Origin of the sequence: Pseudoalteromonas luteoviolacea S2607, assembly GCF_001625575.1 — a bacterium.
Lineage (GTDB): Bacteria > Pseudomonadota > Gammaproteobacteria > Enterobacterales > Alteromonadaceae > Pseudoalteromonas > Pseudoalteromonas luteoviolacea_E.
Map to the genome: position 1 here is coordinate 57,672 of NZ_AUXV01000004.1, position 57,671 is coordinate 115,342.

Below are 57,671 nucleotides of genomic sequence, written 5' to 3' on the forward strand. Positions count from 1 at the left end.
CATACGTTCAACGTAAGACCTGTTTTTGGCTCATTAACATATTACATATTAGTTATTTAAGGACAACCCATGTCAAATAGTCAGTATAAAATTTACCCGCCTTTGGGGATTGCGAGAGTTGGTAATGGTCCCGCAATCAAGCCGCTTTCTCTTTCCAATCCCTTCATGGTGGGCTGCTAATCTACCGGTACATGTATTACCACTTGCTAGATATGAAAAGTTCAAAGATAGCCAGTCAGCTGATCTACCCGAAATTAATGGCATGACACACAATATTGCGCAAGGCATGTCCGCAGAGACCTTTGAGCATATGCGTTTAGAGCAGTTCTCGCAGCGCTTAGAGTGGCTCCATACTGCGGACCTTGGCTTTGTCGGTTATCACGCTGAAGGTGGCTATACCAACGGGCTTATTCAAATGGTAAGTCAGTGGAAAAAAATGGGGATGGTGATGGCTAGGCCTGTTGATGATCCCGGCGCGTCAGGCATTCCAAATGTGGTTTATGTTGCTTACAGCGAAGCTGATAAAAATTAATAGTGACAAATACTAAAGGTACTTAGGTGCCTTTAACAAAAGGATGTATCAAATGAACGATGGGTTTGAGTATGACTGTTTAATCATTGGTGGCGGTATTGCTGGGACAGTGGCAGCTAAGCAACTAGTCGACAGAGGCTATAAGGTTACGCTAATCGATGATCGTGTCACTTCTCAATTGAAATTGGCGGAAAGTCTCCCGGCAAGTATCGAACCTATGCTTCAACGGCTCGGGCTTTTTGATTTAATTAACGCGCCACCACATTTTAAACATTCGGGTATGGTTTCAGCGTGGGGCACGCATATACTACAAGCAGCACCTTTGGTGGCGCATCATCATGGTTGGAAGGTAGACAAGCGCGCGTTGGTAAGGCAAGTGAAAGTACAATTGCCGAGTGCGTGTGTGATCTCAGGTAAAGTGAAGGAAGTTTCAGAGCAAGAGGGAGGTTGGGACTGCATTGTTCGAAGTTACGTCACAGAGACAGACATCAAAGTCCGAGCTCGATTCTTACTTGATGCCTGTGGCCGTCAAGGTTACTTGCCAAGAATCTTAAACTTGCATAGGCACACATTTGACAAACTCAGTGCTTTTGTCGCGAATGTTATTGTCCAATCGCCTTCGAAAGCGCAACCATCAGTGGTTGTAGAGTCCTTTGAGGATGGTTGGACACTAGTATCAAAAATAAACGACAAAGAAAGCATGATTGCCATATTTTGCAATCAACATACGCCGGATTTTAGTGGACTGAGGCAAGCCAAAAATTGGCATGGCATTGCCAGTCAAACGCAGTGGTTTAAAAAGATACTACCGAACAGCGCTTTTGAGGTGAAGGTCCTAAATGCGAGTAGTCATATCGTTAGTCGACTAGCTGGTAAGAATTGGTTGTTGGCTGGTGATGCGGCAATGTCTTTTGACCCACTGTCTTCACACGGAATGACAACCGCAATTTATATGGCTGAAAAAGCTGCAAGTGCGATAGATGACCTCTTTAAAGGTGAAAAACAGTCTCTGAACCTGTACAGCAAAACGATGACCGATATTTACAACAGTTATTTAAATGAGTTGTTGGGACATTATCGTCGTGAAAGGCGGTATCAAGCCTCTAAATTTTGGCAGAGTAAACAGCAAATTAGCGCTCAAGAAACGCTGAGTGTTGCAGGTTAGAGAGTGCAATACGCTGAGGGAGTTAAACTAGGGCATAAATGCCCTAGTTTAATGGGTGTCCCATCGAGGTTAACGCATCCAAAGCAAGGCAAATGTAGAGCCGTTTGGTTCAGCGTTTGTAATGCATCGTGTAGAGCCTTTGCCAGTTTGTTTGTACTCGCCACGCGCAACCCAACAGTGAGTTGTGCCATATAAATCAATCTGCCAACCAACTTGATACGTTGGGCGGTAAACTGTGTCGTCCCATTGTAGATACGCAGGGTTAACACAGGCAGTTTTCAATGTACTTGCATCGTTGTAATCGGTTCTACAAGCTGGAATTTTAATCAGCTCTGGCATGTGATCTACGCGATCTAGATAACCCCAAGAATAGCGAATCAGCCCAAGTTCATGCGTGGTTAGATTGTCTGCAAAGGCTGTTTTACCATTGTCACAATATGCGCCAACAGGGCAAGCAACTTGTTCTTTTGCATCACTGAATCTAGCAAGGTCACCTTGATATAGCCATAGTTTGGTCGGGTTAGTTGGGTTAGTCTCAGGCAATTGACCATATTCAGTGATCCGTCTAACGCCACCTGCTGCTGTGCTTGGGTAGCTTCCCACTAATGTCCAGCCACCGCCATGAGAAGTCATATCACAATAAACCGACATAGGCTCATTATTGTCGTCAACTATTTCATAGATTCCATCGCCGGTGCTGGCACCCGCGTCTAGGATTTGCTTACATGTTGTAAAAACCTGTTGCTGATTATTCACAAGGCCCCAATCACCAGAGGCACCATCATTACTGTGCCAACTACCTTGGTAACTACCATTTGTGCCTTTATGCCCAGAAAAATACTGACTTTGGCCAGATACTAGATCGCTTATTTCAAATCGAATGCTAGTACCGTTTGCGCTAGTGGCACCTGATAAAATCTTTTCAACAGAGGTGGCAATAAAGTGCGTATTAAACCCTTGAAAAGCATACTCTGACGTTACTTCGTTAGAGAGAACACCATTATGTTCGGAGTCCATTTTGAGTTTATACGTTCCTTCAAACTGTGTTTGCTGTGCAAATACGCTGCTGCTTAATATAGCAACCGATAATAAAGGCCATGGATTTTTCATGTTAACTCCTTAACGTTTGTTGAGAAAGTAGGGGGAATCGTTCTTTATACGTGTTCGATTGTTCGCAAAATTCTTATTAAGAGTGGTTTATCTCTACAAAGTAAAAATCGGTATAATTTTATGATGAGAGAGTATTAATTGTTTAATAATTTTGTTTGCTTTTAATCGATATCTAGATTTTATTAGTCAATTTTTATTAGGTTTAGTATTGGGCAGTACAAGTCTATTTTATATATTGTGTTTTTGGCCAGTTAGTGGACCGTATATAGACAATCCACTAACTGGCATAGTTTGGTAAGTTTAATGGAAAGATAAACCCCACATGAAAACTCGTCCATTTGTTAACATATCGGCTGTCCCCATTGCTGAAATTCGTATTTTGTTGGTTGTGACAATTTCATCTAATGTGAACTCATTTTTTTCGAATGTTCTGCTTTCTTCAATGGCTGGGAAATTGAATTTACCCTTGTTAACCCATTGAGTTCCATCCCAAACATCAAAGTTGAACTTAGTTAATCTGGTTCCTTGTCCATTATTGATTGAGCCCAATCTAAACGTCTGAAGCGTGAAAGATCTTTTAAATGTGATTTCAAAAGACATAGGGAAAGGCAAGCCCCCATTGTCAGATTGTACCAAAACGCCTTTACGCTGATCTACGTCGGAAAAAGGAATTGGGCCTAGACCGTGTAAATCAACTAAGAAATCTTCATTCCAGTAATTGTGCTTGTCGTAACGTCCACCGGAATAGATTGGATCTGCTTTAAACTCAAGTACATCTGCCGCCTTTGGTACAATGTTCGAAGGTGCTTTAGCGTCGATTGTAAAGTCTCCTTGCTCTCCATTAGGGCCAAACCATACGCCACGCCAGCCCGTATTTGTGGCATGGCCTGTAAACCATTTTAGGCTGCCATTTTCGAGTAGTTTAAATGAGAAGCGCTCAATCTCACCAGAGCCTAAGTGTGTGTTATTGTTCTGCTCAATTGTTCCAGATAAAACGCCACCATCTGGACTAGTGCCGTGTAAGATACTCCCTTGCCTGTTCAGGTCTATATAAGCAATATTGGTTTTATCATCTAAGCCGTTTAATACACTGTCATAACTGTATAGGTACTCAATTGCCTGTGCTGAGAATGCCGTACCAAATGATAATGCAAGCGCAAATGATTTTTTGCCTAGTTTCATTATAGTTCCTTTTAATATAAATATTATATTTATGATTTTTCTTTTGGTAATTAAAGCCAATATATATTTTTATTGCTCATTGAGTTGGGTTTTTTTAATGATTTTTGATTGCTTTAATTTAAAAAAATAGAAGTTATGTGTTTGTTTGTTTGTTTGTTTGTTTGTTTGTTTGTTTGTTTTTTATTATTAATTTTTTGGACTTTTAGGTGGGTGATTTTTAGACGGAATAACTTTTTTAAATTATCGTGTCGATGATGTTTTATTTAAACTGGAATGAGTTTGAGTAGGGTATTTATGGAGTATAAGTGTCGTGAGAAATAGACAGCTTTGTATGGTTTTCGTCCTATATCAAAGTGACAGTCGGCTTACTCAGTACCCGTAAATCAAATGCCACAACACAAAAGCCATAAGCATATCTAGACTTAGTTTACCGTATTCTACAAACGGGTAAGGCCGTCGTTGAGACGAGCAACAAAGGTGATGCTCGTTTCAACATACACTAGGCAAGGTAGGAGAAAGTTACTGTGTTTTAACCTCAAACAATAATACTTGGCTGAGTTGCTTTCCGTGTGCATTAAAATTGTTATCAGACACCATTAATAAGCTTTGGTTGCCGTTGGCTAATTTAGGGCCGAAAGTCATCCCCTCTAAGTTATCAATATGCTTTGAGCCTAGCTGCGCTTTAATTGTTGCCATGTCTAACACCAAGGTTTTTTTAGCAGGCTGGTATTGTTGGTTTTTGAGAGAAGCGATAGTCTTGATGTCTGTTGCCTTTTCAATATCTATCAAATAGATACTTACGCTATTACCACCATCTTTCAATCCAGATGTGTATGAACGTTCCATGGTTAAAAACTGGTGTTTATTTACCTGCAGTATTTCAACTAAACCTGTAGTGCGAAATGCATCAGCTTTTGCCTTTCGTCGCTTTACAAGTGGCTCCAGATAATAGGCAAACTGTTTGTCCAGTTGTTTAGTTGCAAAATCAAAGTAGGAAATACGTACCATTGCGCCGTGTTTGATGTTGGCCTCTTCACCGTCCTGTTTGAGCGCCCCCTCCATTGAGGCCCAAATACCTCGACCCGAGTGTGCCAGTGTTAAGCCCTCGAATACCGCGTTATGCCTTGGGCCAGAGGTGTCTGAAATGTCGAACATTTTTGGCAGTTTAAATGAAGAAAGTCCATTGCTTGACTGCAAGTAAATGGCTGGCGCTTGTTGATATTTTACACTGCCTTCGCTGCACCAGACGATGTCACTGGTATTTGGAATAGCTCGAAGGCTTTCTGGATCAACGAAGCCTAGCTTGGCGTCTTTACTGACTAAAGGATAAGATTTTTCAAATTTTACCTGTTTAATTTTGTGCTTGTCTATCTCGATATTTGCTTGAAAGTAACGCGGGTTTTTCGCATCATCCGCAATTAATAAGTACTTACCATCAACGTACTCAATACTTGATAAACCACCGACTTCATTTCCACTAATAGTCAGTTCTTCAGGGATAATATATTCATCTAAGAACTCAAGCTGCATGGGTGCAGCGTAAACGGAAAAGGGTAGCAATAAAGCCCAGAATAAAAAATTGTGCATCATGTTTTAACTACAAAATAAATTGAACAAAGAAATATACGCGGGTAATGTTAAATTAGCACTATTTGATGGACAAAAATTTCAATAAAGTCTTTTTTCTGTTTTTAGCTGCGCTTGATGGCGCATAAAAGCGAAGACACGATGCTATTGAGATAGTACCTTTCAATTAAGTGCCCGTTCCTCAGGGAAAACTCCTACCAACCAGTTGTGATAACGTTAAGAGAGGGAGAAAAGACACATTGTCGACGCTTTTCCCCCAAAACCCAGTATGGGTAAGCGCCATTGGTGTGAATGCAAAATTTTATTTAGATTCATTTAAAAATTGAGGTTCTTTTATTTCAGTGGTAGCATCAAGCCAAACTCAACTTTAAGATCGCCTAATGCGCAAACTAACTCTTATATTTATGATGCTTTGCATTCTGAGTACTCAGGTATTCGGAATGGTTGCGCATGAAGGAGAGCATAGGTCGCAAGGTGATGAGCACAGTTTGCTGCATGAGATTGGTCAACCGCATAGTCATGACCATGATGACGAAACTGATTATACGCTGTCTTTTTCAAAAGAAGCGGTCAAGCATATCAATCAAGACTTAGAATGCTGTATTACAGCTGTTGTAGAAGTAGTTCCAGCATCAACACCTGAAATAAAACCAATGGGCCCGATCATCTCTTTTGGCGCGAATTGGTCACCTCCTTTTTTAAAACATAGCACGCCACCCCCTAAAGCTTAATCCAAATTCACTGTTCCTGGTCAGCGCATTTGCTCTGGCTCGTATTGTCGTTTTTTGGATTTATTATGTTATTAAATTTATTTACGCTGCAAAAATTGCAGACGATGGTAAGTGCTTTGTTGCTTATCCTTTTTACATCGAATTTTATCGTATTCAGCTTGCAGGCTTCACCCGGTGCCCATGGCCCAAATGGAGAACACTTAGATACCAATAACCAAGCCCAAGCATTGGTTAATCCCAAATTTGAAGGGTTTACTGAGGCGTATGAATTGGTAGGCGAATTGCTCGATAACCAATTGATAATTTACCTCCATGACTTCAAAACAAATATACCCGTTAAGAATGCATCGATTGAACTAGACCTTGACGGTCAAGTTGCACAAGCGAATTTCTCAGAACAATTGGGTGCTTACAGCCTGAGTAAACAGGCCTTGTTGGGTAAACTCCAGCAGCCCAGTATACACGAAATCATACTCACCATTACCACAGAAGAGAGTGGCGACTTACTGTTTGTAAACCTTGACAATTCAAAGGTGCATACCGCTGAACTTAGTCATGGCGATGAAGAGCATGTTCACTTCCCATGGCATATGTTTGTGGTAGCCCTTGCTGTGTTTGCTGGTGGAGTTCTATTGGGCCGCCAAATGAAGGGGAGTAAAGCATGAGAATATTATGCGTGATAGTGCTCTTTGTGAGTGTTGTTTCTTTACCAACATTGGCTTCACCCGGAGCACACGGTCCGAATGGTGAGCACCTCGACCAAAAGTCAAATAAAGTGTCTGGCGAATTGGGTAGACAAGCTGATGGTTCGGTGCTCATGCCTATGAAGCACCAGGCATTACTGGCTATCAAAACCCAATTTGTAGCCGAAACCACAGCGCAAAAACATATCCGCCTTGACGCCATTGCTAAGCCTCATCCTGATGGGTATGCCAAGGTTCAATCGAGCAGTGATGGCAGGTTAGATGCACCGGAAGCTGGTATTCGCCCAAGTGGTACAAAGGTCAAAGCGGGCGATATTTTGGGTTTCATTCGTTATCAAGACACTGCGTATGAACTTGCCAGTCAGAACAGTGAATTGATTGCGATTCGAAATCAAATCGCTCAAACCCACCGAGATGTTTCTCGCTTAAAAAAGTTAGGAGATTTGGCTTCAAAACAAGCGTTAGAACAGCTCGAAACCGAGTTATTAAGCTTAAGACAGCAAGCAGGTGCGTTACAGACAGGGTTAGAAAAGCCAGAGGTGCTTATTGCGCCTGTTTCAGGTTTGCTGATCAATCACGGTGTTTCTAAGGGTCAATGGGTTGAAGTTGGAGAGACTTTGTTTGAGATTATTTCGCCAGATCAACGACTCATTGAAGCAAGTACCAATGATACAAGTTTATCAAGTAAGCTGATAAGTGCCAAAGTGAATGCGCATCCAAATATATCTTTGAACTATATCGGTCACTCTCCTTTGCTTGTGAATGGTTTAGTACATTTAAATTTTGAGCTGCAAAACGGTAGTGAAAACCATCATTTAATGATTAATCAAAACCTTAGCATACAAGTTCAAGTCAATGAGACTTTAAAAGGCATCGTGTTACCTGAAAATGCAGTGGTGCAGAGTCAAAATAACTTGCCCCAAGTCTGGATTAAGCTCTCTGCGGAGCGTTTTTTGCCCCAGCTGGTCAAATATGAGCGCTTACAACCTGGCTTGGTGCTGATTACCCAAGGGCTTGGGGCTGACAATCGAGTAGTGATTGAAGGCGCGTCATTATTGAATCAAGTGAGATAGCCAAAGTATGTTTAATGTATTAGTTAGATCAAGTCTAAAACATCGTTTGGTCGTGATGCTCCTAGCTTTTGTTATGGTCACATATGGCGTAATGCAAGGGCAAAAACTGCCAGTTGATGTGTTTCCAAACCTTAATAAACCCGTTGTCACTGTGTTGACTGAAGCGGGTGGAATGGCACCAGAGGAAGTCGAACAACTTGTTACTTTTCCATTGGAAAACTTACTCAATGGTGTGACCGGCGTCACGCGTATTCGTTCTACTTCTGGTATTGGTTTGTCCATTGTTTATATCGAATTTGAGTGGGATACGGATATTTATCGAAATCGTCAACTGGTCTCAGAGCGCTTAGATCTAGCTGCTGAGCAGCTTCCAAAAGGTGTTACATCGGTGATGGGGCCCGTCTCATCTATTATGGGTGAGGTAATGTTGATTGCATTACCCATTGATATTGTTGGAAAAGTTGATGCTATGGAGGCCCGTGAATATGCTGACTTTGTGCTTAGACCTAGATTACTTGCGATACCTGGTATATCCCAAGTTATTCCTATAGGCGGGGAAGTCCGTCAGTTAAGAATTGCGCCTGATACCCTGCGCATGCGTCAATTTGACATTGAGTTAGCAGATTTACAAAGCGCATTGGCTGACTTTGCAGCAAACTTTGGTGGTGGTTTTGTTGACCTCAATAATCAAGAGTACTTGATCCGCCATCAGGGCCGAACGTTAAATATCCGCCATCTACAAAACCTTGCAGTTGGTTGGCAAAAGGACCGTCCAATATTACTTTCTGAAATTGCTACAGTGCAATACTCAGCCGCAGAAAAACGGGGCGATGGCGGGTTCAATGGTAAACCCGCGGTCGTCATCAATATTCAAAAACAACCAAGCGCTGATACGGTTCAGTTGACTCAGCAAATAGAAATGGCCCTCGAAGAGTTAAGTTCAGGGCTTCCGCAGGGACTGGCTAAACCACAAGTTTTATTTAGGCAAGCGGATTTTATTAAATCGTCCATTGATAATGTGACCGAGGCTCTGCGCGATGGGGCCATAATGGTCACAATCATACTGTTTTTATTTTTGTTGTCGGTCAAAACGACAGTTATTTCCTTGTTTGCAATCCCGCTTTCGCTAGCGGTGACTGTGCTTATCTTTCAGTGGCTTGGTCAAAGTATTAATGTGATGACCCTAGGTGGTTTGGCCATCGCCATAGGTGAACTTGTAGATGACTCCGTTGTGGATGTAGAAAATATTTTGAGACGGCTTAAGCTCAACGCACAATCGCGTGTCCCCAAACCGGTGTTTGATGTGATATGGCAAGCAAGCGTTGAAGTGCGCTCAGGTATAGTCTACGCAACCGCAATTGTTGTGTTGGTATTTTTGCCTTTGTTTGCCTTACCGGGTATTGAAGGACGGCTTTTTTCTCCACTTGGACTCGCATATATCATTGCAATTTTAGGGTCTTTACTGGTGTCAATGACCGTGACCCCAGTGCTTTGCTACTATCTACTGCCAAATGCAAAAATTATCCATCAAGGTGATAGCTGGCTAGTCAACAAACTTAAATGTTGGCAAGGCAAGTGGCTTGTGTTGGCATTGCCTAAATCAAAGCAACTTATAGCGACCGCAGCGGTAATTGCAGTCATGGCTGCTGCGAGTATTTCGCAGTTTCCTCGCGCTTTTTTACCCAAATTTAATGAGGGTTCGCTAGTGTTGGGGATCATATTTGAGCCGGGCACATCGTTAGCAGAGTCTAACAAAATGGGGCGCTTAGCGGAGTCGCTATTGCTTTCTGTGCCTGAGGTGACGCAAGTTGGAAGGCGTACTGGCCGTGCTGAGCTAGATGAACACGCTGAAGGCGTTCATTCTTCGGAAGTAGATGTTGATTTGGTGCCCTCGCAGCGAAGTCGAGACGAAGTGCTTGCTGAAATACGCGCCAAGCTAGCTGTGCTGCCGGGCCAAGTGGCCATTGGCCAGCCAATTTCGCACCGTCTGGATCATTTGTTGTCTGGGGTTCGTGCGCAGCTTGCGATAAAGCTCTTTGGTGATGATTTAGAAGGCTTACGTATCAGTGCTGAAGCACTGCGCGACAAACTAGCGTCGGTGCCCGGTCTTGTCGATATCAACATTGAAAAACAGGTGTTAATTCCACAGCTCAGTGTTCGGATAAAGTACAATGAGCTCGCCAAATTTGGACTTACGCCGGGCTCTGCACTTCGCCAACTAAACATGTTAACAGAGGGCGTAGGGGTGACAGATGTAGTCGATGGCATCAAACGTTTTGAGCTAGTATTACGACTTGAAGACGAAAACCGCACACCTGAAGCGCTAGGCAATACGTTAATCGCGTCTCCTGCTGGTGCTATTCCAGTTTCTTACATAGCAGACATCACATTGCTTGATGGGCCAAATCAAATCCTTAGAGAAAATGGACGTCGCCGCCTTGTGCTTTATGCCAACAGCGAAAATGTCGACGTCAAAACACTGCTGAGCGATATACGCACAATCGTTGCTGCGCATTCATTACCACAGGGTAGCTTTGCTAGCATAGAGGGCCAGTTTTTAGCCCAAGAGCAAGCGATGCGCTTGCTTATATTGCTGTCAGTTTTGTCATTCGCACTGATATTTTTGGTGTTGTACATGCGTTATAAATCCTTCGTATTTGCTGCCATTATTATGTGCAGTTTGCCTATGGCATTGGTAGGGGCAGTTATTGCTATGTGGTTAACTTCGACCTCGCTTTCTGTTGCATCGGTTGTCGGTTTTATCACATTAACGGGTATTGCTGCGCGCAACGGTATTTTAAAAATAAGCCATTACCTTAACCTTATCCGTTTTGAAGGTGCGTCCTTTAATCACGCGCTGATTGTTCGTGGCGCACAAGAACGGTTATCACCAGTTCTTATGACTTCAATGGTGACTGCATTTGCACTGATCCCATTGCTTTGGGCTGCCGACCAGCCCGGCAAAGAAATTTTGCACCCTGTCGCCATTGTTATTTTTTCTGGCCTTATGAGTTCGACGTTACTGGATACTTTATTGACGCCCTTACTCTATTGGAAGTTTGGTAAAAAACCGACAGAGGCGTGGATAAACAGCAATTCAAAAGAGTTGATTTAACAGGTTTGTGCAGCAACGCCTATGTAACTAATACAAAGTTTGCTGCACCATTTACTATAAACATAAAGAGACTAAAAATATGAAAACTTCAATTATCACAGTTATTTTACTTGCACTGTGTGCATTTATTTTCGCCCCAAGTGTGAGCGCACACGGCAGCACCAAGCCCCTTCATGGAGGGGTAGTAAAAGTTGAGCATGAAATGGTTTTTGAACTTGTACGCGCGGAGACTGGTGTCAGCCTTTATCTTCGCGATCATGGCAAACCTTATCCTGCAAAAAAAGTAACTGGCAACATTATTGTGCTGGCGAATGGCAAAAAGTCAGATGCGCAATTGCGTTATGTAGGTGATAATAAATTGACTGCCAATATCGCCATTGCTGACGGCGCTAAAGTGCTTGTGAAAGTCAAAGAGTCTAGTCATCACTCAGTCACTGTGCGTTTCACGTTTTAAAGTAAACATTAAGAAACCTAGAGCAAGGCACTAGGTTTCTTAATTGCATCAGCGTCAAAAGCGTTTAACTTATGCGGCGTGATAAGGAAGTAATTGTCGAGAATTAGAGAGCTTTTAAAAAACTCCACAAGGTTTTCTACTTCCTGTGTTGTGACATGATGGATTTGAATTGATGTTTCAGTTTTTGAAATTGTCTAAAAAATAACTTGTTCAATTATTGCTCTTTTGTTAGTTTTTAAATGCTTTACTTTAAAGCAATAATATTTTAACAAGGAATAGAACATGCAATTAAAATTGAATAAAAAGAAAATCAAGTCACTTTCAGTTTCTAAGTTAGTATCAGTTGAAGCAACCCCAGAAGTAGCGGGTGGTTGGGCTCCACACACAAAAAATCTGTTTTGCCGTGAACACTCGTTTGGCCCATTTTATTGTAATACTAATGAGTCAGAGTGCATCGAAAAAACTCGTGAAATACACACTTGTGCTTGCTAGTTAAAGTTACAACGGCCAAGTGATGTGTAACTTGGCCTACTGTTGTTTTACCAATTCACATATCGGTTATGCCTGAGCGGGGATGCCAAAAGCTGCAACACAATTACGACCTTGGTTTTTAGCTAGATACAATGCTTCGTCGGCTTGATCAAACAGCTCTGTGAGTTGCTGTTTAGGATTATTCAGCTGAGTTACACCAAAACTGGCACTACAGTTGATACATACATCGCCGTAACAAATAGGCGTTAGCGCGATTTGTTCTCTTAATTTATTTAAAACATTGGTAGCCTGGCTGAGGTTAACGCTTGGTAAGATCAATGCGAATTCCTCTCCACCATAGCGGGCGACCAAATCACTCTCTCGCAAGTTGTTTGCTAAAAGCTTGGCAATAATCTTTAGTGATGTATCACCATGACTGTGACCATATTTATCGTTGACACTCTTAAAGTGATCGATGTCGAGTAAAGCGATGCACAAAGGCTCTTGATGGCGTTTGGCATAAGCCAATACACGATTACCTTCGGCGAGTAATTTAGTTCTATTGGCAAGGCCTGTTAATGGATCCTCCGTTGCAAGTTGTCGAAGCCTGTTTTCGTATTTATTGCGGTCATTATCAAAGGTAATAGCGAGGACAATCAAAACTAACATCGCAAGCAACTCCGAACCAACTTGCAAGACACTTTGGTACCTACTTTGAAAGAAGATAAGCGGTGCAACAGGTTGGTGATATTGAATGTAAAAGTAACAACTACAACATAAAAACGACAGCACGATTTTAGTTCTTTTACGGTGGTCCTCTAACAATAGCCAAGGCAATGGCAGTAAAGTGAAAAACGTACTTTGCACGCCAAGATTTTTCCCAACTACCCAATTGGCATGAATAAAAATGTATCCGATGATACTAAGTAATAAGACCATCCTCGCGATGTAGTAAAGTCGACGATGCTGTAAATAAACTGCACTCAAACAGATGGCTAAAAGCCCCGTATTCATGACTCCTGTGATAAGTGAATGCGAGAGCATACCGAACAAAATAATGTTGATACATGCAATAGTGGCAGCGACAAATGCCAGTGTGTTAGTAACACGCACTTTGTGAATATTGGCTTCATCACTGTCACAGCCAATATTAATGGCAGTGTACAACAGGTTTTGGAGCGATCTAATCATAGGATACCTCTCGAACGCTATTTATTCAGTATAGAGGAAATTTCCCATAGGGTTGCAAAGAGGTAGAGGATGCAAGGGATATTAGACCGTTTATTTTAAATATTCATCGTATGTGACAAGCTGTACGTGTACTTACTCCCCCTAGTTTTCTAGCTTTGGTGAATAGATTTAAACTTCATCTAACACTTGGCTATGAGTTACAAGCAGACGGTTACAGCCATTCGGTGTCATTGGTTCTACTATGCAATACGGATGACCAACCAACTCATTCTTGCCTCAAAATGGGTTAACGCAAATTCTCTAAAGGGCTGCTTTGAGCGAAAAGCGGACCTTCATTGCTTTTTTGAGAACTAGCAACTTGTACCTGTAGTTATGGAGACGACCCAATGAGTTGTTTTTATATATTTGGTAAAACACCATAACCATAAAATTGTGATATGTAGCAACATGTTACTATTTATGTTAAAACTGGGCCAATCAGATAAATGACCACAATTAGTTAGAAAAACGACCTATTTGGTCGATATTAAATTGTTATATTTTTAATCAACTTAAGAGCTAGAATCATGGATGAAAGAAGTAAATCATTTTTAGAACAATATCTTAGTTCCTTGCCCGATGATGTGGCATCAAAATATACCTCATTTAGCGCAGATTATTTCTGTGCAGACGAATATAACGCAAATCTTTGCGCAGACCTTGTTGTAAAAGGTGAAAAGACCGCAACTTGTAGCCTAGACATCTGGTTTAGTGAGCAAGGTGAAACTATGCCCGAAGTAGGGGATTTGATGGTCGTAACAAATTGGAGTGGTGAGCCTGTTTGTATTGTTGAAACAACATCGGTTAGTAAATGCAAATACAACGAGGTTACAGCAGAATTTGCTGCATCGGAGGGAGAGGGCGATAAGTCGTTAAGTTGGTGGCGAAAGGTTCATTGGGACTTTTTCTCAAAAGAATGTGAAGAGCTAAATATTAAGCCGTCAGAAGATATGCTATTGGTGTTGGAGCGCTTCAAGTTGGTGAGTCCACAAAAAATATAACAAAGCATTTAAGAGTCACTCTCAATGCTTGGCATTGTTTCATTCCATCGTTGAGTTCAGTGTTTACGGTGGTAAGGTTAAGTTCCGTGGTTGCGTTGTTCACACTTTAATGAGGCGTTATATGCTTACAGGGAGCAATTGAAATGGAAAATTTTGTTTTAATAGCTGGAATGGTATTGGTGATTATCAATATCATGGTCAGTGTTTTAATCTTTAGGCGTGATGATATTGAAAAATTTCAAAAAATAGCTCAAACAATTATCGTATGGCTAATTCCATTTGTTGGTGGTATTGGCTTGTGGATGTTTTATAGTGGGCAAGACCAAGAAAATAAGCCCGGTTATAAAAGGCCATTCGGCGGTGGTACAGTAGACAGTGCAGGCTCTGGCGATTAGCGGTATATAACAAGTCAATTATGGCATGGACGCAAAATACTTGGCTTGTGCTCCTTCGTCGCTAATTTTAGCCTGCTATTTTATGCCGTTTATTACAACGTTATATTTTAAGGGAACCATGGACGAAATTGATAAACTTATAATTTCCGAATCATCAGACTGTGAAATGGATTTATATCAAATCATTTATGATATTCATTTTCTACCCCCTGAATTTACGATCTCCAAAAAATATGATATCGCTTTATCATCGATCGTTAAATTGGCACAATCAAATGCCATAGAAGTTGTACAGCAAACTTATGAGAAAAATGGCTCAAAAGTAAGGGTACCCTATGAGCGAGCATTACTAGTAGAGGAATTGAGCGAAAGCTTGAAGCATCCAAAGTTTTGGGATCGCGCTCATAATTTTGCAGCTGATACATCTATCGTTGTAGTCGCCACAGAATCAGGCATAGCTGCAATAGAAACATAACAAGTTACTCAAAAGGACGCAAAACGTTTGGCTTGTGCTCCTTTGTTGCTAAATTTAGCCTGCTATTTTGCGCCAGTTAAGCGAAGCGCTATTTGTCATTATGAATAAATCTGCCTTTATTTTAATAGCTTGGTACTTTTTATTTGTTGGCTTTTACATCTCATATTTTATCGGTCTTGAACAAAGATCGTTAACGAACCCACTTTTCTATTTGTTTGCGATACCATACTTTGGCTTCGGTGCAATGGTTTGGTCTGTATTTTCTGGTGTAGGTATTGTTACTTTTCTGGCAAGTGTTGTATCCAGTGTCTTATGGCTTAAAAAGTATAAAATAGTTTACTTATTTTTGTTACCGATTGTAGGCTTGCTAAGCGGTGGTATCTTCCGTTACATTGCCACTTAACAATCGCATTATGGCACGCAGCTATCCTTCATCTCTAACGCGTTTATTTCCATAGGCAGGGCATAAATTAACTCGCCTTTGCCCCAAAATGTGTTTAGTCGAATGCCTCAAAGAATAGCGGCCATTAGAAAATTATTTTTAAAGCACTGATTTATGCCCAGTTGTTTTGTGTTTCTTCTATAGTCAAGAAAACGACCCCTTGGGTCGTTTTTATCCTTTCCATAATTTCTACAATGAATAAAAATATATCTTTAGCAACAAGTTAGTTATTGTGACAAAACTGGTACAATGAGGAAAATGGCCCATGGCTCGGTAGAAAAACGGCCCATTGGGTCGATATTAAATTGTTATGAGTACATGCATGAATCGACTATTCGGCAACAACGTAGTAAAAATTGAAGCACCTCAAGATAGAAGTGAACTCAAGTTTGTCGTACTTGAAAACGATACTGATTTCGATACTAATAATGTTCGTTTTTTTAACTCTGACAATTCACCAATCACAATCGACTTCTCTCATTTATCAATTGAAATGATTTTCGATCCTGAAAGGGGCTCAATGAGTTTAGGTGAATTTGAATATGTAAAATCAATTGATAATGGCTTTGAGGTATTTGGTGATTTTGGAATTATTTGGGTATATTGTGACTCAAGTTCACCAAAGCTGTAAGTACTCATAACAAGTAGTTAAAGGACTGGACGTCAAAAGCTTGGCTGACGCTCGTTCCTCGCAAAGTATAGCCAAGCGTTAGCCGCCCATTAACGTGGGCGTTATATTGCTATTTGAGGCTATATGAAAAACTTTTTTATTTTATTTGTTTTACTTTTATCTGGATGTGCAACAGGTATAGACATCAGTACATTAAATCGAGTTGAGCCTACAACAGGCTTTATTTTAGAGCATTACATAGAAAATGTTGGCGAGACGGGATTGGTTAGTGTGAAAGAAGGCTTAAAGAAAGGTATTTATAAAGCTGAGTTCGAAGACCAATTTGGTATTTATTATCGAGGACCCAAAAATTGTGTTCTCGTTGAGTCTTCTGCAAATTACAAAGCAGAGTCTGACGGTGGGTTATGGTTACCTAAAGAAGGCTCAAAACACTCGCCTAAGATTTATGCGTATATCCAAGAAAAAAACAATCAAACAGCTGAAAAAGCAGGCGTAATAATCAATGCGCTAATAGAAAGAGATTGGGGAAGAATTTCATTTGGTACTAAAATTGTAGATAACACCTTTTTAAATCAAATCAAAATTATTGAATTGAATTGAATCCGCAATATAACAAACGCATCAACGAAAGGACTTTAAAAGTTTGGCTTCACTCGCAGCGCTCGTTATTATAGCCAAAACTTTTAAAGCCCGTTATGCGGAGCGTTATGTGTCAGTGTAGCCAGATGAAAAATATCGAAAATTCACTAAAAAGTTGGCTGTCCTTAGAAGTAGATGATGAATGCTTTAAAGAGTTCGTCGAAACTTTCCGGCATGAAATCGAAAATACCTTTTCGAGAGGCAATTACCTTAAGCTTAAAAATTGTGATCGATTTGTTGGTCGTAACGTCTTAGAACAACTCGCATCTTGCAACCATTGTGGCCAAATCAAAACTATAGACGATGCATTAAGTTTAACTAAGAATGATAACTATAAGTGCATCCAGCGCCCCGGATATTTAAAATTTGAGTTTAAATATCAAGGCGTAACAGGGCCAGATTCGTATTGGCAATGTAATAAATGCGGTAGTATAACTATGTGTGTTTTACCTGAACACGCTTTTAAAGGGTGGTGGGGTAAAGTAGCGTGAATAAACACGTAACAAGCGCATTATGAGCGGAACCAAAAAGCTTGGCTTGGTTCGTATCTCACCTATTATAGCCAAGCATTTTACGCCTACTAGTAACGCGTTAGCTAGCAAATGAGACCAATATACAAATTCTTGATCATTGTTGAAGCCATAATTGGGTTTGGTCCTTTAGTCATACTGCTAGGGCTAGGCTTAATCACTATACCCATCTCAATTATGGGTATATTAGACGGTTATTATGGTGCGCTGGTTATGCTACTTATTGAAGTTGGAGGCTTTCTAGGTATGTTCGCGTTTATCTCCGTTTTAATGCATATTCTAGAGCCAAGCAGATATTTTTTGTCGTTTACTAAATTACGTTTATTTATAATCTGTGGCTTTTTCTCAATCCTTGGGTTTGCATTTATGTTAGGTGTAAATATCGGATCAATTTGGCTTCTTATACCAATAGCGGTTGCAGTACACTTTATTTATTTAGGCCGAAAATATGTGTTTACTGCTAGCTAACAAACGCTTTAACCAAGGGGGCAAAAATACAGGCTTGTGCTTCTTCGTCGCAAATAGACAAGACACCCACTTTAATTTCCTTTGGATTCGGTGCTGCATGGGTAATTTATAATGGTATCGAAAATGGCTATAGCTGACCTGGTTGGTGAAATTAATTAAATTAAGATAAATTTAAAAATGGATTTTTCAATTTATCTCTAGAGGAAGGTTTATATTATGGATTACAAAGAAAGTATATTTTGTATGAACCTATGGGGGGTAATTTCTCTTTCAGCACTGTTTCCTTTACCGCACCCAGAAGTAACACATACTGAAATGTGGTTAATTATTTTAACTGCTTTATTAATGGTTCTGGTGCAAGTAATTGGGAGGTGTTGGTTTTACAAAGTTAAATCTGTGAATAATGCTTGGTTTGCAATATGGGGCAGTATTGTGGGTGCTATGTGTGTCTTTCTTTGCGCTTTAACTGCTTATAGTTTATTAAACGGTCAAGTAACTATGCTAGAACTATGGGTTATGCTATGTCCACCTGTAATTGTCGCTATTGTTACACTTACTAATAGACTTTTAAGTCCTACCTTCTCATATCAAGGTGCATTGGAAGTTGGTAAAGTCCGAATTGGAACATGGGATTATTATCCATTTAAAAAATATGATGACAGTAAGTTGCCTAGTGGCAGAAATGTTGGTGTTTCCCCAAAAGTGAGTACTGGTATTATTAGTACAGCAGCTATTGCAGGAGCATTCGCAACGGGAAGTACACTAGATGCTTATTTGTTGTATTTTGCAAATATAACAGTTTGTGTAAGCTTCGCGTGGATTTTTAGTTGGTCAACTTGGATTGAATTAGCATATTTAATAAGGGCAAGGTTCAGTCATGTTTAGGATTTAGTGCAGGAAGTTAACTTGGCAATAAACTAGACACCCACTTTAATTTTCTTACTAAATATAACAAGCTTATCAGTTAACTTAGGAATATTCGGTAAAACCATTTTACAGATTAACAATCATTTTCATAAGGAGTATGTAATAAGTAGTAGCTTAATCTGGGAGCAAGTTTATTAAGTCGGGGCGTAACAGAGGGTGAATAAATTTAATATTTACACTAGTTATAGATTGTTTTATCTCTACAAAATTTAAAAATAAGTCAATAGAAAAAATAAGTTTAACTAGAATGGTAGTACTATTAATGGGAGTAATGGTTGATAATCGCTTAGAGGCTTTTTCAATAAGTGAAATTTTAAATGAAAGCACAAGCGTAATCGTCTTAGAGGGCAAATTAACAACGGCGACATAATTACTACATATGACCCGGAGATAGGTGAGAAAGTTACAACTAATTAAGTTTGGCTTAAAGGTGATGGACCGACAGCAATGGTTGAGGGCGAAAGGCGGCCATTGGATATTCCCTGTATATTAAAAGTAGAAAAAAGGAATAACGCATAAATATTGGAAGCCTATAGGTATCAGGTAGTTATAAACTCTAGCTGATACCTTTGGCAACGCAATAGGTTTAGTATTAGCACGAATGTCAGTTGTTGGCACATATCCGTCCTTTGACTACAAATTATTTATGTCCAAAAACGAGTTGGTTGAATGTCCTTTATCATTGCGAGATTTTAGCTCTCTTAACACAATAACGATGGTTTCATTTTAATACGGGTTTCAAATTTCTCGATAATCACACTTATTCACTGCGCTCTTAATTTTTTAGCGCCTTCGTAGTCGAAAATAAATTAGGCATAATTTCAATGCCTTTGGCCTTGCTTGGCGAGGCACTTTTCTTTGTGCAGCGTTCTAAGTAGATAAGAAGCCCCGCCATGATTAATATCAAACACGCCATACTGGTGATTCAAGGCGAAATTTTAAAAGTTTGATTTAGAAATGATAAATACGCACTCTATAGGCAGCAACCCTTACTCTATGCGAAAGGTACCTAAAGAGACACATTGGATGCTTGCATGGGTATCTTTCACGCTATTTGCGTGATGCTCTGATTTTAGGCGAAAAAGCGTTTAGCTCAACAGCACAAAGTGATTGCCATATATTTAGCACTATTTTGCTTTTTCAATTGGTCAGATATCTTAAATTATTGTTTATTAAAGTTTTAAATCCAATCTGATGGTTAAAAGTTTTGTGGAACGGGAGCTGTTTGTTTAACATAGGGGTTGGTTAACAGGGCAGCAGGACACGCTCTGATGTGAAGTCACTTCATTAAGTAAAAATGGAAGAATAATCAAGATGAAACGAATTTATATAAATGTCTTTTTGGTAATACTGCTGTGTGTTTTTATGGTTGGTTGTCAATCGACTATTCATAGCACGAGAATAAACGATAATAAGCCCTTGCAAGCTGGACAGGGGGTTGTGGCGCTTGAGTTGGTGAATAATACAGATCGTCTTGCCAGCCTACATAAAAACTGGGACGAGGTCATCGTCATTCGCATAGATAATGAAGAAGAGCGTAAACAAGCTGCCATTCAAAAAGCAAAAGAGAAAGCGAAGAAAAACGGTAAAAAATTTGACCCTGAAAAGGTTGACTGGGAACACGACTATTACAGCTTAAGGGCTAACTCAAAAGGGACTGTAGATAGCCAGATCTTTGTGGGGGCAATGCCTGAAGGTGAGTACATTATTTCTGTGTTATACAGCTATTACAGTGATGGAAACATGTCTTCTTGGATAAACATGCCAGTGTTTCAGTCTGCAGGTGTATTTCAAGTAACAAACGCCCAATTGACGAACCTAGGTACGTTGGTTTTTCAGCCGCTACTTGATACCAAAAAAGCCTCGTTCTGGAGCAATAAAACAGAACAACGCGCATACGTAACTCGCTTAGAAGAAAGCACAGCGCTAGCGCCTTTTGTAAATCATCACTATCAAAATCTATATAGTTCGCTTGATTTATCACAGGTCAACTCATGGAAAGATGATCCATTTTCAAAATTAAGAAACCAGTTGGGGGCTTTGTCTCGCGCTAATGCTTATGGCGATGAAGCAATCTCAGTGAAAGGTAGCGATTACAACGTGCTTGCTGCACGGTTTGGAAAATTGCATTTAGTGGACTCTACGGGCAATGTAGAGACACAATCGTTACCAACGGCATCTCAGCTCACAGCAAGCGGCCAAATAAATGATACTTTGCTTATTGGCAGTGAAAGGGGGGTTTTATTTTCTCAATCACAAGGTGGTAGCTGGCAACAACACCAACCAATTTCTGCAACGGAGGCCTTTGTTTGGTTAGGAAGTGATGGCCGCTTTGGCTATGCAATGACAAGCTCTGAAAAGCAGCATACTTTGTACAGATTTGTTGAGTTGGACAAAGGCTGGCATAAAATTGGGTCATTTAAAAAGAAAGATGGGCACAATTGGCTTGTTCAAAATGGCGGTTTATTTGTCTTTTTTGATGACGCCAGTGAACTTAAAGTGATCAATGATAACAAGTTGCTGACTTATAACGAGGCATCAGGACAGTGGAAGTCAGCTAAATATGAGAGCTTCAAAAAGTTTTCACAATTAAAAACCGGTGAGCTCGTAGCGCTTGAAGTTAGTCAATGGGATGGCATTGGCGATCAGGTCGTATCTGTTGACTATGGCAAAAGTTGGCACACAATCGATCGCTCATTGAGTTTTTTTGGTGATCATAAGACTGATGCTAGTTTACCTGCATTGATCTCAGGCAATCGCATCGTGTCAGTTGGTCGAGTAAAAGAGCAAAACGAGAAAGGCAAAAAGAAACTCAGAGTTATCTCGGCCTCATTAAATAAACAAGGTAAAAAGTTCGATTGGCATTCTCATGGTGAAGTTAAGTCTAACTGTACAACATTGTTGCCTGAACTGACGCAGGGCGAAATAATATTCTTTTTGTGTGAACAAGGCCAAGTCGTCAAAACAGATAATTTTGGCGAGAGTTGGGAATCTGTGGTGGATATTGATATTGCGCATATGCAACAACAGTATGAAGCGTTTTTGGATGCACGAAAAGCTGAGCTCGCCCTAACTGACCAAAAAGAAGCCTCTACACAATAGTAATAGTGACAGATGGGAGCCCGCATGTTGGGCTCCGAATGTCTGGCTTTGGATGATTATCCAACTACTTTTTTACGCTTCCCTAATACACTTTTTGCATTTGTAGTTGCGGCCTTTTTTCAACCACTTTCTTGAGGATATCACTTTTACCTTCTTCAATTTCAATGTGTAGTACGAGCGGGTGCTTTTCACCAAACGTTGTTGCCTTACACAATGAATAATATCTCACTAAATCAGAGCCTACCATACCGCTAACCCAGATACTAAACATAGCTAATACGACAGTGGCTATGATAATTGCCGTGACCGGAATGGCACCCAAGCTAATAGCAAAATATGCACTGACCGCTAAAATGGCTAAAAACACACATTCTGATTTTATGATTTTAACAACGTGGTTTGTTAAAAAGTCATGCAGAGGATGGGTGTTGCTGTCACATATCGCGCTAATGTCCTCAGTATCTACTCTAAGCTCGTCAAGTTCGTCTTGGGCGTCGCGAAAAGCGTCATAGTCATGCCCTTTGATTACATAATGGTTCATAGTACCTCCAACCTGTTGGCTACTTTCCATATACGCATGATGAAGGCTTTTAGTTTATTTTTTGAACAAGGTGGTTTAGGGGGGCCTAAAGCTGAGGGCTTGACTTTGATTGTTACGAGTTGAGTTAACAAGAGGATGCGCAACACAGTGCGCATCCTAGCCTTTTTAAAGTGTTTTTAGATATTCTATGAGGGCCATTTTTTCTTCATGGCTCAGCTTTGGACCAACTTTGCCTTGAGTCGTGGGATCATTCGTAAAAGCATGACCTGTGTTCAAGTTACCCGCTTGCCTAGTATCAAGAATAAAAAATCCGCCCTGATAATCATCGGTTTGGTTTGCCGGCAAGGTATCTACCCGGTTATTCATTTGAATAACATGCTTACTCTGCATAATACCGACGTTAATTGGATCAAATGCCAAGCCACCCAGCTCAACAAATGTAGGCCTACTTGAAGGCTCCGAAAGCAAGGCGTATAAATTGGGCACAGAACCATTGTGTAAATACGGAGCGGTTGCCCAAATACCATTAAGTGGCCTAGCTTTGTAACCTGCGCCCTTTCTCAAACAGTTGGGCCTGCCACCTTCCAGTCGAGTCTGAGCTGCTTGTGAAATATAATTTTGTGCAAACCATTGCTTATTTGTTTGCTCTACTACAGCGCCTAACGCCAAAGCGAAGTTGTTAGTCGCACTGTCTTGTACATTAACAAATTGAAGACCTGATTGCATTTGGGGCGTTTTTTGATTTTCACCTACAGGTACACACAGATCTGTGTTTAGACCGAGCTCCTTGGTGTTGACTGTGCGATTAAGCAATACATGAGCCTGCGCAGGATCAGTACCAATTTCGCTCAACTCTACCATCTTGAGTCGGAGGTACTTTCTATCCGTAAACTTGATTTGACCGTCTTGCTCATAACCAATTTTAGACCAGTGCTCGGCCCAAAAGTCGGGGTTGCCCATAGGGGGAAGGTGACACCCCTGGCAGTTACGTTGATAGAGGCTTTTTCCCTTTTCTGCCAATGTATTATTAATCTCAGGCAAGCTTTGTGGCCATTGGGGGGCTTTTAGCCCTGTTATCTGGCCTAACTGTCCGGGCTGGTAATTTTTGAGGGGATAATCACCAGCTAACCATTTTTCAAGCTGGTAGAGGGTATCAATTGGTATGGAGCTCGAAAATGTCGCGGCCTGTTGCAACTGATTTGTACGGAGTCGCATGTCGACAAACGCTTCCACGCCAAGAGCTTCACCAGCATTTCGAATGAGGGGCTGCATTATTGAGCCGTCGTACTGGACCCAGTCAAACCATGAGGTCGTCCAAATATGCGGGTAATTTACTGGCGCCTCGATTGGGTTATAGTTTTCAGGGCGGTCCATATTGTCTGCAAACACTTTGTTTCCGATTCGGTTTAGCGCATCAAGACGACTGAATCCTTCAGTCACATTGATGGTGTCTTGACCTTTGGCGAGCTGAGCAACGGTATCTTGTAGCGCACTTTTAAGCTTTGCTTTACTGACAACGTTGTAGTTGCTACCCAGTACTTTACGTGCAAAGCGCTCAAAGCGACCATCAAATGGGGCTAGTTTACTTGAGAGTACGGTTTGACCAATCGCCGCCCCCAGTGATTTTGTCAATAGCCCCAAGTCGGTCATTGCTGGGCCACCATCCACAACATAGCGGGTGTTGTCATATGTGAATTGTCCAGTGTGACATGCGGTGCACGTGAAGCCAACTGCCGTGGCTTTGCGATCTAAGCCTGGCATATTCATGCTGGTGGTCTTAGCAAGGCCCAAAGGCAATTGCTGTTTATCTGAATAGGGCGTGTTGATATCGTTTAAATTAATGAAACCTAGGCGATATATATACTCTGATAAGAACGCCTTTTCTTGTGAGAAAAGTATAAACCAAGGGATACTTTTGGGTGCCTCAAGTGCAGCTAACCATTCGTAAGGAATGGGCAGTGTTGCTGTGCCTTGTGATGCATGGTACGGCCATTGGTGGTTGTTGTATTGATCTTTTGGTAACCATCCATTTTGATTAATAAACTTGGTTTCAAGGTGTTGATACTCAGGAAGTGTAGGCGGAGTTAAACCATATTTTAGTTCGCTCAGCGCTGTAACGGTGCGCAAGGCGAATGAAGTGACGGTTACTACAATGACGATAGATAGAATCCATGGCCATTTTGTAAATAGCCATCTTAGGACAATAGGGTAAGTACGGGGCATAAAGTTCTCTGACGGTTTTTAATTGCATTAACATTTTCACATATTTTGTTAACGCTAAAAATTACAGATGATTACACGTTGTAGCCCAAGAAGTTCTGATGATTTGCATTGCGGCGCAAAAATTGAAAGGAGATACAGAATGATAATCTGCTGACAGGTTTAACACACCTTTAAATAGCAAGTGTGGTAGCCGAAGGCAACGAAGGGTCGTTGAGGAGCACAATTGAAATAAGACCCTTTGTAAGGGGCATGTTTATGTGCGTTGACCGTGGTGCCTACTTCGTTATGCCATAGAGTTTGTGCCTTTCTTTCTGTGCTTTTGATATCTAAATTAATAAAAAGTTAGCATAAAAACCATTTCGTTAACTAAGATTAGTTCTTAAGTTTTAATTTTTGAGGGTGGTTATGGATATTGCTGAAATAGATATGCAAAAAATTATCGATTTGATAACGGTTCATGCGGTTGAGTTTGCGCCAAAGTTCGCACTTGCAATTATTACCTTAATTCTAGGTTTATGGTTGATATCTTTAGTTGGAAAAGCGATAGACTTTTTACTTGAGAAGCGAGAGTTTAATGTTTCGCTCAGAAAGTGGCTGAGTAGTGTGGCGACCGTGCTGTTAAAGGCGTGTTTGTTTATATCTGTCATCTCAATGCTGGGTGTAAAAACAACCTCCTTTATCGCGATATTGGGTGCGGCAGGTTTAGCGGTGGGCCTTGCCTTACAAGGTAGTCTTTCAAATTTTGCAGGCGGGGTGCTCATATTAATTTTCAAACCATTTCAGGTTGGAGATTATATAGTCGCACAAGGTGAGGAGGGTGTGGTTGAAGCCATTGACGTATTCTGCACCTTTTTAACTACGCTTGATAATCGCCGGATAATCCTACCCAACGGGCCACTGGCAAGTGAAAAGGTAAATAATGTCACCCACGAGCAAATTCGTCGAGTCGATTTAGCTGTTGGAATTAGTTACAACAATAGCGTTGATGAAGCTGAGAAAGCCTTGTTGGAGATGGCCAAAAACGACAGCCGGATCTTACAAGAACCTGCGCCTTTTGTCGGCGTAGTCGGTTATGGTGATAATTCTATAGACCTAACGGTTTGGGTGTGGTGTAAAACGGACGATTATTGGGATGTCTATTTTGATACAAACCGAGCTATAAAACCTGCGCTAGACAGCGCCAATGTTGCTATTCCATTCCCACAACGGGATGTGCATATTATTGAAAAAAGCTCATAGGCTTCTAGCTGGCAGTAAGTTCAGTGGGCGCTGTTTTTCAGCGCCCATTGGTTTTACTTAAAAGTTGTAACGCAACGTGACTGAGTAGGTTTCGTAAATGTCGATATTGCGATATAACGCGCTAAGCGTGAAATTCTGAGCGAAACTGTATTTTCCCCCAAATTGGTAAAACAATTCATGCTTTTGTTCGGCGTCTTTTAAGTACTCATATCCGATACCTGCAACTACGCTGGCACTTTCTGAAAACGCGTAATGATAGTTTGTTTGCAAAGTATAGGTGTTAGTGTGGTCATTTAAATTAAAGCGATGAGGTGCATCAGCTTCAATGAGGTAGCTGCCCGTGCTAAGAATTTGCTCTGTTTCTAGAATATTGTAATCAACATTTAGGCGATTGATACGTGCAGCTAATTCGATGGCTGAGTTGTCATCTTGTGCAAACAAATATGCGCCGCCAATACTCCAATAGTCTATCTCTCCATCAATATGTAAGTTGGTAAGCACTTTCGCTTCAAGAATCTCGTCAATATCTGACATTGTTCCCTTACCAGAAGTACTCATATATTGTGCAGCTGCCACCCAGCTATCAGCAAACTGTTTGCTTGCTTCAAAGGTGTTACCGTCATGGCTTATAAAGTTGTCTTGTTTGAATTTTGCGTAACCTACACCCACATAATCAAAGTTAATGGCATTGCTTGCAAATGTATGACCAGAGAAAAGAGCGACGGTAAGCGCAAAAAGTGACGGCTTCATAAAAGTCCCTAATAAGATTACTTAAAAACGGCGCATCATACACAGAAAGAAATATATGTAAAGTTATGTTATTTAAGGTTATTTATGGCCTGTTAGTATTGTGCATTTTATGTTTTATTTATGTTGTGATTGGTTGTGAGCGTGAAGTTCTCTTAACACAGAGTTTATTTAACCGCATATTTTCAGCTGCTTCGCCATTGTCTTATTAATGAAAAGTCTGCCCCATATTATCTACATATAATGCTCCATCACACATGGGGTCGCAGGTAAGCAGGAATAAGATTATGTATGACTTAAAAGGGAAAAAAGGCCTAGTTGTCGGGGTTGCTAATCAACATAGTATCGCTTTTTCGTGTGCTCAAATGCTGTATGAACAAGGTGCCGAGCTAATAGTAAGTTATGCCAATGAGAAAACCGCGCCTTTTATTCAACCTCTCCAAGACGCTTTACCCTCCGTGTTGTTTAAACAGTGTGATGTAAGCTGTGATGAACAACTAGCCAGCCTTGCTGCAATTGCCCGGTCTGAATTCGGCAACATCGACTTTGTCATTCACAGTGTTGCTTTTGCACCGAAGGAGGACTTGAAAGGCCGCCTCATTGATGCGCACCGAGCAGGGTTTCAATTGGCTATGGATGTTTCCTGCCTTTCTTTCATTCGTTTGATCAGACTGCTAGAGCCGATTTTAAATCCAGCATCTAGTTTGATTACGATGTCTTACCTAGGTGGTGCTAGGGCGGTACAAAACTACGGCTTGATGGGGCCTATTAAAGCTTCTTTAGAGTCATCAGTAAGGTACATGGCATTAGAGTTGGGTCAGCAGGGCCATCGAGTGAATGCATTATCACCAGGGCCCATCAAAACCCGTGCCGCTTCAGGTTTGAAAGATTTTGACCTGTTGCTTGAAAGAAGTGAGCACAAATCACCTTTAAAGCGAAATTTATCTCCCGAAGATGTTGCGGGTGCCGCTGTATTTTTAGTCAGTGATCTATCAATGGCTATCACAGGCAGCACTTTGTATGTGGATAACGGCTATCACGCAGTGGATTAAAATATGAAACTAGAGAATATTATTTTTGATGAGATTGAGATCGGCTACAACGTTTCTGTTGTAAGAACTGTTACTACCAGCGATGTACTGGGTTTCGCTGCTTTAACTGGCGATTATAATCCTGTTCATTTAAATGAAGCATATGCCAAACAAACGCGATTTCATGGTGTTGTCGCCCATGGTATGTGGACGGCCGCACAAATATCAGCAGTGATCGGTACGCGATTACCAGGCCCTGGTTCTATTTACTTATCTCAAGATCTGAAGTTTGTTGCACCTGTAAAAGTAGGAGACGAAATCACAACGAAAATTACCGTTATTGATAAAGATATGAACCATGGAATTGTGACGCTAGACTGCCAATGCACGAACCAAAATAAGCAAGAAGTTGTCTTTGGTATTGCTTCGGTGTTGGCACCCCAAGAAAAGCAATTTGTTGAGGTGATTGAGCCTACAGTAAAGGTCTTTGAAAAGATTAGTTAGGGAGATATTTTATTGTTATATACACAATAAAATGAGCAAGACGTAAAGATTGTATTATATTTTTAGAATCGTTCAGCAAGGGTACCGTATTGGGCTAGAAGGTAAACATGTTTGCGGAGCTAAAGATATCGAGTCGCCTCGGGGCCGGCTTTTTTGTGTTGCTGCTGTTATTTAGCTGTGCTGTTTTAGTTTCGATACAAGCATTGAATACTGCAGCAGAAGGGTTTAGAGATTACCGTTCACTTGCTCGAAATACAAACAATGCCGGACGTGTGCAGGCTAATCTTCTTAGCTTGAGGATAGCAGCCCTGCATTACATAAATAATGGTAAAGCCGAAGCTTTAAGAGAAGAGTTGTCGCGCATGGCAGCACTGAAAGCGTTATTACAAAGTGCTCATAAAGACGCTATCAGTGAAGAGCAGATAAGCACTTTCAATGATGTAGAGCAGCTCGCAAATCAATACGCGTCGGTGTTTGAGCAAGTGGCGGATAAAATTGCTGAACGCAACGTGCTGGTTCACGACAAACTCAATGTAATTGGCCCGAGAATGGAGCAAGATCTCTCTCAGATCTTATTGAGTTCAAGGCGAGAAAACGATTTGGAAGCTGCATTTTTTGCTGCTACCGCATTGAGAAGCTTGCTAATAGCAAGATTGCATGTCGTTAAGTTTTTAGACACAAACTTGGTTGAGGAAGTGGAGCGTGTTCAGACCGAATATGCCCTATTTAGAGATAACTTACGAAAACTCGGTGTTTTAATTCAGGAACAGAATCGACATAGCGATTATGTAAACCTTCTGCGGCTTGCACCTAAATACATTAAAAATTTTAACGAACTGGTTTTTGTAATTGACTCGAGAAATCAACTTAAACGTGAACAATTAGATGTCATTGGACAGCGGGCTGCACACCAAATCGAAGCGCTTAAGCTAAGCATTAAAGATTTGCAAGATAAAATGGGTCCAGCGTTACAACAAGATAACCGCAACTCTCAAAAACTAGTTGTTACGGTCAGTGTAATAAGTTTTGTTGTGGCCATAATGCTTGCAGTACTCATTTCTAAATCGATCACGGTCCCCATTAATGATGCAGTAGCAATTGCAAACTCACTGGCTGCAGGCAATTTGGTGATGGGGAAAAGAATTCATGGCGACAGTGAAACATCGCGCCTGTTAAGAGCTTTGCAAGGGATGTCTAAGCAATTCGCAACAGTGATTAAGGAAGTGAAACAAAGCTCTTCTTCCTTAGAAAAAGTTTCAGTTTTGGTGATTCGAATTGCGAAAGAAATGGCAATGTCGGCGGTGCAGCAAGAGAAGAGTGTTTCAAATACGAAAAGTGCTGCTTTGAAAATGGGTGAGTCGATTAAAGCCAATAGTGAGTTCGCACTGGAAACGGATAGCGTAGCGATTAACACGACCAAAGAGGCCGAAGACGGTGGTGGAAAAGTTAAGCAAACCATTGGCGCGATGAAGACAATTGCTCAGCAGATAAAAATAATTGATGAAATTGCCTATCAGACTAATTTGTTAGCTTTAAATGCGACAATTGAAGCTTCACGTGCAGGTGTCCATGGCAAAGGGTTTACCGTTGTTGCAAGCGAAGTCCGAAAGTTATCTGAGCGATGCCAGCAAGCTTCGGAAAGAATAGGAGAAACAGCGAACGAAAGTGTGAATTTGGCTGAGGTTGCAGGTAGGCAGCTTGAAACAATTATACCCGCAGCGAATAAAACTTCATGCCTAGTCCAAAATATGATGGATATATCAAAGCAACAATTGGAGGGACTAAAACAAATCAACGAAACAGTCGAAGCGGTAGATACCGCGACTCTAAGGAATACTCAGGCAAGCAATAGCTTAACTCGTTCTGTTCAAGATATTGTAAAGGTCTCTCAAAATTTGCAGGCGAGTGCGTCATTCTTTAAGCTTTAACTCACCAAAATAAATGAGCTAAAGCTTAAAGTAAATTGCTTATGTATCTATTTTAAACAGTAGCCTAGCTGCTACTTTCCAGGAGATAGGGCAACAATTTTACTGGTTTTAGTTTGTCTATCATTCATGGTTATATAAAGCTCACCCGTTGGCGCAGTGACGACATCGCGAATTCTACCAAGACCTTTTAAAATAATCTCATCTTCAATGACTTGATCATTCTTTATACGTAAGCGATGTAATTGCGTTTTAGCTAAACTACCAACAAATAAGTCGCCTTGCCATTGGCTAAAGCGGTTGCCAGTGTAAAAGTTCATACCAGCGACTGCAATAGACGGTGTCCATTGATGAATCGGTTGCTGCATACCTGGCAGGTTAGTATGCGGAGTGATCGGGGTTCCATCGTAGTTCATTCCAAATGTAACTTTGGGCCATCCATAATTGAGGCCTTTTGAGATTAAGTTAAGTTCGTCACCGCCTCTAGGTCCATGCTCCGTTGACCATATTTGATTAGTTGTCGGGTGCTTCACTAAGCCTTGTGGGTTTCTATTTCCGTATGTCCAAATCGTTTTAAGTGCACCAGGTTGAGAGAAAAAAGGATTATCTTTTGGGATTCGTCCATCTTTGTAGATCCGGTGTATTTTGCCATTTTGTGTGGTTAAATCTTGCGCATCATTTTGTTGTCCTTCATCTCCATTACTAAAAAACAGGTAATCGCCAGAAATTGCAAACCGAGAGCCAAAATGCCAGCCTCTATTTCTATGAGTTCGCGAGGGTGCTTCAAACAATGTTTGTTGTTCAACCCATTGATTATTTTTTATTTTTCCACGAACTATCGCTGTAATACCAATGTCTCGCCCAGAGCTGTTTTTACCCGTCTTTTTGCTGTATGACAGGTAAATCCAGCCATTTTGGGCATAGTCTGGATCTGGCATTACATCTAGCATGCCGCCTTGACCACGATGCCATACTTCAGGAGTGTGTTTTATTTGCACTTTGCTACCGTCTTTACTCAAAAGCCATAATTCGCCTTTTCTTAACGTGTATAGCAAATCTCCATTTGGCAAAAAGTCCATAGCCCAAATGATACCTTTAGCAGAGGTAATAGCGCGTGTATTGACTGTGTGGTGCTGAGTATTGAATTTTTTGTTCAAGGTTGGAGTTTGAATGGCTTGGGATTCTGCGCGGTATCCAGCTTCTCTGATATAAACGACTAAGGTACGAATTGTTTCATCAGAAAGAGATGAAGCAAAGGCTGGCATTCCGCGATCTACAATGCCTTGTTTGATTGCGTTTGTGAGTGACTTATCTGTGCCACCATTCAGCCACGTTGAATCGAGTAATGAGCCAGCCATCCCGCCTTGCAAATTAGCACCGTGGCAAGATGCACAATTTGCTTTAAACACATCTTCTACTTTAGTTTCAGCCAAAGCGACCAATGGACTGACACAGACAATACTTAGCACCGTTGCTAAATAGTCGTTTTTTTTCATTGTTATATGCCCGCATTTTGTTAAGTACAAATCCAGTATAATCGTAAAAACTAAATAAAAAACTGTTTAATCGATAGAACGAGAATAAGCGGGTTTTAGTGAGAGGCAATTGGTCTGTTGTATCGCGGAATGTATCTTGATAGTCTGGGTTAGTCTAATAAATAGACAATTCAATATAAGGAATATAACAATGAAACTACAGCTTAAGAAAAAAAACTTCAAACAATTAACGCAAAATAGCGTAGGTATTGAAAGAGAAAAAACACCTCAAATTGCAGGCGGTAGACTTTACTTGACTGATATTAATTGTGATATCACAGGTAGAGATTGCCCAGCAACGTTGACGTGTAGAGCATGTGGCTCTCGCCGCTGTTAACGGGTATGAATATTGAGGCGTTTATGTATTACGCCTCATTATCCTTTGGCGATTACAATACTAGATTCTGACAACTAACACTGCCAATTCCCGATTTGCCTCAAGCAAATATATTTATTTCTTCAGTACAGAAATAGCGTCCAGTTTTTAAATGCTTACCTCTAATATAAAACTCAAAAATAGGGGCGTTTGATGATAGATCTAATTGAGGGTGCAGAGCGGGGACATCAATTACAAGCGTTGCCAACTTGCGTTCTGAAAGGTCGACTTGAGCGGTAATTAGCTTTTCCTCTGGTAGAGAGTCGCTTGGTCTTTCCATGTAAACACGGGTCGAAGCATCAGGGTTAAAGATAATCTCTGCAAATTCCCAATTCGGGTCTTGCATGTGCAGCTTTAAAGTGAGTTTTGCTGCTTGCTCTAAATTGGTTCTATTTTTGAAGGAAGAAGAGGGGGCTATTTTGATGCTATGGAAATTAGCTGCTTTATCATTGCATGGGTCCAAAGCAAGTTGCCATTGCGCGTCATCGTTTGGAATAAGCGTGCGTAAATTGGCTGAACCACTCGTATTTTTCCAAATTACTTGATTGGTTGTTATTTGGGTTAGTGGATGAACGCAACGGTGTACTATTTCTTGAATTACTGACATGTAAATTCCTATCTTTATGATTTTAAATGATAATATCATGGTGAGAAGTAGCGGGTAGGTCACGAGGTGTCCGGTTACAGCTTATAATAACTAAGGGCAAAGTTAACAGAGGCCCATTTTAATAAAATTTTTTCATTGACATTAATTTTAAACTGTACCTAATATGGGTTTGTTTTTGATTGGCCTTTTACTAGGCACAAAATACAATCGCTACAGTTCTGGTAGCCAACAAAGCTATTTCGGGGAGTAATAGGTTAGCGCTTTTAAAAACAACAATAACAAAATATGCGCTTTGCCAGAACTGAGTATGTTTGGTAGCCCATGTATAGGGCTACCACATTTTTTATCTCAGTGTTTAGTGTAATTAACTATCTTATACCACTAAAAATGACACATCTTTTTGCTTATATACCTTGGTGAGTTTGATATCACGCTAACCAAACAAAGGTATATTATGGAAACGCTTAACCTAAGGCCTGTTTTAGCAACACATTCAAATAAACTTGAAACAGCGTACGAGCTTATCGAAGATTTTCCTTACCAACATGAAGGAAAGGTTCGTTGGGTACCTAAATACTTTCAATATGATGGGGCCAGTATTCCTTCGCTTGCTTACTATCTTGTTGGTACCCCATTTAATCCAAGGTATATGAAGGCTGCATTGGTGCATGATTGGCTTTATCATACGCATGAGGTTAACAGAGTGGCGGCTGATGAGCTTTTCTACCTTATGTTATGCGATTCAGGGGTAAGTAATACGAAAGCATCTTTAATGAAATTGGCTGTAGAAAAGTTTGGCCGCTGGTATTGGGATAATGATGCTGACGACGAGGCATATAAACAAGAGTTGAAAGATAAGATCATCGATGATGGCAGACAGCCGAGTGTTTACGGCCTTTGAAAGGGTGTAAAAGGAGGGACTATCCCTCCAATGCAAGGTGTAATAGACGCTACTCAGGTTTAGATTGCTGCAGTATTAAAAATACTAACCCGATGATTCCTGTCAGTGCGAGGCCGGACAGCAAAAAAGGGTCCATTGCTATGTGCTCATGAAAGTTGAATGTGCCGGCAGAGATTTTTTTCCAACCCATAAAGTGTTGATTTGCTGCAACTACTGCTCCAAAAAAGCCAATAACCAGCGCTATATATTTGAAGATCCAATGGTAAGCGATAGGTAATAGTAACAGAATACCTAGTAAGCCTATAACTGTACGCTGTGTTCGACAATATGGGCAGACGTATACAACACCCGCTAGCTCAACGGCCCATGCCGTGATGCTGATGAGGATAGCGACCAATGCAATAATTTTGCGATGTTTAATGAATGTTTCGAGTTGAGGAAGTACCATGTTGAACCTGTTTAGCTATTTCTGACCCAATAAATCGGGCGTTTCTTGTTATAAAGTAACACTTTTCGATAAGTGTTGGCAATTTTTATTCCTAAAAGTTTTAACTTATAACTTTTTTATCTTTTGGTGAATAGGCCAAAATAATTAAAAAGTTGAACAGGCTTAATCGGTTAGGCTGGGTGTTAAGTGCGCGCGAAAAGCGAGTCGTTATGGAAGTAGCTAGTCAAAGTAAAAAATAGTTATTGCAGCGCACAGAGGGCTGGGTTATTCCCAGCCACTAATTTCGCTAATTAGTTGTTATTTACATAACAGACAAATAACTCTTGTTGAGGGTTGTCTTGTGTATCTTCGATTAAGTACTTAGCTGCAATACTATTTTGACAGGTACACATATCGTAATGGCTGTACATGTATGGGCGACCAGATTCATCTTTATCTGTTTTAGTTACACTACAGGTTGGCTCTCTCCATCTTGGATCCCAACCACTTTCGCCAAAAGCTACGATTTTTATTTTATTGGACAGGATTTTCGCTGATAATTCATCTGTTTGTGCTGTAGTATTGAATGCACAAAGCGCTGCTATAGCAATAATTAATTTTTTCATTATTCATCCTTAATTAAATAATTTGTAAAATAGAGTTACAACTCTAAGTTGGTTATTTTATTCATTAAATTTTTCATTGCAAGTTTTAATATTCCATAAATGGATACATAATAATGAAAATCAATATTCAGATAGTTGAAATCATTGAGTCTGTCGTTTAGCGTGTATTTAAGGCAGATACTTTATTTCCTGAAAAGTAAATAATGTCTTATATTAAACTTCATGTTTTTTAAAACTTGTTTGCCTAAGTACTATTTTTGTGTAAGATGAATTTTCGCGATTTTCAGTGAAGTTTTGGTAAAAAACGATATATGAAATAAAACGGTCATATAGCTTGATTTTTCATGTAAATCATATAGCTAAGCTTTAGGGCTTTGTAATGTAGTTTTCCGCTTCAATGAATAGATAAATATTTAAATAATACGGACAAGGGCATTCTTTTTGAGCTTGATCAGGGTTAGAAAAGCGTCTTGTGAACTCTTTTTTGTTAACTTGACTAGATCATGGTCTTAATTGTGTTTTTGAGGCTATTCTCATAAATATTTAATAAAATGAGCGCTATTAAAGATTAAACTAAAATGATAGATAAAACGAATGACTTGATTTTAGCTACTCTAAACAATGCAGAGCAAGTGCACAGTGAGAATTTTGAGTATACATCTTTATTTTTGAACACCATTGTTCCTGATGAATCAAACGCAAGGTTTTTTCCTAGTGTGATTATTGAAAACAAATATGCAAGGCAGTTTTCAGAACGAAAGCTTACTAAGTTGCAACTGACAGAGTTACTAGAAGCCGAAGGAAAAGTTATTCTGGGCAAAGGCTGTATAATCAATTGCTTAGAGCATGGCTCAAATGAATGGAAAAAAGCAAATAAAACGATTGAGTCAATTATAGAGCTTGGTGAAAACATTGCAGTATCAGAAATGATTCAGGTGCCCACTGTTTATCCCGTCAGCAAAGGCCAATATAGAATCTTAACAGGGCATAGGCGGTTCTTCGCGTTGATTTTCAGTTTTGGCTATGATCATGCTGCGCAATTTAAAGTGTACGATTCTAAGCCCTTACTCTATAAAGTTAAGCAATTCCAAGAGAATGCAAGCCGTGAGGATTTGCCTCAATATGGTAAGTTACAAGCTTTCTTGTCTGCAACTATGGAGATCGATGGATTAGATCAAGCTCGAGTGAAAGTCGGTCAACGACGTTTAACGGTAAAAGAAAAAGCTAAAAATCTGGGGATCTCAATGGGATCTTACGACAATTATAACGTTTTAACGCGATATTCAGAAGTGATTAAATTTTATGAAAATGGCTTGAATGCTCCGTTTTTAAAAGTCAAAAAGGTGATACTAGATTGCGAAGCAAAGTACAAAGAAGATCACGGCAAGAAGCAGTTAAACATTGCTGATAAGAAAATAGTTGGAGATACTATCTTGGCGTGTTTATCTGGTAATAGAGTCTCAGTATCCAAGAAAGCTCAATCGTACAAGATAAATGACATTCCCAATTTACAGGCGCTAAAATCAATTTTGTTCAATGACGTTTCTAAGCTTGAGCTCAATATTGACTGGAAGAAACTTGATTGGAGTAACCATGACGCGGTGAATCGCAGACTCGTTGTTTTAGTCGACTTACTCAAGTAGTGTGATTCAAAATAACTTGGCATAAAACGCTTGGCTTATCGGGTGTAAGATCAGTGTTGGGTGGCCATTTATCTCACCCGTGAGACGTACTGACTGGTGTGATATTATTTCAAGAAGTCATTTAAGTAATTGAAATTCATTGATTTATATTGAAGTTTGTATTGGTTAATGAATTTTCGACACTTGGGTGGTTTGTATTTATAAGCTTATATATACAAAAGCAGCCATAGAAAACGTATTAAACCCCACTGAGTTTTTATCCTGTAGTTAACTTTGAAGTATCCGTTTTTGGTGGAGTGGGCCACTAGCCCACTAATAGAGTTTACAGGAACCGCTGAATCGCTCTATATGCATTATCTTGATATTCTGTGCTGTTTAAGTCAGAAAATAATGTACTTTGATCACATACTTTACCTGTTAATCCTTTTTTGCTTGCATAAAACACTCCTGTTTTTAGCTCTTTATTAAATATTCCATTTATATAGCGTTTGGCGCCTACTTCCACATTATGTACTTTCCCAAGCCAGAGCATCACTTGCATCATACCCTTCATTAGATATTGCTTGAGCGTAGGCAGTGTATTAAATCCTTCTGTCCCAGTTGTCGCACCTGGACTCATGGTAATGAACTTCACATGTGGGTGTCGCCTTGCCATCGCTGACATCCACAGTGCACCCATGTACTTGATAGAGCCATATGGAGTGGTTGCATCTTGTGACTTACCAAAAAATGAGCCGTCACAGATAGCCGTAAACTCCTCCTCTGAAGACGTTGGTAAGGCAGGTCGCTTCATGCCCATTTCTTTTACACCTCTTGCCGCTTCTGAGCCAGCATAAACTGCTATTTTTGTAAGTTTTCCGGTTCTTAAAAGCTCTTGGGTTAGCAAGCTATGGCCCAATAAATTGACAGCAAAAATTTCAGTTACGCCATTGCTATTTACGTGATCAAAGTTTTTTCCACCAGTCCCGCCTGCGTTCATAACGAGTGCATCAATACTATGATCAAGCTCTTGTACGGCCGCTTTGACTGATGCGTGGTCGCACACATCGATTTTAAGAATGTGAAATATCTTTCTACCAGTGATTTTCTCCAACTCTGTTTTCGCCGCGAGTGCTTTGTCGATATTGCGACAACCCAAATAGATCTTTTCAACTTCATGTCGGCTCGCGAGTTGCTTCGCTGTTTCTTTGCCTAGACCTGCGTTCGCACCTGTTATTAATACTCGCTTAATCATGATATTACCTTTTGCTAGTTCTGTTCGATTAGTTGTATCTAGATTAATAAATTGAGTACTCGGTTTTTTGATATTTCTTGCTGTGTTCTCTAGTATGTCTTCTTGTTAGGAAGAAAAGACTTATAGGCAACTTCTAAAAGACACTCCGAAAATCAAAGTGAGTGTGATTTATCATTAAGGTTATGATTTTTAGTGGTAAATTAGGTGCTAATTTCAATTGCTCAAGAGTGCGTGCCAAAGCTGGAGGTTAACAAACGCTTTGCGCCATTTTCTGTCGGTTATGTTCATCCATAAAGGTGAGTATTATAGAATACTCACCTTTATGGATTTAGCAACCTCAATAAATCAGGGTTTTTTAGTAATAGGAATGTTCAAATAAATTTTGTTATTGGGATCTGCATTGTTAAAACCAGCAGGCAATAGCTCAAAATCCGGCTTGTTGGCGTATTCATATTGGCTCTTAGGTAACCAGCTTCCCCATATATAACGCAGCGTATCTTCTAATTTCGATAAAGGCCCGATATGTGTAAATCGAGCATAGGTCTGTGCCTCTAGTTCTCTCGTTATTAGACCGTCCGGTACGTCATCAAAGTTTTCTACTTGAGCAGAGCAGATGTAAACGAAACGGGTGACATCCTCCGACTCTTCATAACATTCATAAATACCAAAAAAGTCTGTACCTACACGATTAGGGATTTTATCGCGATAAGGTCTAAATCCAGACCAAAGTTTGGGTAAGCTGAGATCTCCATCATCATATTGATTAGCAATGCCAACGATCTTCATTGCAGGTTGAGAGATGATCTCTGGTTCCATACTGAGGTTATTTTGTAAAAAGTCTAAATCTGCCTCATTGAATGGCTTTTTATACAACAAGCGAAATGGCTCGTTAATTTTACGATATTGTGCTGGCGTCATATCGAATAGCGCTTTAAAAGCACGTGTAAACGCTTCTTGTGATTCGAATTGGGATTCCAACGCAAGCTCTAAAATCCCCACCTCTTCGGTCAGTAGACGCTTAGCCGCCAAAGTTAAGCGACGTTTGCGTAAATATTCTTTCGGTGTATCTCCAACCAATGCCTTAAACACCCTGCTGTAGTGATAAGTTGAATAATGAGAAGATTGAGCAATTTCATGCACACTTATTTTTTCGCTCAAGTGTGCCTCTATATATTCAATACTTTTTAAAAAACGGTCCATCTCAATATCCTCTAGTTTTCTGTATTTTAGATCATCAAGCTGCATTAACTGTGAGTGTATGTTTTTCAGCATAAACTTTTAGGCCTTGTAACAGTTTGCCAAATGCGACAGGAAAAATCAGCCTAAGTAATGGATAAAAAGGATATGCAAATGCTTTGAGTTGAGGGGAGGCTGTCCAAATCACCTCAGATTTGTTAGGGCCGATCGCACGGACGGTCATCTTTACGTGGTTTTGCTTAATAGGCACTATTTTTGGGTTATTGACAGGTAAAACATCAAATGCCAAAGTTTTGTTTTGTTCACTGTACTCGGTAATGATCTCTTTTACTTTGGGGCCATTAGGGTTGTCACTCAAATCACAAACTCGGCCTTCCATTGGCGCGCCGCTCAAACCCTTGCCTTTACCCATTGCTACGGAGTGAGGAATTGGCCCCATCCACAGGTGGGCTTTATCAAATTGATTTGCAACTAAATCCCATACTTGTTCTGCTGATTTGTTAATTTCTACTTTCTTGGTGACTTGCATAATTGTTCCTCTAAACTGCTGTCGTGTTGATAAGGCCACTTTAGAGAACTTCGAGATGCTTTTTTTGATATTTCTTGCTGTGTTGATCACTGCCATTTTTAGACACTGAATTAGAACAATAAATATGAGGGTTCGCATGCGTTCATGTAATGCACACCTTTTTAGACTACTGAGTGGCTGAACTTATCTCTGTCGCGATAAAGCTTATGCGATAAGGGTGATGGTGTTAATGGAAGAAAGTAGATAAAAAATACGACAAAGGCGAGTGTTCTCTCCATGGTATTTTTTACGGAGGAGGAGGCGAGGAAGAAAATCGCGCAAATTGCACAATATTGTTCTATTTTAGCTTAGATAAAAACCAGTTTTGGCTTTAAAAATTCGAGTCCTAATGACTCAGTAAAGCCTATCTCTTCTTGTTTTGGCGGCGATACCGCTACTTGCTTTTTAGTATGTTATCAATACACTGAGTATATAAATAATTCACTCTGGAATTGGCCATTAGTCAAGCAACAAGGTTGTCACTTGCTTACGAGTCAAAATAATGAAGCTAAGTTATGTGGTTTACTATTATTTGGTTGCTAATTGGTGTTGTACATTCACAGGTGTGGGGCTCGGAGCTGAAACTGAGTGGCCCAGACCGTTCAATAATTGTTTCGCCTGAAATGTCGAATTACTCTATTTGTAGAGGGTATCGTATTGAAAAGTCTCGGGGCTCAATTACACTGTTAGCCCAATTATATGGATTTGATAGTTGCGAAGGCAAAGACAATAAACAACCGCTGGTCGCAAGAAACCTAAATGATAACGATCAGCCCAAAATACTCGCGCTGGCTAACTATTTTGGGATCTACCATGCTCCCAATAAGCTCGGGCTGCGGTTTGAAGTCAAGTTTTCACAACAAAGAGCGAAAATTGATTGGTTTGTGGAACAAAAAAAAGCTGAGACAACCGTTAAAATTGATAAAAGCTTTAACCGGGAAATGATCCGTGTCACCTTCCTTTCCGATCATAAAAGTGCATCACCCAAATTAGAACTACTGCTTTATGTTCGGCCGCAGACAAACGAAATTGTTAAAGTTGAAATTAATACTAAGAAAGCTTAAGTGAGCGATATTGCGTTCTTTTTCGAATGTTTGCAGCTGGTAATATAATTGACCTTTTAAACCAAAAAACTCGCTTAAGATCAGTATTTTGTTCGGTGCTTTTTAAAATACAACAGAATTAAATGTGAGTAGACTAATTTTTATTCACGTGTAATACTTTGTAATAGTTGGATATAAAGGACTTTTATATAGTTATTGACGTTTAGTAACTTGCAATAAAGACAGACTATGGACCAAAAACTAATTGAGCAAATAAATTTTGATGAGTATGCGGTGGATGTAGATAAGCGTTCTGATATAACTAAACATCACATCAATGCTACGCTATTGGTTGATGAACATACGGTGTCGGAGCAAGACCGTATTAAATTGCTGACAGAGCTAAATCTCTACAGAAATTCAGCATCAATCGAAGTCGAAGAAGTGACCACTGGGGTATTTAACCTTCGTTTTGCTTTGCTCAACTAAATGAACTGTTACGCAGTTAACTTAACTTCGAAGCATGATAACTGAATGTTTCTAGATTGCACGTTGTTCAACACCTATGTGTTCACGACTTTGCCTCGTACTCGAAGTGCAATAGGGCTGGCATAAAGAGGCTAGCATACCAATTGGTAGCCAAGTAGTCGGCTTGATTTTTTCGCAGGCGTAAATTTACTCACCATCATTTTATATGATCAACTTCCTCTGATGTATCTTTGCTTAGTTCCTATAATAAAAGTTTCTACTTTTATGACTTTAATTCAACTGTATCTGGATACTTTAAATGCTCATTTTTTGTGAGCAAAAGGGTTGGTAAGTAAAATGCCAAACCCAAAACGACAGTTTGCTCATATTGAACTTAATATGATAACTTTTTTGTTTACATTTTAGGTAGCAAGCATTAAATTGAAATAGCAAATATAAAACAATAATAAAGGAGTTTGCGGTGGAACTATCACTCAATAAGAAAAGTATCAAAAGACTGTCAGAAAGCAAAAAATCACTCATTAAAGGGCAAACAAAAGAGGTCGCTGGTGGTGTAAATGCTGCTGGTTTTCGTACTGCTGCTGGTTGCACTAGTTACGCACGTTGTCACTAATTTAGATGAGTTGAACAGTTAATGAAAAAGGCGTCCATTAGGGCGCTTTTTTGTGGTGCAAATGTATAGGGATTGCAGTGGTGAATGACAGTTATCGAATTGAAATAAAAGATAAATTTATGGTGCTTGGTGATGGGGCTAAGCGTGATGTGGAGTGTGATTTTCACATCGAAATAAGAAGTGATGAATTAGGTAAATATCTAGTCGTATTTAAAAGTGGATTTCACGGTTTCTTAAACTCATGCCCAGGTATTGGCGAGCTGGCGAATATGCTCCCTAATTGTACCAATCAACTATCAGAGTTTCTCGTGATAGATGAACCAGAAGAAGGACTTGTATTGGCCAAAAATACGCTTTATAACGACGCACTTTTACTGATATTAGAGGAGCTGGCGAGGTATTCAGGAGAACCTGTCGAAACTCTTTTTGAACTAATTCAATCGCAATTACTTAGAGACCTTAATATCATTTTATTGAGAGATAGCCATGAACTTGATCAGCCTGTTGGCGAGTACTTAGTATTTGAAAGTATTAATCGTGAAAGTGTGCTTCGTGTGAAACAAGATGAATCCAGTAAAACGATTGAAACGATTGATATTAAGAGACTTATTGGCACTGATGAAAACAGTGAGTTTGAATTGCTTAAGCATGATCGATGGTTAGCGCCTGCTGGTGAGCGCAGGTATAAAAACACAGGGCTTAACTACACGAAATATTGCATCGATGAAAATGAAAGTTTAGAGCGATACGAATTTGTACATCAGTCGGTTTCTTCCCAGCAGAATAAAAATCTGAGCAGGTGCATTGAGCGCTTAAAGTGATTGTCATAGCCAACTAAATAGCTGATTAATTTAGTGCTTTGCTATAAAATCCAGAATATTGTTTGGCTAATCGCGTTGGGATTATTTAAGGTGTGGCTCAAAAATAAAGTTTTAGAAGGGGCAGCTGTTGTACTTGAACCGATTAAAATGGCTCATGTAGAGCCATTAATGGATGCTGTTAGGGATGGCAGTAGTTGGAGGTTATGGTACGCATCAGTCCCGTCACCAGAGAAAATGTTTGGGTATGTTGAAAAGGCGGTAGAGTCAGCAAAAAATGGTGCGCCAGCTTTTGTTGTCAAAACGCGTATTGATAATAAAATAGTCGGTACAACTCGATTTTACGACGTGCGTGCTCAACATCGCAGAGCTGCAATTGGCTACACTTGGTATGCAGATGCGGTGAAAAGAACAGTCGTTAATTCTGAGAGTAAATACTTACTTATGGAATATTTGTTTGAAACGCATGGAGCATTGTCGCTTGAGTTTAAAACACATTTTTTTAATCAGACTTCTCGCACCGCAATCGAGCGTTTGGGTGCTAAACTCGATGGCGTTTTACGTAGTCATCAAGTGATGCCAGACGGGTCCATAAGAGATACTGCAGTCTACTCAATCTTGGCGCATGAATGGCCATCTGTAAGAAACAACTTACTTGCCAAAATTGAGCGCTATTCATAGAAAACCGAAATTTTGTAATCTAGAGTTAATCAAGCCCATGAGCAGTGGGCTAGGTGCTTTTACTAATCTACTAGCTTACGTCCTGCCTCTATAACACTCCTTTAGTGTACATTGTTGTAAATTTGTTAATTGTATGTGTTTTTTGTTTTGTGGGGTAATGGTGTTCTTTCAATCTAGTCGTCATATTATTTTTCATTTAAATTCGCCTATATTTCGTAATCGTCGTCAAAAAAACAAAAAAATTAATAATTTCATGAGGTGTAGAGTATGCTTATGTTTTGTGGAATAAAATGAAAGCAAAAGCGATTGTTTAAACTGTTTTTCGGAACAAATTTCAAAAAGTTGACTTGACATATTATGTCTTGATTGGCACAGTTATCACATAACTCATACAATCAATCCGGTGTAATTTAATTAAAAAGCACCATTTGACATAAGGAATTTCTTACATGGAATTGAATGAGCTTGCGCTAAAACTATCTCAGTATGAAACTGAAGGATCGAGTTTTGAGTCATTTTTTATCAATGATGTTGGTCAAGAAGTACTGCAAGTTATTGTAGATGGAAACGACGAACTTCCAATCTTTGTGACACGCACAGATGAGCAAGTATTGTGTATTTGCTATTTGTTTTCTGAAGAAGAAATCAATGCTGATAAACATGCAGAATTAAACGATACCTTACTACGCCTGAATGTGCCGATGCCGTTGAGCGCATTTGCGAAAATCGACAACAAATATGCCGTTTTTGGCGCGCTCTCAACAAACTCGACAATTGAACAGTTAAGCCATGAAATCATTACTCTAGCTGCTAATTCAATCGATGCGTTAGAAGCTATTAGTGACTATTTAACCGAATAAAAGGAGTATTCAAAATGAGTATTTTAAAGAAGCTATTTACCGCGGTTAAAGGTGGTGTAAACGAAGTTGGTGAAAACATTGTTGATGCCAATGCAATCCTGATTTTTGAGCAAGAAATCAGAGATGCACAAGAAGCGCTTTCAGTAGCAAAGCGCAGCCTAACTGAGGTTATGGCCAAAGAAATGCAGACTACAAGAGCTATCAAAACGTTAGATAGCGAAATTGAAAAACATGAAGGATATGCAGGCCAAGCGCTGGAAAAAGGGGAAGAGTCTCTTGCCCTCGAAATTGCGGGTAAAATTGCTGAGTTTGAACAACAAAAGTCTGAACAGCAAGCGGTGTTAGCTACCTTTACTTCAGGTGTCACTAAATTAAAGCAGCAAGTTAAGCGTGCAGAAAAGACCATTGTAGAAAATCAACGCCAGCTGAGCATGGTGAAAACCACAGAAAGTGTGCAAAAGGCAACCATGGCGGTAAACGACAATATGACGTCAGGTGATTCTGCAATGGCTTCAGCTAAGCAGTCTCTTGAGCGCATCAAGCAACGTCAGATGGACAGACAAGATAAGATGGATGCTGCACAGCAACTAGCTGATGAAAGCAGTGATAAATTTCTACACGACAAGATGCGTGCGGCGGGAATTGGCGAAGAGGCTGCGAAAGGAGCTGATATTTTAGCGCGTATTAAAGCGAAGCAGAGTAAGTAACTGCGATGACCGACAATAAGAACGCTTGGAAAAAGCAAGAGAAAGCGGTACGTGCCACGCAGCTTGCTTTTGACTTAAGCTCTGAAGTGCAAAAGTTTATAAAAAAAAGTGCAATTGATGAAGAACTGACTCCCTCAGATATGATCAGGCGAATTTTGGGACTTGAAATCAAGTCAAAAAAGACGCGCCAGAGGCTCAGTTTTAACTTAAGCGATGAAGAGATAGCGTTGCTCGCCGAGCGGTTTGATATACCAAATGCTGACAAGCGCTTGGTAAAACAAAGAGTCGCAGATCTGCTCATCGAGCATGTTAAAGAAACAAAGTGATTCACTCAGTGAATCGAACTAGTGCATTGCAGTATACGCAGTGGAGGTATACAGAGGCTTATGGACTTTCTTAATACAGTTTTTACTTTTCCGACCGTTGTATTTACGACGCTACTTCTTATTGTAATTGGCTTTTGGGTGATAGCACTGCTGGGCTTTGCTGACATTGATATGTTAGAGGGAGACGTGGAGCTTGAAGCCGATGCTGGTGAATCAATATTTCAAATGGGATTTGGCGGCGTACCACTGACTATCTCAATTAGTCTAAGTGTGCTCATCAGTTGGGTGATCAGCTTTTACTCACATCAATTATTTGAGTATGTGCTAGGTGAAGGAGTGGTCTTTTATCTCCTTGGAGCCGCAGTGATGTTTGGCTGCTTTGTTCTCTCAATTCCGTTTACAGCACTTATGGTGAAGCCGCTCAGACGCTTTTTCGACAGTAAAGAAACCGCGTCTAAAAATGAGTTTATTGGCCTCGAATGCGTCATCGCTACGGGCAAGGTAACAAATAGCTTTGGACAAGCAAAAGTACAATTTCAGGGGACAGAACAGCTCATTGAGGTTCGCTGTGAAGAAGAGAATGAATTTAAACTGGGCGACACGGGATTGCTCATAGAGCACGACGAAACTCGCAATAGTTATGTCGTTGTTGTCAAGCCTTGGTAACAATCTACTAGGATAGTAAATGCTCACAAGCGTAATCATAAATGGCGGTCCAATCAGCATTGGATTGTAAATAAAAGAAACAAATGGTGGCTTTGTTTTGCGTTTAGGTGAAAACAACCAAAACAGAGTTATCTCGGGAAACCAAATATTTAGTTAGGAACACGCATGGAATTTTTAGATAATCTAGGACCTATTTTAACAATCGTTGGCGTTTCAATCGCTGTTATATTTGCGATTATTATGATCATTGGTAAGTTTTATCGAAAAGTGGATCAGGGTCACGCGCTTATCATCAACAAAATGAAGAACGAACCTGATGTGACGACGACTGGTGGTATTGTCTACCCAGTTATTCATAAGATGGAAGTGATGGATATTTCTACCAAGCGCATGGTGCTAGAGCGTAGAGAAAACAGTGGCTTAATTTGTAAAGATAACATTCGAGCTGATATTGCCATTACGTTCTATATCCGTGTAAACGAAAACAAGCAAGATATTCTGCGCGTTGCAAAACAGGTCGGTTGTGCCCGTGCTTCTCAGCCTGAAACCCTACAAGAGCTATTTGAAGCAAAGTTCTCTGAAGCGTTAAAGACGGTTGGTAAGCAAATGAATTTTGAAGAGCTGTTTACTCACCGCAATGAATTCAGAGACGCGATTAAAGAAGTGATTGGTCAGGACTTATCGGGCTACACGTTAGAAGACGTGGCCATTGATTACTTAGAGCAAACTTCCATTCATAAATTGGATGAAAACAATATCCTAGATGCTGAAGGTATTCGTCGCATCACGGAGAAAACGGCTGAACAAAATGTTCAAACAAACCAATTGAAGTGTGATGAGCAAGCGCAAATTGAAATTCAAAATCAAGCAGCGCTTGAAAAGTCCCTAGAAATTGAGCGTCAAAAAGAAGATGCCAAAGCAAAGCAGCAGCGCGAGATTGAAACTGTGCGTGCGAGAGAGTCGGCAGAAGCTGAGCGCGTTAAACAAGAAGAACGCATGAAAGCAGAAGATGCGCGACTTAAAGCAGACGAAGCGCTTGAAATTGCAGAGCAAAACAAACAGCGTGAGATTGATATCGCTGAACAAAACCGCCTTCGTGTACTTGCAATCGAAGAGGAAAAAGTTGCCCGTTCTCGCGAAATCGAGGTGATTGAGCGCGAGAAAGAAACTGAAATCATGCGCATCAATAAAGAAAAAGCACTAGAGGTTGAGCGTAAAGAAATCGCTGAGGTGCAGCGTGACAGAGTGGCTGTTGAGAAAACCGTTGCTGAAGAACAAGAACGTATTAAAGATGTTCAAACTCTGGCTGCTGCTGAGCGTGAGAAAGAAGCCATTGTCATTCGAGCGAAAGCAGAAGCTGAAGAAGCACTAGTAAAAGATATTGAAGCAGCCAAAGCGCAAGAACAGGCGGCTGAGTTCAAGGCACGTGAACTGGAGAAAATGGCCGAGGCAGAGCTGCGTATTGCTAACCAAAGCGCAGAGTCTAAGAAGATCCTTGCAGAAGCTGAGCAAGTTGAAAAAGCGGCTTCTGGACTGGCTGAAGCTGAAGTTATCAAAGCTAAAGCTGAAGCAAATGCAAAGCAAGGTGAAACTGAAGCACAAGTACTAGAGCAAAAACTGGCGGCAGAAGCGAAAGGTAAGCGAGACATTGGCTTTGCAGAAGCTGAAGTACAAACGGCGATGGCTGAGTCAATTGAGAAGCAAGGTGAAGCAGAGGCGATTACTTTAGAGCGCCGTATGACAGCCGAAGCGAAAGGTCTTGAAGAGAAGCTTGAAGCGCTAAATGCGATGGACAAAGACGCGAGAGATTATGAAGGCTTTACGCTGAAACTGAATCAGCAAAAAGAGCTAACTTTGGCTAAATTAGAAACAGAGAAAGAAATTGCCGCACATCAATCTGAGATCTTAGCGAAAACGCTAGGCAATGCAGATATCAATATCATGGGTGGTGACGGTCAATTCTTTAACCAGTTTATGAAGGCCATTACGCTAGGTAAATCAATTGATGGTCTCGTGGGTGAAAGTGACACAGTACAAACGTTATTTAAAGATCACCTAGCAGGTGAAAGAAACATCATGGATGACTTAAAAGGGGTGTTAAGTGGTGCAAATGCGTCGTCAGAGACAATGAAAAACGTTGCAATGAGTAAGTTTTTTCAGCAACTAGGCAACACTTCAGATGCTGAAAAACAACAATTATTAGCGATGTTAGGCAACACCTTAAATGGTAATGCCAAGTCTGTTGGTCAGTCAGAAGGCCAAGAATAAACTCAGCAGACGTATTCTGGGTGGGCGGCCAAACGCTCACCCTGCTTACCTTTCCATTTACCTTCCGTGTACAACAGGACAGTAAACTATGACGGATTCTGCAAACAATGCCGCACTTGAACAAGGCTCTTACGACCTAATCAAGCGCCGATTGAGCAACTCAGGTGCTCAGCTTCGCAAAGACGTTGACACCTTAAATCAAAACCGAATTGACACATTTGGCAGCACCGAGATCAAAGTAAAAGGGCGTGCCAGAGTAAGAACCGAACATAACTGTATCCCTCGTGATATCGTACTGATTGGCGATAAATTGATATTTGCCTACAACGTTTTCTTAGGCCTCAAAAAAAATATTCATGTCAGCGATGTATTTAGTGTTCAAAAACTAGTTTATCAGGATGACCACTATGAAGTTGAAGACTACCCGAGTGAAACAAAATTTCTGACTGATAATCGCTTTTTGCGCGATTTTGAAGAGCTCTATACTTATTATAAAGAAACGCACCTTCAACACTTATATCAGCAAAATGGTAAACTGTTCGCTGTATTTCAGATTGGCGATAAACTCACTGATGTACGAGTATTTCGTTGGGAAATCGCTGCGGATAATACCCTAGATTACATTGATAACCGTGGCGAGCGAGATATCAAGGGTAATCAAGACTATGATTTCGAATGGATAAAGACCGATCGCTCTGATCATGTTGAGGGACGCCACCCACATATTAATATTCTTGACCGTGTTTTTGTTGAAACGGTTGGTGGCGACTTAACCATTAAAATTGAAAGCAACACAGAAAGTGGCGAAGGGATCTATGCAGAACCCGTTGATGATAAAAATCAATCGCTGGCAGATTGTGAAGTTGAGTACGCGCAGCTGGGTGAAATCATTCTGCTGAAGGTGCTGCCATATCGAGAAAAAGTATGGCGCCACTATATTTTCAACTGCATTACTCAAAAAGTGATTCGCCAAGATGCAATTTCAGATGCATGTGTGCAGTTGCCCGACGATCATGGTGTGATTTATCCGGGTGGCTACTACTTGCAGTCTGGACAAACACGGCATTTTGATGACCAAATTGAAAATTTAGAGTTTCATAAACAAATCAAGTCGCCTAACGGCGAAGATGTATTGTACGTTTTTTATGAGCCGACAGAAGGTCGTTACGCGTTGTTTGCGTATAACCTTATTGAGAAAAATCTCCAAAATCCGATTTACTGTCATGGTTATGGCGTATATGACGATGGCTTAACTATCACGTTCAAAGCCGAAAAAGAAGAAGCAGAACGAGTACACCCGATTCAGGTTTGGGATAGCCCATTTTGCTCGGTAGAGTATGCGGCCAATGCTCCGACGCCAACAAGTATGCTGGGCAAGATTGGTAACCCAGATTTGGTCCGCGGGATCTCAGATCTGTACAGCGTATGTAAAGCGATCAGTGAACAAAACCCGAACGTGTCTCACTACGAAAGCCTTATCTCCCTCACGCGCAGTATATTAGACAGATATCACTGGTTGGTTGAAAGCGATTTCGCAGCACTCAATGGGCAGCTTCATGAAATCTTTGAAACTTCAGAGCAAGTGCTGGATGAATTTGAAAAAGTAAGTCAAATTCAAGAGACGGCCAAAAAAGCATTGGCTGATATTCAAGCTCAATATAAAGATACCACCAAAGAAATACGTCCAGATAGCTTTAAACTTGCCACCGAATTTGTCACCGGTCTTGAGTCTTTAAAACAGCTCAAAGGTAAGATTATTAGTCTCGAAGAAGTTAAATATATCAATCTGGAGGCGCTTGGTGAACTGCAACAGCAGTTGGACGAAAAAACACTCGACTTAAGCCAGGCAACTGCGCAGTTCTTACAGCAAGATACAGCATTAGCGCCCTATCACGAAAAGTTGGATGAGCTGACTGAACTGAGCGAAAAAAGTGACAGCGTCACTGAATTAAATGGCTTTTTGGAAGCGCTTGATACGCTGGGTGGAGAGCTGGACCTACTCAATCACACAATGCTTGACCTTGAAATAGATGACAGCCGAGTTAGGACTCAAATCTTAGAAGATGTCAGTGGGGTCTATGCGCTGGTCAATCGAGCCAAAGCCAGTATCGAAATTCGCAGAAAGAGCTTAGGTAGCGTTGAAGCCAAAGCCGAATTTGCGGCTCGTTTCAAGCTGTTCAGCCAAAGCATTACCAGTAGCTTAAATAATGCACGTACACCAGAACAATGCGATGAGCAATTATCTCGTTTGTTAATTCAGCTAGAAGAACTGGAGTCACAGTTTAGCGAATACGATGAATATCTCGCTGAAATCATGGCTAAGCGTGATGATGTTTATGAAAGTTTTGAAGCGCATAAACAGCAACTGATAGATGAAAGGCAGCGCAGAGCGCTAAACCTAGCAAATGCCGCAGAGCGAATTCTTCAGGGTGTAACCAGACGGTCTCAAAGCTTTACTGAGATAGACGAGATTAACAGTTACTTTGCGTCGGATCCGATGATCAGCAAGTTGCGTAGTTTGACTCAAGAACTCAAAGAGCTAGGCGATGAGATCAAGGCTGACGATATCCAAGCGAAACTGAAAGCGTGTAAAGATCAAGGCATACGTTCACTGCGAGATAAGCAGGATATATATAGCGATGGTGGAAACTCGGTCAAAATTGGTAAACACAGCTTTGGTGTGAACAAACAGTTGTTAGACCTCACTTTGCTACCTCGTGATGAAGACTTGATGTTCCATTTGACTGGTACAGAGTACTTCGAGTCAATTCAAGACAACCAGGTTCGCGAAAAATTACTCACTTATCGCCCTTATTGGCAGCAAAACTTAGTTTCTGAAAACCACGAGATTTATCGCGGTGAGTTCTTAGCAGCCCAAGTATTGAAAGCTGCGAATGAAGCTGATCATAGTCTGACTTTTACTGAACTAGAGAGAGCAATCCAAGAAGAGCGCATTTTGCCGCTGGTGCAAAAATTTGCTGAACCTCGCTATCAGGAAGGCTATGAAAAAGGCATTCATGATCATGATGCAGCGATGATATTGAGTAACTTACTGGGGCAAAAGAAAGCCTTGGGACTACTTATTTATCCAAGCTCAGCACGCATTGTGGCACAGTTGTTTTTCTGCCAAATTGAGCCCCAAATACAGGCTAAGTGGACAGAGCAATCAAAGCAAGCTGAGTTAATGTCTCGCATGCTCGGAGATACGCGTTTCCAAGCCCAACTCGTAGATGCTTTGAGTCTTGAAATCGAAGCCTTTGCGAGCACACAATTAGTAAAGTACTTGGCTTACTTACCTAAGCTCTCTGCTAATTTGAGCGCAGAGTACCTAGTTAAAGAACTTGCAAATCAGCAAAAAGACGTCTGTTTCGTAATGTCTGATAAAGTTAAGAAAGTATCTGAGCAGTTTACGAGTGTGGCCAAAACCAAAGGGTTCACAAAGTCTCTCAACGAGACACTGAGTACGCTCGCATGTTTGCAAGAGCAAGCGATTATGATGGCCAGCTGGTTAAATGCCTATGGACTGCAGCAAGCTTCCAACACCGAAATTGCTCAAGATGTCTTGCTTGAAGCTGCGAACGTATTACTTTTACAGCACCTTGAGGTTGCCAAGTTTGTTGCTCAAGACGTCGCTATTTCTAACTCTATTAATGGGTTGCTTGGGCAACATAGCAGAATTGATGAACAAGCACTCTCTTTGGATTACTCAGAATTTTATGCGCGAACGTCGGATTATCTCCAACATCATGCCGCTGGATTTACGCATTATCATGCAATTAAATCTGAGATTCTGGTGGAGCAGAAAGCGCGTCTACAGCTTGATGAATTTAAGCCCAGACCGCTGAGCTCATTTGTTCGTAATCAGCTTATCGACAAAGTGTATTTTCCAATTATTGGAGATAACCTCGCCAAGCAAATTGGTGCGTCAGGTAGTAATAAGCGAACAGATTTGATGGGTATGTTATTGCTTATTTCACCACCAGGTTATGGTAAGACGACGCTCATAGAATATGTTGCAAACCGGTTGGGTTTGACCTTTGTTAAAGTGAACTGTCCGTCTATTGGCCACGATCAGGTTTCACTGGATCCGGCGCAAGCGATCAATGCCACGGCTGCAAAAGAAATTGAGAAAATCAATCAGAGCTTTGAGATGGGCAACAATGTCATGCTCTACTTGGATGACATTCAGCATACTAACCCAGAGTTTTTGCAGAAGTTTATTTCACTGTGTGATGGCTCAAGACGCATTGACGGCGTTTGGAATGGACGAAGTAAAACCTATGACTTGCGCGGTAAAAAGTTTGCGGTCGTGATGGCGGGTAACCCGTACACTGAGTCGGGTGAAAGCTTTAAAATTCCAGACATGTTGGCGAACCGTGCCGATATTTACAATTTGGGTGATACCTTGTCTGGGTGTGAGCAGGAGTTTGCAATGAGCTTCATAGAAAATGCGCTGACATCTAATGCAGTTCTTGCGCCTTTGGCTAACCGCAATATGGCGGACTTGTATAAGTTAGTTAGGATCAGTGAAGGAGAAGACATTTCATTAAATGAGCTGGAACATAACTACTCTCAAGCACAGGCAAATGAAATTGTCTCAGTATTACAAAAACTGATCACCATCAGAAATACAGTGCTGAAAGTCAATGCGCAATACATTGCCTCTGCGGCGCAAGATGATGATTACCGCACTGAACCGCCATTTAAGTTACAGGGGAGCTATCGTAACATGAATAAGATGGCGGAAAAGGTGGTCGCTGCGATGAATGAAGCAGAGCTTGAGAACCTTATTCAAGATCACTACCGCGGTGAAGCGCAAACCCTAAGTAAAGGCAGTGAAGAGAATTTACTGAAGCTGGCTGAGCTAAGGGAGACGTTAACGGATGAAGATCGCACAAGATGGGAGCAAATTTTAGCGGACTATGCGCTCTTAAATAGAGCAAATGATGCGGGTAGTCCGGTATTGTTAGCAGTTGAGCAATTAGGTGAGCTAAATGCGTCATTATCGAGCATTGCAACAAAGCTAGATAAAGAGCAGTTAAGTCATGATTACTCTGCTTTGCTCGAAAGCTTGACGAGCACGGTGAAAACTCAGGATCTTAAGCCAAGCATTGAGACGCTTGCTAAAACACTCGATAAAGGTGTACAGCATTCACCTTTAACAGCGTCATTTGAAAAGCTGACCGAATTGCTGGGTAATCAGCACGGTGAATTGCTGAAGCAAAAAACGCAGAATGCTGAGCATGCGATGGACAAGCAAGATGTATTATTCACGCGATTAGGTAGCGAACTTAATCAGGTGTCACAAGCATTAGCGAAGCAAACAAAGCTACAGCAAGTGCAAGTTGAACAAGTGAAACAAAAAGAGGTGGATGCCGCGGATACGCAACAGGTACATTCTGAACAGGTCGGTCTGGTGGTGTCTAAAGTCAGTGATGCATTGAACAAGCTTTGTGAGTCGCAACAAACGCAGGTCGAGCATGCTAAAAAGCAAGAATCAGTTCGTGAGAGTATCATTGAACAGTTGGCTAAAATAGCCCTTTTACATGAAGCGCAAAACCCAGCTCAGCACCAAGAAAAGCAAGCAGAGCTGCTATCGCAAATCAATGAATCTTTACAAGACGTAGCGTCTCAGCAAGGGACACAGCAGCGTATCACGGAGCTGACCGAGCGACTAGCTCAGTCTCAAAGTACACTAGAGTCGCAACTTGTTAATGTGCTTAAAGAAAATCAAGCATTTAGCGCTGAACAATTGCAAAATGTGCTAGATGTTCAGCAACAAAGTCAGGAAGCGTTTTCGATCAAAGTTGAAGCTCAAAGCACGGCGCTAGAGCAGTTGATAACACAGGTTGTACAAGTGAGCGAAATGGCGACTGCGCGTCAAACTACCCCAAGTGATGAGGTTGCGATTGCACTGAGTGAGTTAGTCAATAACACGCTGCCGCAGCTGGCTGCGAGTGCAAACGAACCAAATGGACTCGACCCCGAACTTGGCCGTAAGGTGGATGTAATCTTGGAGCGCCTTGCGCGAATAGAGCGCATGCCATCAAGCAGTCAAACCTCGGCTCAAGGTGGGGATAATCCTTATATGCTTTAACGCACTAGGGAATAAAAAAGCCGGCTGTTTAGCCGGCTTTTTTGCATCTCAAGTACAACTAAAGGTGCTCTTAAGCGGTTTTGGCTCAACTATTTTCTTTTCCTTTCTCGACTTGTTCCTTTCCCAGTTTTGTTTTTCAGTCCCATAACTGGGATAAGAAATTGGCTATAAAATAGTAAAAAGCATTTAAAAACATGTACTTATATTTTGGTATGCATTTCGCTTTTATCCATTTTAATTTTGATCAGTAAGGGCGAGTATGAATATCAAAGACTCTCTAGCAAAGAATAAAAAGCGTGTGCTGCCAGTTAAAGGAAGTGCACTAGGTGTGGTGAGTGCACTTTTGTGTTTGGCCTTAGTATTTACAGACTATCAAGGGGAAAGTGTTGAGTATCAAAATGTGGTGTTTGCACAAGTACAGAGTGGGCCTCTTGAATTAGTTGTTTCTGGCTATGGACATTTACGTTCTAAACATAGCCGTTTTATCACTTCAAGTCGTTTGGCACAGGTTGAAGAGGTCCTTTTGCTACCTGGTAGCCGTGTGACTGCTGAGTCAATCATCATGCGTTTATCTAACCCCAGTCTTCAGCAGGCTTTGATGCGCAGTCGATTAGCATTGGCAAGGCAAACAGCGAGTTTTGAAGCGTTGAATTTAAGTCAAAAAAGTGAGCTGTTGTCTCAACAAGGCCAACTGACATTGTTGAATAGTGAGTTGGTCAATGCGCAATTAAGAGAAGAAGCAGAAGCAAAGCTGATCTCTAGCGGTATTGTTTCAGCGCTAGACCATAGGCGATCTGAGTTGGCGGTTCAACAGCTCAGTGAGCGGGTTGAACTCGCGAAACAGCAACTTGAGCAAACTAGAGCGTTGCATGCTCAGCGACTGAATGTAGAGCAAAAATTAATCAATGAACTAGAGCTGAGCTATCAAGCTGCAAAAGAAGATGTCGACAAGTTAGAAGTGAGGGCGGGCATTGATGGCATGCTGATGGAAGTAAATATCGAACAAGGGCAATCAGTGCAAATTGGTGCACCTCTGGCCTTAGTAGGCAGCGAGCGCGCGTTGTTAGCAGACCTTCAAGTACCAGAAAAGCAAGCAAGTCGAGTCGAAATCGGACAACTAGGCACGATTAATACTTTCAGTGGGGAGGTGAGTGCAAAGGTAAACCGTATTGACCCCGTGGTAAGAGAAGGGCGGATTTTAGTTGAGCTTGAATTGATAGGGGAGCTGCCAGACAACGCGCGTCCGGCGCTATCGATTGAAGGAAAAGTGATCACAGAAAAACGTACATCAGCACTTTCTATTCAAAAGCCGAGTTATGTCTCTGAGCAAAGTAGTAGCGCAATGTTTGTTCTTAATCCAGACACAAATCAACTAGTTAAAACTCAATTAGAGTTTGGTAAACTCGCAGGCAACGCCATCGAAATTCGATCTGGTGTAAAGGCCGGCGAGCAAGTCGTAATTTCGGATATGTCTGACTTTAAACATCTCGCACAAATAACAATAAATCATCAGTAATAAAGGAATCTATCATGGCTAACACACCTGTAATCGAGTTAATCAATGTATCAAAAGTCTATGTCAGTGGTGGTGTTGAAACACACGCACTGAGTGATATTAATTTAAGTATTCACCAAGGCGATTATGTGGCCATCAGCGGCCCGTCAGGCTGCGGAAAATCGACTCTATTAAGTTTGATGGGGCTACTGGATGACATTACCGAAGGGTGTTACAAAATCGAGGGCGTGGACACACAAAGCCTTGATATGGACACTTTGGCTGAACTCAGAAATTTACATATTGGGTTTATTTTCCAGTCATTCAACTTGATTGATGAACTGAGTGTATTTGACAACGTAGCATTGCCTTTGATCTATCGAGAGCAATCGTTAAGCCAACAAGACATCGCGGACAGGGTCAATAAAGCACTGTCACAGGTAGAAATAGCCCACCGCTCACAGCACAAGCCCAATCAATTATCTGGTGGCCAACAGCAGCGGGTAGCCATTGCTCGTGCACTTGCTGGGGAGCCGAGTATTTTACTCGTGGATGAACCAACCGGTAACTTAGATTCAAAGAATGGTGATGCTGTCATGGCTATTTTAGACCGCTTAAATGAGCAAGGCACGACCATCTGCATGGTAACGCATGATCCGCGCTATGCAGGCTATGCGAAGCGACAGATTAAATTGCTAGATGGTGAAGTACTGCAGGATCAATCTTTAGCTCAACAAGCCAATGACTACCACACGGAGGAGGTGTTATGAACCTAATCCGTTTCAATAATCAATTAAAGCTAGCTATTCAGTCACTGCGTCAGGCAAAAGGGTTTTCCAGCGCAATTGTCCTAACTTTGTCACTGACATTGGCCTGTTTCTTTGTCGTAATGAGTTTGGTAAGCAGCTATTTTGTAAAACCACTCAATGTAGAAAATGAACAGCGTTTGGTGATTGTCGAGCAAGACAATGTCTATGAGGATAATAACAGTCCAGGGTATCAAAGCTACCAGTCTATAGAGCACTGGTATAAAAATAATCAAGTGTTTGAAAAGGCAGCGGCGGTTATTTCGGGCCAAAAGATCATTAGAAACTTACCTGGTCAGCCTAAGGTTGAAGTCACTTTTGCATCAGATGAATACTATGAACTGTTTAAAATGCCTATCTTACTTGGCAGGCATACTGATGCTGTGAGTCATTTGGGTGAAAAGCGGCAGGAAGTGGTTATATCTTACAATTTCTGGCAAAAGTATTTCGACGGTGAAAGTACGGTGATTGGTAAAACGGTTCAAACTAATGATGCACAGTTCACCATTGTTGGAGTCGCAGAAAAAAGTTTTAGTGATCCTTTTATGTTCAATAAGGGTAAAGGGCAAATTTGGTTTAAATTCAGTGCAGATAATCGTTACTACAACGAAGAAAACCCAAGTCCTTGGTACAACCTTTTTGGCACGCTCAAATTGGTGGGCATTTTAAAAGAAGGGGAGACGAATAGTTCTGCTCAAGCGCAACTGCATCAATCGTTGCTGGCAATAAAAGCACAATGGAAAGAAGCATTTCCCAATATAGTAGATTTAGTACCTATTGTGACTAGTTTTAGAAAGGCAGAGCTGGGAGATAATAATTACTTGGCAATTTTACTGTTTGCTGGGGTAGTTGGCTTGGTGTTAATTGCACTGCTTAATGTTAGCAACTTATTTGTCTCGCGCGCTGTGGTAAAGCACAAACAACTTGCACTGCAGGCAGTACTCGGTGCAAAACGTCGGGTGATCTTTCAAAGTATTTTACTTGAGACGTCAGTGCTTATGGTATTGTCAGTTGTCATAGCGCTCTTTTTGGCGGCGTGGGGTATTAAACTTTTTAAAGCGTTAGGCACGGGGTTCTTACCTTTGGTGTCCAGTTTGTCACTTGATTCTATGGTGCTGGTAAGTGCCTTGTTATGTTGTGTTGTGTTTGCTTGGTTATTTGCATGGGTTTCAAGCCGTTTAATTAACTTCTCACAGTTGAGATCTCAAGTGCAGTCTTCAGGCAAAGGCGCAGTTAGCCAGATTAGCGGCAAAACCGTCAAAGTTATGATAGCGGTGCAGTTATTTGTGGCGTCTTGCCTAGTCATTGGTTCAACCATGGTGTTAAGTAAAAGCCTTGAAACGCTTCACAGGCCGCTTGGTAGCGACATTGATAATTTATATGCGGTGCAAATTTATGTGCCTGGATTGGATGAGAATTTGAGCGCGCGATATAAATACATAGAGCTATATCGACAAGCACTGTATCAAATTGACGGTGTTACCAAGGTAGGCCATGGTGGCAGTCCCGTAGAG

Annotated in this window: 52 protein-coding genes (1 of these 52 only partly in view); 38 read left to right on the top strand and 14 right to left on the bottom strand. The window is 40.8% G+C overall.

Annotated features, from left to right (window positions below; all coding sequences use genetic code 11):
* The first annotated feature begins 124 nt into the window (after positions 1-124).
* Together N480_RS04185 and N480_RS04190 are read left to right on the top strand one after the other, a co-directional pair.
* Positions 125-532, top strand: coding sequence for a hypothetical protein (locus N480_RS04185; RefSeq protein WP_063371289.1), 408 nt, complete (start codon positions 125-127; stop codon positions 530-532).
* A 52-nt stretch (positions 533-584) separates the two neighbouring features.
* The gene (locus N480_RS04190; RefSeq protein ID WP_063371290.1) at positions 585-1,697 is read left to right on the top strand and encodes a tryptophan 7-halogenase; all 1,113 of its coding nucleotides are present in this window, start codon (positions 585-587) and stop codon (positions 1,695-1,697) included.
* Between the two features lie 69 nt (positions 1,698-1,766).
* Here N480_RS04190 and N480_RS04195 read toward each other — a convergent pair whose 3' ends face one another.
* The 3 genes from N480_RS04195 to N480_RS04205 all read right to left on the bottom strand — a co-directional run bounded on the left by N480_RS04195 (position 1,767) and on the right by N480_RS04205 (position 5,579).
* Positions 1,767-2,807: a fibrinogen-like YCDxxxxGGGW domain-containing protein gene (locus tag N480_RS04195; RefSeq protein WP_063371291.1), complete on the bottom strand. Its 1,041-nt coding sequence runs from the start codon at positions 2,805-2,807 to the stop codon at positions 1,767-1,769.
* 300 nt (positions 2,808-3,107) lie between these two features.
* On the bottom strand, positions 3,108-3,989 hold the full coding sequence (locus N480_RS04200; RefSeq protein WP_063371292.1) for a hypothetical protein: 882 nt from the start codon (positions 3,987-3,989) through the stop codon (positions 3,108-3,110).
* 519 nt (positions 3,990-4,508) lie between these two features.
* Positions 4,509-5,579: an esterase-like activity of phytase family protein gene (locus N480_RS04205; protein ID WP_063371293.1), complete on the bottom strand. Its 1,071-nt coding sequence runs from the start codon at positions 5,577-5,579 to the stop codon at positions 4,509-4,511.
* Positions 5,580-5,956: 377 nt separating this feature from the next.
* Here N480_RS04205 and N480_RS04210 point away from each other — a divergent pair, with 377 nt between their 5' ends.
* The 5 genes from N480_RS04210 to N480_RS04230 all read left to right on the top strand — a co-directional run bounded on the left by N480_RS04210 (position 5,957) and on the right by N480_RS04230 (position 11,653).
* Positions 5,957-6,307 carry a hypothetical protein gene (locus N480_RS04210; protein WP_063371294.1) on the top strand — a complete coding sequence of 117 codons (351 nt, stop codon included), beginning with the start codon at positions 5,957-5,959 and terminating at the stop codon, positions 6,305-6,307.
* A gap of 65 nt (positions 6,308-6,372) precedes the next feature.
* On the top strand, positions 6,373-6,972 hold the full coding sequence (locus N480_RS04215) for a hypothetical protein (RefSeq protein WP_063371295.1): 600 nt from the start codon (positions 6,373-6,375) through the stop codon (positions 6,970-6,972).
* Positions 6,969-8,084 carry an efflux RND transporter periplasmic adaptor subunit gene (locus N480_RS04220; protein WP_063371296.1) on the top strand — a complete coding sequence of 372 codons (1,116 nt, stop codon included), beginning with the start codon at positions 6,969-6,971 and terminating at the stop codon, positions 8,082-8,084. The genes N480_RS04215 and N480_RS04220 overlap by 4 nt, the downstream gene beginning before the upstream one ends.
* Before the next feature lie 7 nt (positions 8,085-8,091).
* Positions 8,092-11,199, top strand: a complete 3,108-nt coding sequence (locus N480_RS04225) for an efflux RND transporter permease subunit (RefSeq protein WP_063371297.1) — start codon at positions 8,092-8,094, stop codon at positions 11,197-11,199.
* Positions 11,200-11,278: 79 nt separating this feature from the next.
* On the top strand, positions 11,279-11,653 hold the full coding sequence (locus N480_RS04230) for a hypothetical protein (RefSeq protein ID WP_063371298.1): 375 nt from the start codon (positions 11,279-11,281) through the stop codon (positions 11,651-11,653).
* A 558-nt stretch (positions 11,654-12,211) separates the two neighbouring features.
* Here N480_RS04230 and N480_RS04240 read toward each other — a convergent pair.
* The gene (locus N480_RS04240; protein WP_063371300.1) at positions 12,212-13,315 is read right to left on the bottom strand and encodes a GGDEF domain-containing protein; all 1,104 of its coding nucleotides are present in this window, start codon (positions 13,313-13,315) and stop codon (positions 12,212-12,214) included.
* A 566-nt stretch (positions 13,316-13,881) separates the two neighbouring features.
* Here N480_RS04240 and N480_RS04245 point away from each other — a divergent pair.
* From N480_RS04245 to N480_RS04290, 10 genes are all read left to right on the top strand, one after another.
* Positions 13,882-14,355 (top strand): ASCH domain-containing protein, encoded by a 474-nt coding sequence (locus N480_RS04245; protein ID WP_063371301.1) that lies wholly within the window; start codon positions 13,882-13,884, stop codon positions 14,353-14,355.
* 143 nt (positions 14,356-14,498) lie between these two features.
* Positions 14,499-14,750 (top strand): hypothetical protein, encoded by a 252-nt coding sequence (locus N480_RS04250; RefSeq protein WP_081231739.1) that lies wholly within the window; start codon positions 14,499-14,501, stop codon positions 14,748-14,750.
* Between the two features lie 118 nt (positions 14,751-14,868).
* Positions 14,869-15,225: a hypothetical protein gene (locus N480_RS04255; protein WP_063371303.1), complete on the top strand. Its 357-nt coding sequence runs from the start codon at positions 14,869-14,871 to the stop codon at positions 15,223-15,225.
* 100 nt (positions 15,226-15,325) lie between these two features.
* The gene (locus N480_RS04260; RefSeq protein ID WP_063371304.1) at positions 15,326-15,628 is read left to right on the top strand and encodes a hypothetical protein; all 303 of its coding nucleotides are present in this window, start codon (positions 15,326-15,328) and stop codon (positions 15,626-15,628) included.
* 361 nt (positions 15,629-15,989) lie between these two features.
* A complete protein-coding gene (locus tag N480_RS04265) occupies positions 15,990-16,298 on the top strand; it encodes a hypothetical protein (RefSeq protein ID WP_063371305.1) in 309 nt (102 codons plus the stop codon).
* Positions 16,299-16,421: 123 nt separating this feature from the next.
* Positions 16,422-16,898: a hypothetical protein gene (locus N480_RS04270; protein WP_063371306.1), complete on the top strand. Its 477-nt coding sequence runs from the start codon at positions 16,422-16,424 to the stop codon at positions 16,896-16,898.
* 125 nt (positions 16,899-17,023) lie between these two features.
* Positions 17,024-17,428, top strand: a complete 405-nt coding sequence (locus N480_RS04275) for a hypothetical protein (protein WP_063371307.1) — start codon at positions 17,024-17,026, stop codon at positions 17,426-17,428.
* Positions 17,429-17,539: 111 nt separating this feature from the next.
* A complete protein-coding gene (locus N480_RS04280) occupies positions 17,540-17,935 on the top strand; it encodes a hypothetical protein (protein ID WP_155732759.1) in 396 nt (131 codons plus the stop codon).
* Positions 17,936-18,151: 216 nt separating this feature from the next.
* Entirely contained in the window at positions 18,152-18,820 is a 669-nt protein-coding gene (locus tag N480_RS04285) for a hypothetical protein (protein WP_063371309.1), read from the top strand.
* A 1,356-nt stretch (positions 18,821-20,176) separates the two neighbouring features.
* Positions 20,177-21,964: a hypothetical protein gene (locus tag N480_RS04290; protein WP_063371310.1), complete on the top strand. Its 1,788-nt coding sequence runs from the start codon at positions 20,177-20,179 to the stop codon at positions 21,962-21,964.
* Between the two features lie 82 nt (positions 21,965-22,046).
* Here N480_RS04290 and N480_RS04295 read toward each other — a convergent pair whose 3' ends face one another.
* Both N480_RS04295 and N480_RS04300 read right to left on the bottom strand, forming a co-directional pair.
* Complete coding sequence (locus tag N480_RS04295; RefSeq protein WP_063371311.1) at positions 22,047-22,505, bottom strand: hypothetical protein; 459 nt, start codon at positions 22,503-22,505, stop codon at positions 22,047-22,049.
* A gap of 165 nt (positions 22,506-22,670) precedes the next feature.
* Positions 22,671-24,728, bottom strand: a complete 2,058-nt coding sequence (locus N480_RS04300) for a c-type cytochrome (RefSeq protein ID WP_063371312.1) — start codon at positions 24,726-24,728, stop codon at positions 22,671-22,673.
* 405 nt (positions 24,729-25,133) lie between these two features.
* Between N480_RS04300 and N480_RS04305 the strand changes: the two genes are divergently transcribed.
* On the top strand, positions 25,134-25,967 hold the full coding sequence (locus N480_RS04305; RefSeq protein ID WP_196761447.1) for a mechanosensitive ion channel family protein: 834 nt from the start codon (positions 25,134-25,136) through the stop codon (positions 25,965-25,967).
* 57 nt (positions 25,968-26,024) lie between these two features.
* Here N480_RS04305 and N480_RS04310 read toward each other — a convergent pair whose 3' ends face one another.
* Positions 26,025-26,717: a hypothetical protein gene (locus N480_RS04310; protein ID WP_063371313.1), complete on the bottom strand. Its 693-nt coding sequence runs from the start codon at positions 26,715-26,717 to the stop codon at positions 26,025-26,027.
* A 284-nt stretch (positions 26,718-27,001) separates the two neighbouring features.
* Between N480_RS04310 and fabI the strand changes: the two genes are divergently transcribed.
* The 3 genes from fabI (at position 27,002) to N480_RS04325 (ending at position 30,177) form a co-directional block, all read left to right on the top strand.
* On the top strand, positions 27,002-27,766 hold the full coding sequence (gene fabI / locus N480_RS04315) for an enoyl-ACP reductase FabI (protein ID WP_063371314.1): 765 nt from the start codon (positions 27,002-27,004) through the stop codon (positions 27,764-27,766).
* 3 nt (positions 27,767-27,769) lie between these two features.
* Positions 27,770-28,249, top strand: coding sequence for a MaoC/PaaZ C-terminal domain-containing protein (locus N480_RS04320; protein WP_063371315.1), 480 nt, complete (start codon positions 27,770-27,772; stop codon positions 28,247-28,249).
* A gap of 107 nt (positions 28,250-28,356) precedes the next feature.
* Positions 28,357-30,177, top strand: a complete 1,821-nt coding sequence (locus tag N480_RS04325) for a methyl-accepting chemotaxis protein (RefSeq protein ID WP_063371316.1) — start codon at positions 28,357-28,359, stop codon at positions 30,175-30,177.
* Between the two features lie 71 nt (positions 30,178-30,248).
* On the opposite strand, the gene N480_RS04330 is transcribed toward N480_RS04325, so the two are convergent.
* Positions 30,249-31,670 carry a PQQ-dependent sugar dehydrogenase gene (locus N480_RS04330; RefSeq protein WP_063371317.1) on the bottom strand — a complete coding sequence of 474 codons (1,422 nt, stop codon included), beginning with the start codon at positions 31,668-31,670 and terminating at the stop codon, positions 30,249-30,251.
* Positions 31,671-31,860: 190 nt separating this feature from the next.
* Here N480_RS04330 and N480_RS04335 point away from each other — a divergent pair, with 190 nt between their 5' ends.
* A complete protein-coding gene (locus N480_RS04335) occupies positions 31,861-32,046 on the top strand; it encodes a hypothetical protein (protein ID WP_063371318.1) in 186 nt (61 codons plus the stop codon).
* Between the two features lie 100 nt (positions 32,047-32,146).
* Here the strand turns inward: N480_RS04335 and N480_RS04340 are convergent, their stop codons facing one another.
* Complete coding sequence (locus N480_RS04340) at positions 32,147-32,692, bottom strand: hypothetical protein (RefSeq protein ID WP_063371319.1); 546 nt, start codon at positions 32,690-32,692, stop codon at positions 32,147-32,149.
* A gap of 454 nt (positions 32,693-33,146) precedes the next feature.
* On the opposite strand from N480_RS04340, the gene N480_RS04345 reads away from it, so the two are divergent.
* Entirely contained in the window at positions 33,147-33,593 is a 447-nt protein-coding gene (locus tag N480_RS04345) for a DUF1353 domain-containing protein (RefSeq protein WP_063371320.1), read from the top strand.
* Positions 33,594-33,642: 49 nt separating this feature from the next.
* Here the strand turns inward: N480_RS04345 and N480_RS04350 are convergent, their stop codons facing one another.
* Positions 33,643-34,041 carry a hypothetical protein gene (locus tag N480_RS04350; RefSeq protein WP_063371321.1) on the bottom strand — a complete coding sequence of 133 codons (399 nt, stop codon included), beginning with the start codon at positions 34,039-34,041 and terminating at the stop codon, positions 33,643-33,645.
* Positions 34,042-34,331: 290 nt separating this feature from the next.
* Entirely contained in the window at positions 34,332-34,646 is a 315-nt protein-coding gene (locus tag N480_RS04355; RefSeq protein ID WP_063371322.1) for a hypothetical protein, read from the bottom strand.
* A gap of 578 nt (positions 34,647-35,224) precedes the next feature.
* Here N480_RS04355 and N480_RS04360 point away from each other — a divergent pair.
* Entirely contained in the window at positions 35,225-36,289 is a 1,065-nt protein-coding gene (locus tag N480_RS04360) for a ParB/Srx family N-terminal domain-containing protein (protein WP_063371323.1), read from the top strand.
* Between the two features lie 322 nt (positions 36,290-36,611).
* Here N480_RS04360 and N480_RS04365 read toward each other — a convergent pair whose 3' ends face one another.
* The 3 genes from N480_RS04365 to N480_RS04375 form a co-directional block, all read right to left on the bottom strand.
* Positions 36,612-37,523, bottom strand: coding sequence for an SDR family NAD(P)-dependent oxidoreductase (locus tag N480_RS04365; protein WP_063371324.1), 912 nt, complete (start codon positions 37,521-37,523; stop codon positions 36,612-36,614).
* A 345-nt stretch (positions 37,524-37,868) separates the two neighbouring features.
* Entirely contained in the window at positions 37,869-38,795 is a 927-nt protein-coding gene (locus tag N480_RS04370; protein WP_231102223.1) for an AraC family transcriptional regulator, read from the bottom strand.
* Positions 38,758-39,249, bottom strand: a complete 492-nt coding sequence (locus tag N480_RS04375; protein ID WP_063371391.1) for an SRPBCC family protein — start codon at positions 39,247-39,249, stop codon at positions 38,758-38,760. Before N480_RS04375 ends, N480_RS04370 begins: the two co-directional genes overlap by 38 nt.
* A 554-nt stretch (positions 39,250-39,803) precedes the next feature.
* Between N480_RS04375 and N480_RS04380 the strand changes: the two genes are divergently transcribed.
* From N480_RS04380 to N480_RS04440, 14 genes are all read left to right on the top strand, one after another.
* Complete coding sequence (locus N480_RS04380; protein WP_063371325.1) at positions 39,804-40,352, top strand: hypothetical protein; 549 nt, start codon at positions 39,804-39,806, stop codon at positions 40,350-40,352.
* A gap of 228 nt (positions 40,353-40,580) precedes the next feature.
* Positions 40,581-40,820, top strand: a complete 240-nt coding sequence (locus N480_RS04385) for a hypothetical protein (protein WP_063371326.1) — start codon at positions 40,581-40,583, stop codon at positions 40,818-40,820.
* 460 nt (positions 40,821-41,280) lie between these two features.
* Positions 41,281-41,433 carry a hypothetical protein gene (locus N480_RS25225; RefSeq protein WP_155732760.1) on the top strand — a complete coding sequence of 51 codons (153 nt, stop codon included), beginning with the start codon at positions 41,281-41,283 and terminating at the stop codon, positions 41,431-41,433.
* Between the two features lie 77 nt (positions 41,434-41,510).
* The gene (locus N480_RS04390) at positions 41,511-42,254 is read left to right on the top strand and encodes a hypothetical protein (RefSeq protein ID WP_063371327.1); all 744 of its coding nucleotides are present in this window, start codon (positions 41,511-41,513) and stop codon (positions 42,252-42,254) included.
* 90 nt (positions 42,255-42,344) lie between these two features.
* Positions 42,345-42,932 carry a GNAT family N-acetyltransferase gene (locus tag N480_RS04395; RefSeq protein ID WP_063371392.1) on the top strand — a complete coding sequence of 196 codons (588 nt, stop codon included), beginning with the start codon at positions 42,345-42,347 and terminating at the stop codon, positions 42,930-42,932.
* A gap of 449 nt (positions 42,933-43,381) precedes the next feature.
* The gene (locus N480_RS04400; RefSeq protein WP_063371328.1) at positions 43,382-43,792 is read left to right on the top strand and encodes a YjfI family protein; all 411 of its coding nucleotides are present in this window, start codon (positions 43,382-43,384) and stop codon (positions 43,790-43,792) included.
* A 14-nt stretch (positions 43,793-43,806) separates the two neighbouring features.
* A complete protein-coding gene (locus tag N480_RS04405) occupies positions 43,807-44,499 on the top strand; it encodes a PspA/IM30 family protein (RefSeq protein WP_063371329.1) in 693 nt (230 codons plus the stop codon).
* A 5-nt stretch (positions 44,500-44,504) separates the two neighbouring features.
* Positions 44,505-44,825, top strand: coding sequence for a hypothetical protein (locus N480_RS04410; protein ID WP_063371330.1), 321 nt, complete (start codon positions 44,505-44,507; stop codon positions 44,823-44,825).
* 60 nt (positions 44,826-44,885) lie between these two features.
* A complete protein-coding gene (locus N480_RS04415) occupies positions 44,886-45,491 on the top strand; it encodes an OB-fold-containig protein (RefSeq protein ID WP_063371331.1) in 606 nt (201 codons plus the stop codon).
* A 165-nt stretch (positions 45,492-45,656) separates the two neighbouring features.
* A complete protein-coding gene (locus N480_RS04420) occupies positions 45,657-47,759 on the top strand; it encodes an SPFH domain-containing protein (protein ID WP_063371332.1) in 2,103 nt (700 codons plus the stop codon).
* Positions 47,760-47,847: 88 nt separating this feature from the next.
* A complete protein-coding gene (locus N480_RS04425; protein WP_081231740.1) occupies positions 47,848-53,856 on the top strand; it encodes a DNA repair ATPase in 6,009 nt (2,002 codons plus the stop codon).
* A 259-nt stretch (positions 53,857-54,115) separates the two neighbouring features.
* Positions 54,116-55,372 carry an efflux RND transporter periplasmic adaptor subunit gene (locus tag N480_RS04430; protein ID WP_063371333.1) on the top strand — a complete coding sequence of 419 codons (1,257 nt, stop codon included), beginning with the start codon at positions 54,116-54,118 and terminating at the stop codon, positions 55,370-55,372.
* Positions 55,373-55,386: 14 nt separating this feature from the next.
* Complete coding sequence (locus tag N480_RS04435; protein ID WP_063371334.1) at positions 55,387-56,121, top strand: ABC transporter ATP-binding protein; 735 nt, start codon at positions 55,387-55,389, stop codon at positions 56,119-56,121.
* Positions 56,118-57,671, top strand: the 5' portion of a protein-coding gene (locus N480_RS04440; RefSeq protein ID WP_063371335.1) for an ABC transporter permease. 879 nt of this gene lie beyond the right edge of the window; only the first 1,554 of its 2,433 coding nucleotides appear in the window; the start codon lies at positions 56,118-56,120; the stop codon falls past the right edge of the window. The genes N480_RS04435 and N480_RS04440 overlap by 4 nt, the downstream gene beginning before the upstream one ends.

Coding starts and splice junctions, on each gene's coding strand:
- N480_RS04185 (WP_063371289.1), top strand. CDS start 125: ATGGTCCCGCAATCAAGCCGCTTTCTCTTTCCAATCCCTTCATGGTGG.
- N480_RS04190 (WP_063371290.1), top strand. CDS start 585: ATGAACGATGGGTTTGAGTATGACTGTTTAATCATTGGTGGCGGTATT.
- N480_RS04195 (WP_063371291.1), bottom strand. CDS start 2,807: ATGAAAAATCCATGGCCTTTATTATCGGTTGCTATATTAAGCAGCAGC.
- N480_RS04200 (WP_063371292.1), bottom strand. CDS start 3,989: ATGAAACTAGGCAAAAAATCATTTGCGCTTGCATTATCATTTGGTACG.
- N480_RS04205 (WP_063371293.1), bottom strand. CDS start 5,579: ATGATGCACAATTTTTTATTCTGGGCTTTATTGCTACCCTTTTCCGTT.
- N480_RS04210 (WP_063371294.1), top strand. CDS start 5,957: ATGCGCAAACTAACTCTTATATTTATGATGCTTTGCATTCTGAGTACT.
- N480_RS04215 (WP_063371295.1), top strand. CDS start 6,373: ATGTTATTAAATTTATTTACGCTGCAAAAATTGCAGACGATGGTAAGT.
- N480_RS04220 (WP_063371296.1), top strand. CDS start 6,969: ATGAGAATATTATGCGTGATAGTGCTCTTTGTGAGTGTTGTTTCTTTA.
- N480_RS04225 (WP_063371297.1), top strand. CDS start 8,092: ATGTTTAATGTATTAGTTAGATCAAGTCTAAAACATCGTTTGGTCGTG.
- N480_RS04230 (WP_063371298.1), top strand. CDS start 11,279: ATGAAAACTTCAATTATCACAGTTATTTTACTTGCACTGTGTGCATTT.
- N480_RS04240 (WP_063371300.1), bottom strand. CDS start 13,315: ATGATTAGATCGCTCCAAAACCTGTTGTACACTGCCATTAATATTGGC.
- N480_RS04245 (WP_063371301.1), top strand. CDS start 13,882: ATGGATGAAAGAAGTAAATCATTTTTAGAACAATATCTTAGTTCCTTG.
- N480_RS04250 (WP_081231739.1), top strand. CDS start 14,499: ATGGAAAATTTTGTTTTAATAGCTGGAATGGTATTGGTGATTATCAAT.
- N480_RS04255 (WP_063371303.1), top strand. CDS start 14,869: ATGGACGAAATTGATAAACTTATAATTTCCGAATCATCAGACTGTGAA.
- N480_RS04260 (WP_063371304.1), top strand. CDS start 15,326: ATGAATAAATCTGCCTTTATTTTAATAGCTTGGTACTTTTTATTTGTT.
- N480_RS04265 (WP_063371305.1), top strand. CDS start 15,990: ATGAATCGACTATTCGGCAACAACGTAGTAAAAATTGAAGCACCTCAA.
- N480_RS04270 (WP_063371306.1), top strand. CDS start 16,422: ATGAAAAACTTTTTTATTTTATTTGTTTTACTTTTATCTGGATGTGCA.
- N480_RS04275 (WP_063371307.1), top strand. CDS start 17,024: ATGAAAAATATCGAAAATTCACTAAAAAGTTGGCTGTCCTTAGAAGTA.
- N480_RS04280 (WP_155732759.1), top strand. CDS start 17,540: ATGAGACCAATATACAAATTCTTGATCATTGTTGAAGCCATAATTGGG.
- N480_RS04285 (WP_063371309.1), top strand. CDS start 18,152: ATGGATTACAAAGAAAGTATATTTTGTATGAACCTATGGGGGGTAATT.
- N480_RS04290 (WP_063371310.1), top strand. CDS start 20,177: ATGAAACGAATTTATATAAATGTCTTTTTGGTAATACTGCTGTGTGTT.
- N480_RS04295 (WP_063371311.1), bottom strand. CDS start 22,505: ATGAACCATTATGTAATCAAAGGGCATGACTATGACGCTTTTCGCGAC.
- N480_RS04300 (WP_063371312.1), bottom strand. CDS start 24,728: ATGCCCCGTACTTACCCTATTGTCCTAAGATGGCTATTTACAAAATGG.
- N480_RS04305 (WP_196761447.1), top strand. CDS start 25,134: ATGGATATTGCTGAAATAGATATGCAAAAAATTATCGATTTGATAACG.
- N480_RS04310 (WP_063371313.1), bottom strand. CDS start 26,717: ATGAAGCCGTCACTTTTTGCGCTTACCGTCGCTCTTTTCTCTGGTCAT.
- fabI (WP_063371314.1), top strand. CDS start 27,002: ATGTATGACTTAAAAGGGAAAAAAGGCCTAGTTGTCGGGGTTGCTAAT.
- N480_RS04320 (WP_063371315.1), top strand. CDS start 27,770: ATGAAACTAGAGAATATTATTTTTGATGAGATTGAGATCGGCTACAAC.
- N480_RS04325 (WP_063371316.1), top strand. CDS start 28,357: ATGTTTGCGGAGCTAAAGATATCGAGTCGCCTCGGGGCCGGCTTTTTT.
- N480_RS04330 (WP_063371317.1), bottom strand. CDS start 31,670: ATGAAAAAAAACGACTATTTAGCAACGGTGCTAAGTATTGTCTGTGTC.
- N480_RS04335 (WP_063371318.1), top strand. CDS start 31,861: ATGAAACTACAGCTTAAGAAAAAAAACTTCAAACAATTAACGCAAAAT.
- N480_RS04340 (WP_063371319.1), bottom strand. CDS start 32,692: ATGTCAGTAATTCAAGAAATAGTACACCGTTGCGTTCATCCACTAACC.
- N480_RS04345 (WP_063371320.1), top strand. CDS start 33,147: ATGGAAACGCTTAACCTAAGGCCTGTTTTAGCAACACATTCAAATAAA.
- N480_RS04350 (WP_063371321.1), bottom strand. CDS start 34,041: ATGGTACTTCCTCAACTCGAAACATTCATTAAACATCGCAAAATTATT.
- N480_RS04355 (WP_063371322.1), bottom strand. CDS start 34,646: ATGAAAAAATTAATTATTGCTATAGCAGCGCTTTGTGCATTCAATACT.
- N480_RS04360 (WP_063371323.1), top strand. CDS start 35,225: ATGATAGATAAAACGAATGACTTGATTTTAGCTACTCTAAACAATGCA.
- N480_RS04365 (WP_063371324.1), bottom strand. CDS start 37,523: ATGATTAAGCGAGTATTAATAACAGGTGCGAACGCAGGTCTAGGCAAA.
- N480_RS04370 (WP_231102223.1), bottom strand. CDS start 38,795: ATGCTGAAAAACATACACTCACAGTTAATGCAGCTTGATGATCTAAAA.
- N480_RS04375 (WP_063371391.1), bottom strand. CDS start 39,249: ATGCAAGTCACCAAGAAAGTAGAAATTAACAAATCAGCAGAACAAGTA.
- N480_RS04380 (WP_063371325.1), top strand. CDS start 39,804: ATGTGGTTTACTATTATTTGGTTGCTAATTGGTGTTGTACATTCACAG.
- N480_RS04385 (WP_063371326.1), top strand. CDS start 40,581: ATGGACCAAAAACTAATTGAGCAAATAAATTTTGATGAGTATGCGGTG.
- N480_RS04400 (WP_063371328.1), top strand. CDS start 43,382: ATGGAATTGAATGAGCTTGCGCTAAAACTATCTCAGTATGAAACTGAA.
- N480_RS04405 (WP_063371329.1), top strand. CDS start 43,807: ATGAGTATTTTAAAGAAGCTATTTACCGCGGTTAAAGGTGGTGTAAAC.
- N480_RS04410 (WP_063371330.1), top strand. CDS start 44,505: ATGACCGACAATAAGAACGCTTGGAAAAAGCAAGAGAAAGCGGTACGT.
- N480_RS04415 (WP_063371331.1), top strand. CDS start 44,886: ATGGACTTTCTTAATACAGTTTTTACTTTTCCGACCGTTGTATTTACG.
- N480_RS04420 (WP_063371332.1), top strand. CDS start 45,657: ATGGAATTTTTAGATAATCTAGGACCTATTTTAACAATCGTTGGCGTT.
- N480_RS04425 (WP_081231740.1), top strand. CDS start 47,848: ATGACGGATTCTGCAAACAATGCCGCACTTGAACAAGGCTCTTACGAC.
- N480_RS04430 (WP_063371333.1), top strand. CDS start 54,116: ATGAATATCAAAGACTCTCTAGCAAAGAATAAAAAGCGTGTGCTGCCA.
- N480_RS04435 (WP_063371334.1), top strand. CDS start 55,387: ATGGCTAACACACCTGTAATCGAGTTAATCAATGTATCAAAAGTCTAT.